The sequence below is a fragment of the Pigmentiphaga kullae genome, from assembly GCF_004216695.1.
Lineage (GTDB): Bacteria > Pseudomonadota > Gammaproteobacteria > Burkholderiales > Burkholderiaceae_B > Pigmentiphaga > Pigmentiphaga kullae.
In genome coordinates this window covers 504675-561596 of sequence record NZ_SGXC01000002.1, presented here as the reverse complement: position 1 = coordinate 561596, position 56922 = coordinate 504675, and the positions used below count along the sequence as shown (strand labels likewise).

General features: G+C 65.7%; 55 protein-coding genes (2 of these 55 running past the window's edge). 25 read left to right on the top strand and 30 right to left on the bottom strand.

Annotation, left to right across the window (positions count from 1 at the left end):
- The 3 genes from dbpA to EV675_RS16990 all read left to right on the top strand — a co-directional run.
- Positions 1-616: the final stretch of an ATP-dependent RNA helicase DbpA gene (dbpA, locus tag EV675_RS17000; protein WP_130358409.1), read on the top strand. It extends 773 nt beyond the left edge of the window; only the last 616 of its 1389 coding nucleotides appear in the window; its start codon lies beyond the left edge, outside the window; its stop codon occupies positions 614-616.
- A 290-nt stretch (positions 617-906) separates the two neighbouring features.
- Positions 907-2451 carry a sensor domain-containing diguanylate cyclase gene (locus tag EV675_RS16995; protein ID WP_130358408.1) on the top strand — a complete coding sequence of 515 codons (1545 nt, stop codon included), beginning with the start codon at positions 907-909 and terminating at the stop codon, positions 2449-2451.
- Positions 2448-3425: an EamA family transporter gene (locus EV675_RS16990; RefSeq protein ID WP_130358407.1), complete on the top strand. Its 978-nt coding sequence runs from the start codon at positions 2448-2450 to the stop codon at positions 3423-3425. Before EV675_RS16995 ends, EV675_RS16990 begins: the two co-directional genes overlap by 4 nt.
- A gap of 13 nt (positions 3426-3438) precedes the next feature.
- On the opposite strand, the gene EV675_RS16985 is transcribed toward EV675_RS16990, so the two are convergent.
- On the bottom strand, positions 3439-3933 hold the full coding sequence (locus EV675_RS16985; RefSeq protein WP_130360141.1) for a DUF2938 domain-containing protein: 495 nt from the start codon (positions 3931-3933) through the stop codon (positions 3439-3441).
- Between the two features lie 81 nt (positions 3934-4014).
- Between EV675_RS16985 and EV675_RS16980 the strand changes: the two genes are divergently transcribed.
- Positions 4015-4446, top strand: coding sequence for a helix-turn-helix domain-containing protein (locus EV675_RS16980; RefSeq protein WP_130358406.1), 432 nt, complete (start codon positions 4015-4017; stop codon positions 4444-4446).
- A 113-nt stretch (positions 4447-4559) separates the two neighbouring features.
- Here EV675_RS16980 and EV675_RS16975 read toward each other — a convergent pair whose 3' ends face one another.
- The 5 genes from EV675_RS16975 to mads1 all read right to left on the bottom strand — a co-directional run bounded on the left by EV675_RS16975 (position 4560) and on the right by mads1 (position 11874).
- On the bottom strand, positions 4560-5270 hold the full coding sequence (locus tag EV675_RS16975) for an HXXEE domain-containing protein (RefSeq protein ID WP_165404633.1): 711 nt from the start codon (positions 5268-5270) through the stop codon (positions 4560-4562).
- A gap of 342 nt (positions 5271-5612) precedes the next feature.
- Complete coding sequence (locus EV675_RS16970) at positions 5613-6803, bottom strand: GIY-YIG nuclease family protein (RefSeq protein WP_130358404.1); 1191 nt, start codon at positions 6801-6803, stop codon at positions 5613-5615.
- Positions 6796-8850 carry a DEAD/DEAH box helicase gene (locus tag EV675_RS16965; protein ID WP_130358403.1) on the bottom strand — a complete coding sequence of 685 codons (2055 nt, stop codon included), beginning with the start codon at positions 8848-8850 and terminating at the stop codon, positions 6796-6798. Before EV675_RS16965 ends, EV675_RS16970 begins: the two co-directional genes overlap by 8 nt.
- A complete protein-coding gene (locus tag EV675_RS16960) occupies positions 8847-11615 on the bottom strand; it encodes a class I SAM-dependent DNA methyltransferase (protein ID WP_130358402.1) in 2769 nt (922 codons plus the stop codon). The genes EV675_RS16965 and EV675_RS16960 overlap by 4 nt, the downstream gene beginning before the upstream one ends.
- Before the next feature lie 58 nt (positions 11616-11673).
- Entirely contained in the window at positions 11674-11874 is a 201-nt protein-coding gene (mads1, locus tag EV675_RS16955) for a methylation-associated defense system helix-turn-helix domain-containing protein MAD1 (RefSeq protein WP_010378957.1), read from the bottom strand.
- Positions 11875-12195: 321 nt separating this feature from the next.
- On the opposite strand from mads1, the gene EV675_RS30040 reads away from it, so the two are divergent.
- Both EV675_RS30040 and EV675_RS16945 read left to right on the top strand, forming a co-directional pair.
- Complete coding sequence (locus tag EV675_RS30040) at positions 12196-12345, top strand: hypothetical protein (protein WP_242621567.1); 150 nt, start codon at positions 12196-12198, stop codon at positions 12343-12345.
- Between the two features lie 205 nt (positions 12346-12550).
- On the top strand, positions 12551-12745 hold the full coding sequence (locus EV675_RS16945; protein ID WP_130358401.1) for a hypothetical protein: 195 nt from the start codon (positions 12551-12553) through the stop codon (positions 12743-12745).
- A gap of 129 nt (positions 12746-12874) precedes the next feature.
- Here EV675_RS16945 and EV675_RS16940 read toward each other — a convergent pair whose 3' ends face one another.
- A complete protein-coding gene (locus EV675_RS16940) occupies positions 12875-13090 on the bottom strand; it encodes a hypothetical protein (RefSeq protein ID WP_130358400.1) in 216 nt (71 codons plus the stop codon).
- 103 nt (positions 13091-13193) lie between these two features.
- On the opposite strand from EV675_RS16940, the gene EV675_RS16935 reads away from it, so the two are divergent.
- The 3 genes from EV675_RS16935 to EV675_RS16925 all read left to right on the top strand — a co-directional run bounded on the left by EV675_RS16935 (position 13194) and on the right by EV675_RS16925 (position 15343).
- Positions 13194-13637: a helix-turn-helix domain-containing protein gene (locus EV675_RS16935; RefSeq protein ID WP_130358399.1), complete on the top strand. Its 444-nt coding sequence runs from the start codon at positions 13194-13196 to the stop codon at positions 13635-13637.
- Positions 13634-14209 (top strand): PIN domain-containing protein, encoded by a 576-nt coding sequence (locus EV675_RS16930; protein ID WP_130358398.1) that lies wholly within the window; start codon positions 13634-13636, stop codon positions 14207-14209. The genes EV675_RS16935 and EV675_RS16930 overlap by 4 nt, the downstream gene beginning before the upstream one ends.
- A 63-nt stretch (positions 14210-14272) precedes the next feature.
- A complete protein-coding gene (locus EV675_RS16925; protein WP_130358397.1) occupies positions 14273-15343 on the top strand; it encodes an FRG domain-containing protein in 1071 nt (356 codons plus the stop codon).
- Between the two features lie 199 nt (positions 15344-15542).
- On the opposite strand, the gene guaA is transcribed toward EV675_RS16925, so the two are convergent.
- From guaA to EV675_RS16905, 4 genes are all read right to left on the bottom strand, one after another.
- Positions 15543-17171, bottom strand: a complete 1629-nt coding sequence (guaA, locus tag EV675_RS16920) for a glutamine-hydrolyzing GMP synthase (protein WP_130358396.1) — start codon at positions 17169-17171, stop codon at positions 15543-15545.
- A 3-nt stretch (positions 17172-17174) separates the two neighbouring features.
- Entirely contained in the window at positions 17175-18635 is a 1461-nt protein-coding gene (gene guaB, locus EV675_RS16915) for an IMP dehydrogenase (protein WP_130358395.1), read from the bottom strand.
- Between the two features lie 122 nt (positions 18636-18757).
- On the bottom strand, positions 18758-19096 hold the full coding sequence (locus EV675_RS16910; RefSeq protein WP_130358394.1) for an RnfH family protein: 339 nt from the start codon (positions 19094-19096) through the stop codon (positions 18758-18760).
- Positions 19089-19520 (bottom strand): type II toxin-antitoxin system RatA family toxin, encoded by a 432-nt coding sequence (locus EV675_RS16905; RefSeq protein ID WP_130358393.1) that lies wholly within the window; start codon positions 19518-19520, stop codon positions 19089-19091. The genes EV675_RS16910 and EV675_RS16905 overlap by 8 nt, the downstream gene beginning before the upstream one ends.
- A 57-nt stretch (positions 19521-19577) precedes the next feature.
- Here EV675_RS16905 and smpB point away from each other — a divergent pair, with 57 nt between their 5' ends.
- The 4 genes from smpB (at position 19578) to EV675_RS16885 (ending at position 25029) form a co-directional block, all read left to right on the top strand.
- The gene (smpB, locus tag EV675_RS16900; protein WP_130358392.1) at positions 19578-20039 is read left to right on the top strand and encodes an SsrA-binding protein SmpB; all 462 of its coding nucleotides are present in this window, start codon (positions 19578-19580) and stop codon (positions 20037-20039) included.
- Positions 20040-20242: 203 nt separating this feature from the next.
- Entirely contained in the window at positions 20243-21475 is a 1233-nt protein-coding gene (locus tag EV675_RS16895; protein WP_130358391.1) for a CaiB/BaiF CoA transferase family protein, read from the top strand.
- Positions 21472-22683, top strand: coding sequence for a CaiB/BaiF CoA transferase family protein (locus tag EV675_RS16890; protein ID WP_130358390.1), 1212 nt, complete (start codon positions 21472-21474; stop codon positions 22681-22683). The genes EV675_RS16895 and EV675_RS16890 overlap by 4 nt, the downstream gene beginning before the upstream one ends.
- Positions 22684-22707: 24 nt before the next feature.
- Complete coding sequence (locus EV675_RS16885) at positions 22708-25029, top strand: acyl-CoA dehydrogenase family protein (RefSeq protein ID WP_130358389.1); 2322 nt, start codon at positions 22708-22710, stop codon at positions 25027-25029.
- Between the two features lie 12 nt (positions 25030-25041).
- On the opposite strand, the gene EV675_RS16880 is transcribed toward EV675_RS16885, so the two are convergent.
- A complete protein-coding gene (locus EV675_RS16880) occupies positions 25042-25971 on the bottom strand; it encodes an SPFH domain-containing protein (RefSeq protein ID WP_124689695.1) in 930 nt (309 codons plus the stop codon).
- 50 nt (positions 25972-26021) lie between these two features.
- Positions 26022-26450 (bottom strand): NfeD family protein, encoded by a 429-nt coding sequence (locus EV675_RS16875; protein WP_130358388.1) that lies wholly within the window; start codon positions 26448-26450, stop codon positions 26022-26024.
- A gap of 146 nt (positions 26451-26596) precedes the next feature.
- On the opposite strand from EV675_RS16875, the gene EV675_RS16870 reads away from it, so the two are divergent.
- The 3 genes from EV675_RS16870 (at position 26597) to EV675_RS16860 (ending at position 29979) form a co-directional block, all read left to right on the top strand.
- Positions 26597-28525: a serine hydrolase domain-containing protein gene (locus EV675_RS16870; protein WP_130358387.1), complete on the top strand. Its 1929-nt coding sequence runs from the start codon at positions 26597-26599 to the stop codon at positions 28523-28525.
- Between the two features lie 105 nt (positions 28526-28630).
- A complete protein-coding gene (locus tag EV675_RS16865; RefSeq protein WP_130358386.1) occupies positions 28631-29083 on the top strand; it encodes a DUF1330 domain-containing protein in 453 nt (150 codons plus the stop codon).
- A complete protein-coding gene (locus EV675_RS16860; RefSeq protein WP_130358385.1) occupies positions 29080-29979 on the top strand; it encodes an alpha/beta fold hydrolase in 900 nt (299 codons plus the stop codon). Before EV675_RS16865 ends, EV675_RS16860 begins: the two co-directional genes overlap by 4 nt.
- Positions 29980-30069: 90 nt before the next feature.
- Here EV675_RS16860 and ppsA read toward each other — a convergent pair whose 3' ends face one another.
- Positions 30070-32433 (bottom strand): phosphoenolpyruvate synthase, encoded by a 2364-nt coding sequence (gene ppsA / locus EV675_RS16855; protein ID WP_130358384.1) that lies wholly within the window; start codon positions 32431-32433, stop codon positions 30070-30072.
- Between the two features lie 229 nt (positions 32434-32662).
- On the opposite strand from ppsA, the gene ppsR reads away from it, so the two are divergent.
- Positions 32663-33511 (top strand): posphoenolpyruvate synthetase regulatory kinase/phosphorylase PpsR, encoded by an 849-nt coding sequence (gene ppsR, locus EV675_RS16850; RefSeq protein WP_130358383.1) that lies wholly within the window; start codon positions 32663-32665, stop codon positions 33509-33511.
- On the opposite strand, the gene EV675_RS16845 is transcribed toward ppsR, so the two are convergent.
- Positions 33508-34428, bottom strand: coding sequence for a LysR substrate-binding domain-containing protein (locus EV675_RS16845; protein WP_130358382.1), 921 nt, complete (start codon positions 34426-34428; stop codon positions 33508-33510). The two genes, ppsR and EV675_RS16845, sit on opposite strands and share 4 nt — an antisense overlap.
- A 310-nt stretch (positions 34429-34738) precedes the next feature.
- Here EV675_RS16845 and EV675_RS16840 point away from each other — a divergent pair, with 310 nt between their 5' ends.
- The 8 genes from EV675_RS16840 to EV675_RS16805 are packed head-to-tail and all read left to right on the top strand — an operon-like array spanning position 34739 to position 41837.
- On the top strand, positions 34739-35689 hold the full coding sequence (locus EV675_RS16840) for a tripartite tricarboxylate transporter substrate binding protein (RefSeq protein ID WP_130358381.1): 951 nt from the start codon (positions 34739-34741) through the stop codon (positions 35687-35689).
- Positions 35690-35727: 38 nt separating this feature from the next.
- Entirely contained in the window at positions 35728-36684 is a 957-nt protein-coding gene (locus EV675_RS16835) for a tripartite tricarboxylate transporter substrate binding protein (protein WP_130358380.1), read from the top strand.
- A gap of 52 nt (positions 36685-36736) precedes the next feature.
- A complete protein-coding gene (locus tag EV675_RS16830; RefSeq protein ID WP_130358379.1) occupies positions 36737-37516 on the top strand; it encodes a creatininase family protein in 780 nt (259 codons plus the stop codon).
- 10 nt (positions 37517-37526) lie between these two features.
- Positions 37527-38309 carry an HpcH/HpaI aldolase family protein gene (locus EV675_RS16825; protein WP_130358378.1) on the top strand — a complete coding sequence of 261 codons (783 nt, stop codon included), beginning with the start codon at positions 37527-37529 and terminating at the stop codon, positions 38307-38309.
- Between the two features lie 33 nt (positions 38310-38342).
- A complete protein-coding gene (locus EV675_RS16820) occupies positions 38343-39131 on the top strand; it encodes a maleate cis-trans isomerase family protein (RefSeq protein WP_124689704.1) in 789 nt (262 codons plus the stop codon).
- Positions 39128-40378, top strand: coding sequence for a Zn-dependent hydrolase (locus tag EV675_RS16815; RefSeq protein ID WP_130358377.1), 1251 nt, complete (start codon positions 39128-39130; stop codon positions 40376-40378). Before EV675_RS16820 ends, EV675_RS16815 begins: the two co-directional genes overlap by 4 nt.
- A gap of 21 nt (positions 40379-40399) precedes the next feature.
- Positions 40400-41392, top strand: a complete 993-nt coding sequence (locus EV675_RS16810) for a hydroxyacid dehydrogenase (protein ID WP_130358376.1) — start codon at positions 40400-40402, stop codon at positions 41390-41392.
- A 31-nt stretch (positions 41393-41423) separates the two neighbouring features.
- Complete coding sequence (locus EV675_RS16805) at positions 41424-41837, top strand: VOC family protein (protein ID WP_130358375.1); 414 nt, start codon at positions 41424-41426, stop codon at positions 41835-41837.
- A gap of 4 nt (positions 41838-41841) precedes the next feature.
- On the opposite strand, the gene EV675_RS16800 is transcribed toward EV675_RS16805, so the two are convergent.
- The 15 genes from EV675_RS16800 to tsf form a co-directional block, all read right to left on the bottom strand.
- Positions 41842-42636: a TrmH family RNA methyltransferase gene (locus EV675_RS16800; RefSeq protein ID WP_130358374.1), complete on the bottom strand. Its 795-nt coding sequence runs from the start codon at positions 42634-42636 to the stop codon at positions 41842-41844.
- A gap of 30 nt (positions 42637-42666) precedes the next feature.
- Positions 42667-43443 (bottom strand): ribonuclease HII, encoded by a 777-nt coding sequence (gene rnhB, locus EV675_RS16795; protein ID WP_130358373.1) that lies wholly within the window; start codon positions 43441-43443, stop codon positions 42667-42669.
- A complete protein-coding gene (gene lpxB / locus EV675_RS16790; RefSeq protein ID WP_130360139.1) occupies positions 43436-44560 on the bottom strand; it encodes a lipid-A-disaccharide synthase in 1125 nt (374 codons plus the stop codon). Before lpxB ends, rnhB begins: the two co-directional genes overlap by 8 nt.
- A 41-nt stretch (positions 44561-44601) precedes the next feature.
- Positions 44602-45390 (bottom strand): acyl-ACP--UDP-N-acetylglucosamine O-acyltransferase, encoded by a 789-nt coding sequence (lpxA, locus tag EV675_RS16785; protein WP_130358372.1) that lies wholly within the window; start codon positions 45388-45390, stop codon positions 44602-44604.
- A 12-nt stretch (positions 45391-45402) separates the two neighbouring features.
- Positions 45403-45849, bottom strand: a complete 447-nt coding sequence (fabZ, locus tag EV675_RS16780) for a 3-hydroxyacyl-ACP dehydratase FabZ (RefSeq protein ID WP_087837396.1) — start codon at positions 45847-45849, stop codon at positions 45403-45405.
- Between the two features lie 52 nt (positions 45850-45901).
- The gene (gene lpxD, locus EV675_RS16775) at positions 45902-47023 is read right to left on the bottom strand and encodes a UDP-3-O-(3-hydroxymyristoyl)glucosamine N-acyltransferase (protein WP_130358371.1); all 1122 of its coding nucleotides are present in this window, start codon (positions 47021-47023) and stop codon (positions 45902-45904) included.
- A 43-nt stretch (positions 47024-47066) separates the two neighbouring features.
- On the bottom strand, positions 47067-47630 hold the full coding sequence (locus EV675_RS16770) for an OmpH/Skp family outer membrane protein (RefSeq protein WP_087837430.1): 564 nt from the start codon (positions 47628-47630) through the stop codon (positions 47067-47069).
- Positions 47631-47787: 157 nt separating this feature from the next.
- Positions 47788-50082, bottom strand: a complete 2295-nt coding sequence (bamA, locus tag EV675_RS16765) for an outer membrane protein assembly factor BamA (RefSeq protein ID WP_242621471.1) — start codon at positions 50080-50082, stop codon at positions 47788-47790.
- 120 nt (positions 50083-50202) lie between these two features.
- Positions 50203-51537: an RIP metalloprotease RseP gene (rseP, locus tag EV675_RS16760; RefSeq protein ID WP_130358370.1), complete on the bottom strand. Its 1335-nt coding sequence runs from the start codon at positions 51535-51537 to the stop codon at positions 50203-50205.
- Positions 51538-51704: 167 nt separating this feature from the next.
- On the bottom strand, positions 51705-52919 hold the full coding sequence (locus tag EV675_RS16755) for a 1-deoxy-D-xylulose-5-phosphate reductoisomerase (protein WP_130358369.1): 1215 nt from the start codon (positions 52917-52919) through the stop codon (positions 51705-51707).
- A complete protein-coding gene (locus tag EV675_RS16750) occupies positions 52916-53767 on the bottom strand; it encodes a phosphatidate cytidylyltransferase (protein ID WP_130358368.1) in 852 nt (283 codons plus the stop codon). The genes EV675_RS16755 and EV675_RS16750 overlap by 4 nt, the downstream gene beginning before the upstream one ends.
- 4 nt (positions 53768-53771) lie before the next feature.
- Entirely contained in the window at positions 53772-54551 is a 780-nt protein-coding gene (gene uppS / locus EV675_RS16745) for a polyprenyl diphosphate synthase (protein ID WP_130358367.1), read from the bottom strand.
- A 36-nt stretch (positions 54552-54587) separates the two neighbouring features.
- A complete protein-coding gene (gene frr / locus EV675_RS16740) occupies positions 54588-55148 on the bottom strand; it encodes a ribosome recycling factor (RefSeq protein ID WP_124689716.1) in 561 nt (186 codons plus the stop codon).
- Positions 55149-55176: 28 nt separating this feature from the next.
- Entirely contained in the window at positions 55177-55908 is a 732-nt protein-coding gene (gene pyrH / locus EV675_RS16735; RefSeq protein ID WP_124689717.1) for a UMP kinase, read from the bottom strand.
- A gap of 199 nt (positions 55909-56107) precedes the next feature.
- Positions 56108-56922 carry the 3' portion of a translation elongation factor Ts gene (gene tsf / locus EV675_RS16730; protein WP_130358366.1) on the bottom strand. 67 nt of this gene lie beyond the right edge of the window, so 815 of the gene's 882 nt are visible here — the last part of the coding sequence; its start codon lies beyond the right edge, outside the window — the gene reads right to left on this strand; it ends in the stop codon at positions 56108-56110.

Below are 56922 nucleotides of genomic sequence, written 5' to 3'. Positions count from 1 at the left end.
GGTCGAACGCCTGCGGTCCGAAGGCATCAGCGCCCAGGCGCTGAACGGCGACCTGGAACAGCGCGAGCGCGACGAAATCCTGATCCAGTTCGCCAACCAGAGCTGCGCCGTGCTGGTCGCCACCGACGTCGCCGCCCGCGGCCTGGACATCCAGAACCTGGGCGCCGTGATCAACGTGGACGTGACCAAGGACACCGAGGTCCACGTGCACCGCATCGGCCGCAGCGGCCGCGGCGACCAGAAGGGGCTGGCGCTGAGCCTGTGCTCGCCCGAGGAAATGCGCTGGGCCAACCTGATCGAGCAATACCAGGGCGCGCCGCTGAAATGGGGCGACCTGAAGTCGCTGCGGGCCAAGGCCGACCGGCCGCTGCGGGCGCGCATGATCACCCTGTGCATACAGGGGGGAAAAAAGGACAAGCTGCGGCCCGGGGATTTGCTGGGCGCGCTGACCGGGGATGGCGGATTGGCTTTCGAGCAGGTCGGAAAAATCAATATCACCGAGTTCAGTTCTTATGTGGCGCTGGACCGGCAGATCGCCAAACAGGCGTTCTCGCGGATTTCGAACAGCAATATCAAGGGACGGCGGTTCCGGATGCGGTTTCTGGAGGAATTCTGAACGCCTCCGGGCCAACGCCCTGCCCGCGGCCCTCGATTTTTCCCGGCCCATAAGTAAACAAAGGAAAAAAACGGCGGGCGGCCGTCATTTACCCTCTTATTTCATTATTGATTGAAACATCAACTCTTTTAGAATCAATGACCTGATGAAACCGGATTGACACCGCCGCCCCAAACCCCTGCCTCGCGAGAAGATCACGAATGCAGAATGAAGCTGTTTTGGATCATCGCCTTGTCGGCGGTCATGGCATAAGCAGCGCGCTGCCGCAGCAAGGCCGGCGCGGCCGGAAAATGCCCCCCATCGTGCTGCGCATCACCCTTGGCCTGGCCCTGGCCTGGGTGGCGCTGGTGGCCGGCCTGGGCTGGTGGACCTCGCAGCGGATCGTGAACGCACGGCTGGACAACGTGGCCGCCAGCGCCGAATACGAGGCCAGGACCACCGCGCGCGTGGTCGACCGCCTGTTCACCGAAATGGTCAGCGTGGCCAACATGGTGGCGCGCCAGGGCCAGGTCATCCAGCTCGCCGCCCGCTACCGCACCGACCCTCCCGGCGCCGCCGAACTGACGCGCCAGCAGCGCGCCGCGCAATTCACGCAAGACCCGTTGGTGCGCCGGGTCGGCGACTACATGAACGCGCTGGCCAGCGACCTGCGCTATGCCCGCATCTACATGAACAATTTGTCGGACGACACCGTCACCGCCAGCAACTGGGCCGAGTCCGACAGCATCGTGGGCATGATCTACTCGGGCCGAACCTACCTGATCGACGCCTTGCGCCACGGCACCGGCCAGCAGTTCGGCATTGCCCGCCTCAACAACAGCCCCTCCTATTTCGTCAGCAGCCGCATCGAAGACGCCAACGACGTCCCGCTGGGCTCGGTCACCGCGAAATTCGACGCCCCCGAAATGGCCGCCTACCTGACCGGGCGGCACATCGCCCTGATCGTGAACCGCCAGGGCCGCGTGATCACCGCTTCGTCCGAGTCTTTCATGCTGCGCAACCTGGCCGCGCTCCTGCCCCCCGGCACCGTGTTGCCGCCCGACGGCGGCGAAGAACCCGGCGAACCCATGAACGCGCATCCGATCGCCAACGCCGGCCCCGATGCCGGCCAATGGCTGATCGACGACAAGCCCTACCTGATCCGGCGCCAGCCGCTGACCAATCCCCAATACCAGTTGATCACCCTGGCCACGCTCGACCACGTCGCGCCCATGCGCACGCAGCACCTTTACACCGCCGGCCTGGTGGCCATGGTCGGCCTGGTCCTGATCCTGCTGTCCGGCCAGGCGGCCGGACAAATGGTGATGCGCCGCCAGGAAGAACAATACGCGGCCAACTACGACGCCCTGACCGGCCTGCCCAACCGCCGCGCCGTCCTGGCCGAACTGGACCGCCTGTTCACCCTGGCCAAAGAAACCCGGATGTGGGTGCTCGTCGCCTTCATCGACCTGGATGGTTTCAAGGCCATCAATGACACCTACGGACACGTGGTCGGCGACAAATTCCTGATCGAGGTCGGCCAACGCATGTCCGCCGGCCTGCGCAAAAGCGACATGCTGGGCCGGCTGGGCGGCGACGAATTCGTCGTCATCGGCCTGGTCGACCCGCCCCAGCCCGACGACCCGAACGGCCCGGCCGAGGCCATGCGCAACCGGCTCGCGCCGCTGCTGACCGGCACCTATACCTTCACCGAATGCAGCTTCGACTACCCCGGCGCCAGCTTCGGCATCGCCAGCGTCGACCCCTCCGTCAGCTCGCTGCAAGCCGTGCTCAAGGTAGCCGACCAGCTCATGTATGCCGATAAACAGGCACGGCGGACCCAGCGCACGGCATGATCCTGCCGACCGTCCTCGCGCTTCTCGCGGCCTTCACCTTCGCCGCGAACAACGCCACGCTACGCCGCGGGGTCGTCGCCGGAACGCTGTCACAGGCCATGGTCGTCACGTTGCTGCTTGGCACGGTAATGGTCTGGATCGCGGTGCTGGCGGTTGGGGGAACCGGCCACCTGCAAACGTTTCCGCTGCGCTCGACGTTGCTCTTCTCCGCTGCCGGCCTGCTGCACTTCGGCTTCGGCCGCTATTGCAACTACCGCGCGACGCGCGCCATGGGTACCGTACTGGTCGGGCCCGTGCAGCAGACCAGCGTGCTGATCACGCTGGTGCTGGCCATCGTCCTTCTGGGCGAGCGGCTGACCCCGCTGCACATCGTCGGCATCGTGCTGATCATGGCCGCGCCTATGCTGGCCGCGCGAGCCCATGCGCCGGCATCCTTCCGCCCGTTCAAGCGCGCGTCCGTTGAGTCGACCCAGGTCGAGACGAAATCCGCCGCCAGCGGCTTCCAACCCAAACTGGGCGAAGGCTACCTGTTCGCCACCCTCTCGGCGCTGGCGTATGGCTCCAGCCCCATCCTGGTCCGGCAGGCCATGGTGGAGGGGAACGGGATGGCTGGAGGGCTGGCCGGCGCCGCCGTGGCCTATACCGCCGCGACCGTGGGCGTGGTGGCCCTCGTCATCTGCCAGGGTGGCCTGAGCCGGTCGCTGACCATGTCGCGCCCTACGCTCGGATGGTATTCGGTCGCGGGCGCGACCGCCGCGGCCTCGCAGATCTTTGTCTACATGGCCCTTGCCATCGCGCCGGCGTCGGTCGTGATACCCATACAGCGGACGTCGCTCGTCATGCGGGTGTGGTTTGCACGGGTGCTGAATCCGGAGCTGGAGTCGTTTGACGGGCCGGTGCTGCTGGCGACGGTTGTGTCGTTGATTGGAGCGGTGGCCTTAGCGGCGGATCCGGCCTGGTTCGGGATGAAATAGCGGAACACCCAGCTCATGCCCACACCAGCTTGAGCAAGGCCGCCGACACGTAAAGACCGCAGCCGAATACCGCATGCGTTGCCAGGTTGCGCATGCGGTTCTTCATCGGCGTGGGCGTGTGGGATGAAGCAACGCCCGCGCCCATAGCCGGCTGCATGACGAACCAGGGAACCATGACCGTTGCTACCCCCACAGCCAGGGCGGGCAGCCACGCGGGATCGTGCAGCCACGCCGTACCGCAAATGCCCACCAGCAATGCCGCGAACACGATGCCCACGGCGTAATGAATCGCCCATCCCAGCGGCGATTCGCCGGGTATGGACTCGGTCTTCGCTATGCTGGCATGTGCGAACCTGCCCCGGCACAGATGTCCCGCCCACCTGCCAACCAACGCGTAGTCCAGCGTGGGAATACCCAAGCCCTTCAGGATCATGGACCAGACATCCAGCACGATTGTCGCGCCGATCCCGACCAGAACCACCCTTGCTGCTTCGCCCGTCGATACCATGGCCATTCCTTTTCGATTGATGAAACCGTCGTTCCAAGGCATGATAGAAGTTGAAGTCAACTTCAAGTCAAGGGGTGCAGCGTGGACATTTCAGAAGTCGCCCGGCGCACCGGCGTACCTTCCTCGACATTGCGGTTCTACGAGAAAAAAGGATTGATCACCGCGACCAGCCCCGCCGGCGAACGCCGGCGCTTCGCGCCCGACGTGCTGGATCAGTTGGCGCTGATCGCGCTGGGGCAGGCCGGCGGCCTGTCGTTGGACGAAATCGGCGCCATGCTCTCCCCCGCCGGGGCGCCAAAGGTCGATAGGAAAGTCTTGTCGGCCAAAGCCGACGAAATCAATGCGACCATCAAACGACTACGCGCCATGAGCGAAGGCTTGCGCCATGCTGCGGAATGCCCTGCGGCCAACCATGCGCAATGTCCGACCTTCCAGCGCCTGCTCAAGGTTGCTGCGGCGGGAAGATTGAGACAGCGCAGAGCGCCAGGCAATCTTACGGGCTGGGGTGGCTAGGGACCTATTGCACTGGGGATAGAGCAAGTCTTTCGGTGGAAAAGAGCAAGGCTATTCGGACTTCGAGAAGCTGATCCGAGACATTCTCAGAAGATGCTGGCCCAACTAACCGATCAGCCCGCAGGTCGGATCAGGACGCCCCCACGCCAGCGTTCGGCCAACCAAGGTACGGCGATAAGAAGTCCGGCGTTGACCACCTGCATGACAATCGCAGGAGTAGACGTGCTTATCCAGCCTTTCATGAGCGGGACAAGCGAGCCCGCCAAAATGAGGTGCAGAGCGATCCCCCACCCTGTCAGGAACGCCCATGCGCCATAGCGAAAACCGCCCCTTCCGAAGAGGGTTCGAACCACCCATGCCGCCAGCGGCAGGAACAGCAAAATCGCTGTCAACCAGCCAGGGTTGTAGATCGACCCGGCGACGATGCCGCCGATGACATGCGCGACAACGTTCACCGACATCACGCCGTAGAGTGCGAGACCGACCAAGGGATGACGCCGGCTGAGCAAGGCGGCGACCGGCGCGGCAAACCAGAACATCGGCACATTGACCGCGGTGAAGAATGCCGGAGGTGCGGGACAATGTGCAGCGTCCTGGAAGCCAAACAGCTGGCACATCGACGTTGGAAACGCGTACGTCCGGCCGAACACGTCGATCCCGTATTCCTCGACGTTATGGATAAGGTAGGCCGTTACTCCTGCCCATGACAGCCAAGTCAGGTCCCGCCATCGCGAGACAGCTTTATCACTGCGAAGAAGGTTGGATCCGAATAGGAGCAGGAGCAGCGAGATTGCGCCTACCAGCCCTAGCCAGGGAAAAGACATGTTCAAGGCTGATTTCTCCGTGAAACCGGCGCCGAGAATAAAAAACCGTAGTTACACGGGCTTAGGGATGGTTTCGTGCTATCTGGTACCGGTTTATGCCGGACCCGATTTCACTCCCACTCGATTATCATTTGCAAGAAAGAGACGTTTAAAAACAATAATTTGAGAATAAACAAATTGTGGATGCCATGAAAAATACCATCCAACACCAAAGAAGGGCTTGAGTCGGCATCGTCAGACTTGCGGTGTGGGCCAGCCCGCCGGCGAATGCCGCTTCGTCATACTGCTTTCCTGGCGCTCATCCTGGCACGCGTCCAGGGCTATTCATGCCTATGGGCTGTCCTATGCCTTCACCAGCTTCGCTGCACTTGGATCGTAGATGTACCCGGTGATGCTGCCATCCTTGATGCGCGCCACGGCTTCGTCGATGACGAACAGCGGAACGAGAAACCACTCCTCGGGCTGCACAGGATGGCCGAAGCGGTCATTGATAGTGATGTTCAACCGTGCAGGCGCGAACAGCCTATGGAACAGGTTCTCCATCCGGGTGCGGTTGATGCCTGCGAGCTTGTAGGTCGCCACCACTTCGACCTTCGCCAATAGGTAGGTGGAGTCGTGTTCGGCGTTGGCGATGCGCGCCTCCACCCTGCCGCCGGTAACACCCACCTTATGGATGAGGTCGCGGTGCTGCGCGATGTAGGGGTGATCCGACAGCGAGCGCAGGACGTAGATCGTGCCGCTCTGGATGTCGCCTTCTTCTAAGCTGTCATTGAATAGAGGCCCCGCATCCGGGTCGCTGATAACGCGCGCGGCCTCATCACGATGGAGCGCGCGCTGGAACGACCGCAAGAGTATCTTGCTTTCGGTTCCGTTGTCGAAGATCACCCGCAGTCGACTGTCACGTCGATCGTATTGCGTGGTGAAGTCCTCGCCAACCTCGGCGATATACGCGATCTGCCCATTGAGGATGTAGTAGGCCCCCTGCTGGATAGCTTCCATTGCCTTTGCCTGGCTCAGAAAGCTCCTGGTGTTGCGAACACCACTCTTGAGGTCCTGCTTTATCGCCTTGAACAGGTGTTCATAGCGATCAAAGTCGTCGCATTTTTCGCGATGCTCAATCTCCTCAGCAGCGCGCTTTTCGACGCTGGTGCGGACATGGCGCAGGACCGTGATGTCGTCCGCATGGGGAATGTCAGCCAGCTCGGCGGCCAGGCCATCGATGTCGATAGTTGCGTCCGCCGAAGCGGTGATGGTCGGCGCCCCAGCAAGCAAGCCCTGCTGGTCTAGCTGCTCAAGCAAGGCGCGGCAATCCGGGAGCGCGCGTAGACGGTCGAGCCGCACGGCATATAGGCGCTCGAATATGTCGCGGTCTTCGCCATGCTGCGGCGCACGCCCGTGCTGCTCTACGAAGCGTTGGATTTCCTCGAAGCCAGCGATGACACGCTCCTCGCTGGCTGGACGTCCATTTTTCTTCTCAGGCGGAGCGAACTCGGCAAGCTCCGCCGCCAGGTCGTCAAGATCGGAGTTACTCATAGCGCCCCTCCGCCCTGAAGCGCATGAAGGCGGCCGCACCTTCGGCAAGGTGCTTTTCCCAGGCGTCCAGGGAGGTCACCGATGGCGCCCGCCCACGCTCGCGTTTGAACTCCACCGCACGCTTGGCAATCACTTTGGCATCTTCAGGCGTGATCGAGGTGCGCTTGGCTGAGATGGCCACCGCGACCTGCTTCAAGCTGTCCTCGCTCATGGTCTTGGCAAGGATGGCGTAGGCTTCGCCGAAGGGGTTGATACGGTCGATGAGATCGATGTCCAGCTCGCGCACGTCCATTGCAAAGCGGCGCACACCGTCGATCAGGGCGGTGTTGCCCCCCCCCTCTCTCTCGCCGTCGGTGACAAGCCGCTTGGCCTGCTGCGTGAGGTTGAGGGCGGCGATGGCGTGCTGGCGCACGGCCTCCTGATCTTCAGCGTCAAGCTCGGGATACTTGTCCTTGATGATCTTGCCCATGCGAACCTGCGTCAGCTCCTCGGGCACCAGCTCCTCATCGAACAGGCCGCGCTCGATGGTGGGCTTGTCCTGTACAAACGCAGCGATGACCTCGTTCAAGTCTTCTTGGCAGATGCGCGCTGCCTCTTTGCTCTTGGGTTCGGCGAGGCCCTTGATCTCGATCTGGTACGCCCCTGTCTGCTCATTGACGCCGATGTTGCAGCGGTCTGGGTCATAGCCACCCTCGCCATAGGTAAAGCCTGGCGTCGGGCCGCTGTCGGGATTCTTGGGCTTGAACTCGAAACGCGGAGCGAGAACCTGCTCCATCAGCAGACTCGCCGCGATGGCCTTCAACGTATCGTTGATGGCCTCTGTGACCGCTTCCTCGGTCGCATCCGGCTCGGCGATCAGATTGGTGAACCTCGCGCGAATCTTTCCAGGTGCATCGCGGGTGGCACGACCAATGATCTGAACGATTTCGGTCAAGCTGGCACGGTAGCCCACGGTCAGCGCGTGTTCGCACCAAATCCAGTCGAAGCCTTCCTTCGCCATACCCAGCGCGATGATGATGTCCACATGGTCGCGGTTGTTCTTCTGCACCGGGTCTTTAAGCGCGGCGGACACCCGGTCACGCTTTGAGGCATCGTCATCGACCAGATCAGCGATGCGCAATACGCGGCCATCCGGGCGCTTGACGAGTTGGAACCCTGTGGCGGCATCGATGCCCTGCCACTCCCCCAGCGCCTCGATGATGTGCTCCACCTCGCGCATCTTGTCCTTCGTGCTCTCGCGCGAATTGACGTTGGGGATGTGGATAATGGTCTTCTCGGCAGGGTCAAGGACATTGAGGATGTCATCGACGTAGGGGCCGCTGTAGAAGAAGTAGCCGATGTCGAGTTGCTTAAGATACTCGTAGCCGTTGAGCTGTTCGTAGTAGGTGTACGTAACGGTATCGAACTTCGACTCGTCTTGCGGAGCGAGGACGGCCTCAGCGTCGCCCCGGAAGTAGGAGCCGGTCATTGCGACGATGTGAGTCTTGCCCCGTGCGATGAACTGGCCTAGGTGTGTGCCCAGTTTATTATCGGGGTTGGCCGAAACGTGATGAAACTCATCGACGGCGATCAGACGGTCGTCGAACGCCTCGACGCCATAGGCATCGATCGCAAAGCGGAAAGTGGCGTGGGTGCAGACCAGCACCTTGTCGTCGCCTTCGAGGAACACGCCGAGGGACTTGACCTTACCGCCATTGTCGTTGCCTGGCGCATTGCACAAGTTCCACTTTGGCTCGACGCGCCAATCAGCCCAGAAGCCGTACTTCGACAGCGGCTCGTCGTTGAAGCTGGCTCCGATGGACTTCTCGGGCACGACGATGATGGCCTGCTTGAGGCCCTGATTCTTGAGCTTGTCGAGTGCCACGAACATCAGTGCCCGACTCTTCCCCGATGCTGGTGGCGACTTGATAAGCAGATATTGCTCACCTCGCTTCTCGTAAGCGCGTTCCTGCATGGGCCGCATCCCGAGGGAATTGGCTTTGGTCGATACACCGTTACGCGCATAGGAGACGGAGACGGACGGTACGGACTTGATCTTGTCGCTCATGCGTTGGCTCCCGCTCTGCGTTTCTTGCCCTTGGCCGGTGCAGCCAAAGCGGTCATCTTGGTATAAAGATCGAACAGCCTTTCCAGCCGCTCGGTGTCGTTCTTGAAGCGGCGGCCGATGTAGATGCGTTCCAGCACTTCGTCATTGCGCTCATGCGCGGCGCGCAGGTCGGCGGGCATTGCGTCGGGGTCGTAAAGGTCGGCTATAGTAGCTGGAAAATGATGCTCCCGCGCCAGCAGAATATCCTCGGCGCAGCGCGTAAGGTCCGTCCTATTTTTTTCTGTCAGCGCTGGAACCGGGAAGGTGTTCCAACCAAGGGTATTTGAGTACCGGGGGTCACTCTTCATCCTGCCGCACACCGTCTTGGCCCAGACTGTGTGAAGGCGGGACACGACAATCGCCAAGTTCCAAAGCGGTGCATTGAAGAGCCCAAACGCCTCAGTGACGATACCACCTCGCTCTAGCAACGATGCGGGAATGTAATCGCGGTTTTCGGAAGCTGTTTTTGAAACGATGATGACCGACTCGTCACCGGTCTGGCGAATCTCTCCAAAGCGATACGGAAATCGACTTAGTGAGTTCGTTGCTGGTCTCTTGCTTTGCTCCCGTGCTGTTCTCACGCGGTTAAAGCGAAATGCGAGCGCAGGGATCTCATTTGCCTTCTCGTACTGATCGTCACTCACCCAAACGCAGTATCTCGGGACACCATTGATGAATTCTCGCGTGCCTGCTGCGGATCGAACGAACGGCAGTGTCCTGCGGTCAGTGATAAGTTCCTTGTATTCGCTATAGTTCATCAGCAGAGCCCCGCCGTCATTGGGCATGCTGCCGAACGACATGGGTGACACATCGGACAAAGCTGTGCGTCGCTCGTCGACGAAGACCGTCGGGCCAGGGACCATGTAAGGTCCAATTTGATCCACGTCCCTGGCTAATCCGTCTGAGATTACTCGGCATTTCTCGGGTAATGAAGAAATCCCAATGATGGATACCGTAACTACGGCTTTCTTCGAGGCCAAGTTCGACCACTTGAACGACGGCTCTGCGAAAAAAATTCTCAAATCGTTACCGAGTAGCGCAGGCCAAATTCTGGCGACTTGCCTACCTTGGTGAATGCTATTGGTTGCTACAAAAGCAAACTTAGCGCGATACCTGCGAACAAAATTTGCCGCCTTAGCAAACCACCCCAAAACGTAGTCAGCTACTCCAGAGTTGATATTCTCCCCTGCAAAAACATGGGCCAAGTCTGACTTCTGCTGGTCGGTTTGATCTTGGCTTCCTTTGTACGGCGGGTTACCACAGATGTAGATCTCGCCGCCCTCGTTCTCGAAATCGATTTCGGCCTGATCGAGCGGCGTCTCAAAGAAGTCTCTCGATTGCAGTTTCACGCCGGTCCCAATTGATGGACACACGTTTAACCAATCGAGCCAGAGCGCATTGCCGCAAGTGATCCAGTTCTCGTTCCGCAAGGGCAGGAACTCGGCAAGGGCCAGCTTCTGGCCGCGATACAGCACGTCGCACTGATATTCGGCGATGACCAACGAGAGCCGCGCTATCTCCGCCGGAAAATCTCGCAGTTCGATCCCGCGGAAGTTCGTCAACGGGATACCAGATGCGCGATCTGGCTCACCGCGCCGCTTATTGATCTCAGCCTCGATCGCGCGCATTTCCTTGTAGGCGATGACCAGGAAGTTGCCCGAACCGCAGGCCGGATCGAACACGCGAATGCGGGCGATGCGCTTGCGCAGGTTGAGCAAGGTGCGCGGGTTGTCGCCCGCTTCTTCCAGCTTTGCACGCAGGTCGTCGAGAAACAGCGGGTTCAGCACCTTCAGGATGTTGGGAACACTGGTGTAGTGCATCCCCAGCTCGCCACGCTCCTCGTCCTCAGCGACGGCCTGGATCATCGACCCGAAGATGTCCGGGTTGATTTTGGTCCAGTCCAGCCCACCGACGTGAAGCAGATAGGACCGTGCAATCTTGCTGAATCGCGGGACTTCGTCGCCGCCTGAGAACAACTGCCCGTTGACATAGGGGAAATCGTCGATATTGGCCCACCGAGGCAGCCCAGCGGCCGCCCGATCCTCACGCTTGGTGTTCATGGTGCGGAACAGCGTGGCGACGACCTCGTGCGTATTGGTCGAATCCCCCGCACTCATCCGCGCGACGGTCTCGGTGAACTTGCCCCTGCCGCCAAAGATATCGGTGTCCTCGGCGAAGAAGCAGAAGATCAGCCGCGCCATGAGCTTGTTCATGTCGTGGCGATGCTCCGCCGTGCCCCATTCCGGGTTGTCCTTCAGCAGTTCGACATACAGACGGTTCAGGCGGCTGGTGGCCCGGATGTCGAAGGCGTTCTCACTGATCTGGCGGACAGTGCTGATGCCCGCCAGCGGCAGGAAGAAGCCGAAATGGTCGGGAAAATCCCTGAAGGCACAGGCGACGGTCTCGCCGCTGGTCAGGTCTTCGGCCTCAAAGTCCGCCCCGTCCGTGGCGAGGATGAACTTCGCCTTGGCCTTGGCCGTAGCCGGGCTGGCCTTAAGAGCGGCCAGCGTCTGCGTCACCCGCCCAGTGTCGCAGGTCAAAATGTGGATGTTGCTAGTCTGGAGAACACCACCGAGATCGGACTTGTTCGACGCCCCCGCGCGCAGGCGCTTGATGGTCGTCGCCTTGTTGCCAAAGGCTTCCAGGAAGGCGTAGGGGAACTCTGCGGGGTCAAAGGGCTGCTCCGCGAGGTCGGTGACGGCTTGTTCGATTTCTACGGCATTCATGGGCGTGCAGCCCCCCTTAGGGGCGTGGCCGCCAAGTTGCTATCGTTTTGCGGAGCGCTCATGTCTTGTCCTGCGTTTTCTCGGCTATCTGCGCGGCAATCCAGCGATCCAACTCGCTGCGACGAAACCGCCAGGTGCCGCCCAGCTTGAATCCCGGTATCTCCCCCTGCTGGGCTAGCCGGTACACGGTCTTCTTCCCTGCCTTGAGGTAGACTGCCACTTCATCCAGCGTGAGAATTTCGCTATCGGGTTGGTTCATTTCAGGCGGCCCGCTTGGTGTCGCGCGGCGAAGTCTTCCAAAGTTTGGCCAAGTTTACCATCTGACCCCCTCGAATGAACCCCGAATCTCATGTGCGCGAAGCCATAGATTCGGCCGGTGCCACGCGTTGCGGCAGGCTCGCGGCACCAGTTCGATTGCAAGGCCTGCTTTACGCAGATGGTTACGCCAAGAAGGTGGTCGCGTCTCTCTTCCCAGGGAAAGCAGGCAACGTAGTAGCCTGTGGCCTCATCTGGATGAGGCGGGCTGAGCAATATCAGCGTAAGGTGTGCGATGGGCAAAGAGGAAACAGGGAAAGTGGACATGGCGCGTTGGCTGCATGAACAAATCGGCCCTGCCTACGATGCGTTGAAGGCCGCCGCAGGCCGCGCCGTTAATGCAGACCAAGTGCGCGCCCGGCTGACTGACGTCGCCCAAGCTGTCGAGCTGGCCGCCGCGTCGATGCGGGCCTAGAACCCCTTACGCCCTTTGACCCGGCCGAAGACCTGACCACTGCTGAAGCCGTAGCCACATTCCTGGCCGACGCCGAGGCGACGGCCGACCCCGCCTATATCGAACACGTCCGCGAAGTCGCAGCACGTGCGCGAACCATGCACAGCATCGCGTCGTGACGGTACCGTTTCCCTCGGGACTTTTCCCCGGAAATGAGGCAAGCACGATGACTGCTATCTGGATGTTTGAGGGTGGGCGACTGGAAGCCCGCGACGAGACCGGCGAGCTGCTGCGCTGGTGGTTGGCTGATGAGGCGATGGGCAGGCCGCTTGCCGCCTTGCTAAACGATACGCACAGCCTGAGCAGGTTGTTTCTCTGGCCGTTGTTGGACGCCAAGGAAGGGCTGGACACGCCAGCATAGAACGAGCTGGCCAGCATCGCCATTTCTGGCGGTGCTTGGCGATGCCAAAGATTGCCTGATGGTGCCGAACGAAGTTACAAAAAAAGCCCGCTCAGTGCCAGTCGATGCCAGACGTGGAATCACTCCCACTCAGTTATCAATAGGAAGAAAAAGCTGTTTTAAATCAGAGTATTGAAACAGACAGATCCGCCAATGCCACGAAAAATACCATGGCGAACCACCGGCTCGCTCATCAGTGACGCAAACGCGCAGCGGTGTCGATTTATCTTCTTCAGACGTCATTGAGTCAAAAGAACTTGCTCCACGCAGCAGGACAACAGAGATCCGGCCCTCGTCATCTCCCATCCCTCTTTCGTTTATTGCGTTTTTCGTTTATTTCGAATATGCTAGACTTTGAGATTGCTTCACAGCCCAGGAACTAGCCATAACCACCACTGCCCCAACCAAGATGACGCTGCCCGCCGAACGGGAGGTCCAGGCAGCCGTGCAAGGTCAACGCGCCTTGGCGGCCTACTTGGCAACGCGCTTCGAAACACAACACATCCAGATCTTCGATGACCGGAACCAGGCCCATCAGGTGGAGTTGCCTACCTCCGCGCTGCGTTTGCTGGTCGATATCCTGGCCGAGTTGGCTGGTGGCAATGCCGTAAGAGTCGTACCCGTCCATACGGAGCTGACGACCCAGGAAGCTGCGGACATGCTCAACGTCTCCCGCCCTCATCTGGTCAAGCTGCTGGAGGATGGCGTGCTGCCGTTCCATCGAACGGGGAAGCATCGCCGAGTGCGGTTCGCGGACCTGATGCAGTACAAGGATGCACGCGATCGTGCTAGCGAAGAAGCCATGGCCGAACTCGCCCGCCAAGCTCAGGAATCAGGCATGGGGTACGAATGAGGCACTCCCCCTTCACTGTCATCTTCGATGCCTGTGTTCTCTATCCCGCGCCGCTGCGCGACTTTCTGATGTGGCTAGGGTTGTCGGGACGGTTCCGTGCTCGCTGGAGTCGCGACATTCATGAGGAGTGGAAACGCAATTTGCTACTCAACAGGCCTGATCTGACACGTGTACAGGTGGATCGCACTTCAGACCTGATGGATCGCGCAATCCCCGATGGTTTGGTAGATGGGTATGAAGATCTCATTGCAGGGTTGACTCTGCCCGACCCCGACGATCGCCATGTTCTCGCTACGGCCATCCGCTGCGGTGCCAACGTGATCGTGACCTTCAATCAACTGGATTTTCCAGCGGACGTGCTCGCTTCCTACGGAGTTGAATCTCAACATCCCGACGAGTTTGTGGAGAATCTCTTTGACCTTGATGCAGCAGCGGTGGTAGCCGCCGCGCAGCGACAGCGGGCGCAACTCAAGAATCCGCCTATCGACGTCGATCGCTATCTGGAGATCCTATTTCGGCAAGGACTGGTTCAGACGACCAAAGCCTTAGCGACCTATTGTTCCATTCTCTAACATCGCAGCTCAACGCGGCCCATCAGGCGCCTGCCGTAGCCGAAGAATGGGAAACCTGCCAAATTGGAGAGAATTGAGTTGGCTATTGATTGGACAAATGCCTCTGGAGGCATCGAAGTAGCGGTGGCAGCAACGGCTCAGGAATTTATTGACGCTCTTCGTCCATCCAATTCCCATTGGTGGGAAGGTGCATCTTGCCCGTGGGTTTTTCGGGGCCACGCATACGAGGAATGGCAGTTATTACCTTCGGCTTGGCGCCCGTCGAATACCATCTTGAACAACAGTATTACTGAAGCGACGCGCCGCTTTGACGCTGTGCAGCCGACGCAAAATCTCAACTGGTTTTGGCATCCCAACTACTGGTCCGGTTCCGCTGCATTTGGCCCACGCGATGCCGAGCTTAGTAGGTTCCTAACAATCCAAACCACTGCCGAGTATTTGCCAGTGTGGGACTTCATCAGCAGGTGTGATGAACTGGGAATGCCGGTACCGATGACAAATCTCGGACCGGATCCAACTACCAATCCAGATTGGTTGGCGGATCCTCACAATCCGATATTTGGCGACGAATTCTTGCGCTTCTCAGATTTGCCGGCTGCCTTGGCTCTCGCACAGCATCATGGGATACCTACGCGTCTTCTTGACTGGACACGAGATCCGATGGCCGCCGCATTCTTTGCCGTTGAGCCATTGCGGGTTGCAAACGCTGGAGCACATCTGGTCGTTTGGGCATTGCACAAGAGCCATGCACAGAGAGTTTCTGTCGAAGGAGTCAGCTTCCCCAATGCACCAAATGGCGCCCCACGATTTGATCCCACCATCGCAGTCGTCAGGCCATCTACTCGCGACAACCCGTTCTTAGCTGCTCAGGCTGGGCTGTTCACGACCATTAGCAGGTCTGGCATTTATTTTATGAAATCAGGTGGTAAACGACCTGGCATTGCGGAGTTTGTTTCTGAGGCCAACCCGGCCATCACGGTACTTAGGAAGCTTAGATTGGCACACGAGCATTTAGCCGACTTAATAGAGATTCTTCGCCGTGAGAATATTTCCCGATCTGCACTCATGCCCACCATGGATAACGTGGCGCAAGACGTTCGAACGAAATGGACACAGCAAGAAGTGATGGATTGAACCATCGCGCGCCGTGAAAAACGAAGCCAATGCTAAGGCGGGTCTCGATACCATGTTGGGATTGTGCCCCAATGCATGGTATCGGCGTTTTTCCCTTGGTACACCCTACACGTACCATGAAAAAAACCATTGATGATGTGGAAGACATAGTTATTGAAATTAAATTTTAACATTTAAATCAATAACTTATAAAACACCCTCACTCCCACTCAATCGTCGCCGGCGGCTTCCCCGACACGTCATAAACCACCCGATTCAACCCCCGAACCTCGTTGATAATCCGGTTCGAAGTCCTCCCCAACAACGCATAAGGCAAATGCGCCCAATGCGCCGTCATGAAGTCGGTGGTCTGCACCGCGCGTAGCGCGACGACGTAGTCGTACGTCCGCCCGTCCCCCATCACGCCCACGGACTTCACGGGCAGGAACACGGCAAACGCCTGGCTGGTCAGGTCGTACCAGTTCTTCCCGACCTCTTCCGCCGCGCACAGGCCCGCGGCGGCATCCTGTTCGGTCGCCCGCGTGCCCCGCAGTTCTTCGATGAAGATCGCATCCGCGCGGCGCAGCAGGTCGGCGTATTCCTTCTTCACCTCGCCCAGGATCCTCACGCCCAAGCCGGGGCCAGGGAACGGGTGCCGGTAGACCATGCCATGCGGCAGGCCCAGCGCGATACCCAGCTTGCGCACTTCGTCCTTGAACAGTTCGCGCAGCGGCTCGAGCAGCTTCAGGTGCAAGGTATCGGGCAGGCCACCCACGTTGTGGTGCGACTTGATGGTGACGGCCTTGCCGGTCTTGGCGCCGGCCGATTCGATCACGTCGGGGTAGATGGTCCCCTGCGCCAGCCACTTCGCGCTCTTGAGCTTGCCGGACTCGCGCTGGAAGACTTCGACGAATTCCTTGCCGATGATCTTGCGCTTGGCCTCGGGATCCGTTTCGCCGGCCAGCTTGCCCATGAAGTCATCCGTGGCATCGACGTGGATGATCTTCAGGCCCATGTTCTCGGCGAAGGTCTTCATGACCTGTTCGCCTTCGTTCAGGCGCAGCAGGCCGTGGTCGACGAACACGCAGGTGAGCTGGTCGCCGATGGCCTTGTGGATCAGGGCGGCGGCAACGGAAGAATCGACGCCGCCGGACAGGCCCAGGATCACCTCATCGCTGCCGACCTGTTTGCGGATGGCCTCGACGGCTTCGCTGACGTAGTCGGGCATGTTCCAGTCGTCGCCGCAGCCGCAGATGTCGTGCACGAAGCGCGCCAGCAGGGCCTGGCCCTGGACGGTGTGGGTGACTTCGGGGTGGAACTGGACGGCGTAGTAGCCGCGGTCGACGTCGGCCATGCCGGCGATGGGACACGAGGCGGTGGAGGCCATGAGCTTGAAGCCGGGGGGCAGTTCGGTGACCTTGTCGCCGTGGCTCATCCAGACCTTGAGCATGCCGTGGCCTTCGGGGGTGGCGAAGTCCTGGATGCCGTTCAGGAAGGGGGTATGGCCATGGGCGCGGACTTCGGCGTAGCCGAATTCGCGGTGATCGCTGAAGCTGACCTTGCCGCCCAGTTGCATGGCCATGGTCTGCATGCCGTAGCAGATGCCGAGCACGGGCACGCCGGATTCGAACACGGCCTGGGGGGCGCGCATGGAGGCTTCGTCGTAGGCCGAGGCGTGGCTGCCGGACAGGATGACGCCCTTCAGGCCCTTGGCGAGTTCGCCGCGGACGAAGTCGTCCGACACGTCGTAGGGATGGATTTCGCAGTAGACCTGCGCTTCGCGCACGCGGCGGGCGATGAGTTGGGTGACTTGCGAGCCGAAGTCGAGAATCAGGATGCGGTCGTGCACGCTTCAGTCCATCCGGTAGTTGGGGGCTTCTTTGGTGATCTGCACGTCGTGGACGTGCGATTCGCGGATGCCGGCGGCGGTGATCTGGACGAATTCGCTCTTGGTGCGCATGTCGTCGATGGTGGCGCAGCCGCAATAGCCCATGGAGGCGCGCACACCGCCCACCAGTTGGTAGATGATGGCGATGACGCTGCCCTTGTAGGGGACGCGGCCTTCGATGCCTTCGGGCACGAATTTGTCGGAGTTGTTGGCCGGGTCCTGGAAGTAGCGGTCGGCCGAGCCGTCGGCCATGGCGCCCAGGCTGCCCATGCCGCGGTAGGACTTGTACGAGCGGCCCTGGTACAGGACGATTTCGCCCGGGGCTTCGTCGGTGCCGGCGAACATGCCGCCCATCATGACGGTGTAGGCGCCGGCCGACAGGGCCTTGGCGATGTCGCCGGAGTAGCGCACGCCGCCGTCGGCGATCAGGGGGACGCCGGTGCCTTCCAGGGCTTCGGCCACGTTGGAGATGGCGGTGATCTGGGGCACGCCCACGCCGGCCACGATGCGGGTGGTGCAGATGGAGCCGGGGCCGATGCCGACCTTGACGCCGTCCGCGCCGGCTTCGACCAGCGCGCGGGCGGCGGCGCCGGTGGCGATGTTGCCGCCGATGACCTGCAGTTGCGGGTAGTGCTTCTTGATCCAGCGCACGCGGTCGAGCACGCCGGCGGTGTGGCCGTGGGCGGTGTCGACGATCAGGACGTCGACGCCGGCGGCGACGAGTTTCTCGACGCGTTCGTCGGTGCCCTCGCCCACCCCGACGGCGGCGCCGACGCGCAGCTTGCCGTGCTCGTCCTTGCTGGCGTTGGGGTTCTCGGTGGTCTTGATGATGTCCTTGACGGTGATCAGGCCGCGCAGCTCGAAGCTGTCGTTGACGACCAGCACGCGCTCCAGCCGGTGCTTGTGCATCAGGGCCTGGGCCTCGTCCAGCGAGGCGCCCTCGCGCACGGTGATGAGGCGCTCGCGCGGCGTCATGACGGTGCGGATGGGTTCGTCGTAGCGGTCTTCGAAGCGCAGGTCGCGGTTGGTGACGATGCCGACCACCTGGCGGCCCTCGACTACGGGCAGGCCGGAGATGCCGTGCTGGCGCTGCAGCTCGATGACTTCGCGCACCTTCATGTGGGGCGCGATGGTGATGGGGTCGAGCACGACCCCGGCCTCGTAGCGCTTGACCCGCGCGACTTCGCGCGCCTGTTCGTCGGCCGTGAGGTTCTTGTGGATGATCCCGATCCCGCCTTCCTTGGCCATGGCGATGGCCAGGCGCGATTCCGTGACGGTGTCCATGGCGGCGGACACCAGGGGAATGTTCAGCGAGATTTCACGGGTCAGGCGGGTTCGAAGACTGGTATCGCGGGGCAACACCGCAGAATATGCGGGCACCAACAACACGTCATCGAAAGTAAGCGCATTTTGTACGAGACGCATCGAGTAACCCCTGGCCGCAATAAACCTACTATTGTAAATCAGAGCGGGGGGCTGCGCTGTTCCGCCTTGCTGTCAAGAGGGTTTATATGCGGGAAAACCCACGGTTTGCCCGCAGGCTGCGCTTAGCGGGCCCGTCCGCGCCCCTTGGCGCCGGCCGAAGCCGCCTTGTGGGCGGCCCGCCGGCGGCGGGATTCCTTGGGGTCGAAGACCAGCGGGCGGTAGATTTCGACCCGGTCATGGTCGTGCAGCACGTGGTCCAGCGGCCGGCGGCGGCCGTGGACGCCGGTACCGGCCCGGGCGGGATCCACGCCCGGGTAGGCCAGGCGAAAGCCGCTGGCGCGGATGGCGTCGGCCAGGGTCGCCCCCTGGGGCAGGACGAGTTCCCGCAGCCAGGTTTCCGTGGCATCCGCATAACAGACGCTGACGGCCACGGTGCCGCCCTGCCCCGCCGGGCTATCCATAACAGGCTTCGGCCCGCTGGGTGAAGGCGTCGATGAAGCTGGTGGCGATACGATTGAACACGGGGCCGACCAGGGCCTCCAGCGCACGGCTGGAAAACTGGTATTGCATGGTGAAGACCACCTTGCAGGCATCGTCGGCCAGGGGCTGGAACTCCCAGACCCCTTCGAGCATCGAAAACGGTCCATCGACCAGATCCAGCTGGATGCGGTCGGGGTAATGGTGGGTGTTGCGGGTGGTGAAACGCTGGCGCAGGCCGGCGAACTGGATCACGACCGAAGCGCGCACGCCGTTCTCGTCCCGTTCGTGCACCTCGGTTCCGCCGCACCAGGGCATGAATTTGGGGTAGTCCTCGACCTTGGCCACCAGGTCGAACATCTGGGCGGCGCTATAGGGGACCAACACCGAACGTTGCACTTTATGCATGCGTAGACGATCCGATTGGGCAAATTGCTAGAATGAATCATTTTAACGGCGTGACGAATGAGCATCATTGAGAACCGCAAGGCATTCCACGACTACTTCATCGACGAGCGTTTCGAGGCCGGCCTGGTGCTCGAAGGCTGGGAGGTGAAGGCCATCCGTGCCGGGCGCGTGCAGCTCAAGGAAAGCTACGTCATCGTCCGCGATGCCGAACTCTACCTGCTGGGCATGCACGTCAGCCCCCTGGAAACAGCCTCCACCCACGTCCATCCCGACGCCACCCGCACGCGCAAGCTGCTGCTCAAGGCCGAGGAAATCAACAAGCTGATCGGCAAGGTGGAACAGCGCGGCTTCGCGCTGGTGCCGCTGAACCTGCATTTCAAGAACTCGCTGATCAAGCTGGAATTCGGGCTGGCGCGGGGCAAGAAGCAGTTCGACAAGCGCGACACCGAGCGCGAACGCGACTGGCTGCGCGAGAAGGCGCAGATCATGAAGCACGATACGCGCAAGCGCGCCTCCTGACTCCTTTAGCGGGTGCACGCCCTAGGCATATCAGCTTTGGCGCCGCGGTGATGAACAGCCGCGCGGCGGCTACCTATACTCGTGCCAGCCATCCACCGCACGAGACCGGACCCGGATCCGGCCAGGAGACGCCCCATGCCGCGCCGCACCGCCCCCTGCCCTCCTGACATCCCCTACCTGTCCACCCACGGCGCGAGCCGGCCATGAGCAGCCTGGCGGGCGTGAAGGTCCTGGACCTGAGCCGGGTGTTCTCGGGCCCCTGGGCCGCGCAGATGCTGGCCGATTTCGGGGCCGACGTAATCAAGGTGGAACGCCCCGGGCGCGGCGACGACGTGCGCCACCAGGGGCTGCGGGCGCGCGGCGAGGACGGCGGCGAGGTGGGCGAAACCTCGTCGTTCATGTCCATGAACCGGGGCAAGCGCTCGGTGGCCATCGACCTGTCCAGGCCGGCCGGACAGGCGCTGGTGCGCGAGCTGGCCATGCGCTCGGACATCCTGATCGAGAACTTCAAGGCCGGCGACCTGGCCCGCTACGGGCTGGACCACGCGTCGCTGGCGGCGCTGAACCCCAGGCTGGTGTATTGCTCGATCAGCGGATTCGGGCAGACCGGTCCCTATAGCCACCTGCCGGGCTACGACCCGCTGTTCCAGTCCATGAGCGGACTGATGAGCATCACCGGCCATGCCGACGGCGAGCCCGGCGGCGGGCCGCTGCGCGTGGGCTATTCGGTGGGGGACATCACCGCCGGCTTCTACGCGGTCAGCGCCATCCTGGCGGCGCTGCGCCACCGCGACGTGGTGTCCGGCACGGGGCAGCACATCGACCTGGCCCTGCTGGACGCCCAGGTGGCGTCGATTTCGCACGTGGCCATGATGTACCTGGTGTCGGGGCGGCAGCCGGCGCGGCTGGGCAATGCCTCGCCCATCACCTGCCCCTGGCAGTCGTTCGACTGCGCCGACGGCCAGATCGTGGTCGCGGTGGGCAACGACACGCAGTTCGCCGCCATGTGCGAGGTGCTGGAACTGCCCGGGCTGCCGGACGATCCGCGCTATGCCACCAATCCCATGCGGGCCCGGCACCGGCTGGAGCTGGTGCCGCTGCTGGAACAGGCCATCGTCCGGCATCCCGTGGCGCGATTGCGCGCGGCCTTCGATGCCGCCGGCGTGCCCTGCGGCCCCATCAACGACTTCGCGCAGGTGTTCGACGATCCGCAGATACGCCATCGGGAAATGCTGCGGCGCATGCCCACGGCCGCGGGGCGCGATATTCCCCAGGTGGCCAATCCGGTCCGTTTCTCGGAAACGCCGGTCCAATACCGGCGCGCCCCGCCCGGCCTGGGCCAGCACACGGACGAAGTGCTGCGCGAGGTGCTGGGCCTGGAGACGGCCGAGCTGGAGGCCCTGCGGCGCGACCGCATCATCCAGGCCGCCCCATGACCGCGCCGCTGCACGGCATCCGCGTGCTGGACCTGAGCCGGGTGTTCTCCGGCCCGTTCGCGACCCAGATGCTGGCCGACCTGGGGGCGGACGTGATCAAGGTCGAACGGCCGGGCGTGGGCGACGAGGCCCGCCACCAAGGCTCGCCGCTGCGGGACGCCGAAGGCAGACCGCAGGACTGGACCTCGTCCTTCCTGGCGATGAACCGCGGCAAGCGATCCATCGCCATCGACCTCGCCAGGCCCGAGGGGCAGGCGCTGGTGCGCGACCTGGCACGGCAAAGCGACGTCTTCATCGAGAACTTCAAGGCCGGCGACCTGGGCCGCCACGGGCTGGACTACGCGTCGCTGCGCGCGGCCAATCCGCGCCTGATCTATTGCTCGATCACCGGCTTCGGCCAGGACGGGCCGCGCGCCCGCCAGCCGGGCTACGACCTGGTGTTCCAGGCCATGAGCGGCATCATGAGCATGACGGGCGACCCCGACGGGCCGCCGCAGCGCGTGGGCTATTCGGTGTCGGACATCACCGCCGCCTACCATGCGGTGATCGGCATCCTGTCGGCGCTGCACGCGCGCCAGGCGGGCCTGTGCGAAGGCCAGCACATCGACATCGCGCTGCTGGACTGCCAGTTGGCCGCCGCCTCGCACGTCGCGATGGGCTATCTGCTGTCGGGCGAACAGCCGGCGCGCATCGGCACGCGCTCGCATTTCATGGTGCCCTACCAGGCCTTCGACTGCGCGGACCAGCCGGTGGTGGTGATGTGCGGCAACGACGACCAGTTCCGCCGGCTGGCCGCCGCGCTGGGCCTGCCCGGGCTGGCGGACGATGCGCGCTACGCCGCCAATCTCCGGCGCATGCGGCACCAGGACACGCTGGTGCCCCTGCTGCAAGAGGCGCTGCGCGCGCACCCGCGCGCCCACTGGCTGGATGTGCTGGACCGGGCCGGCGTGCCCTGCGCGCCCATCCAGGACTTCCGGCAGGCCTTCGACGATCCGCAGGTGCGGCACCGCCAGGTGGTCACGCACCTGCCCTTCACGCCCACCGGCACCCTGCCCCTGGTGGCCAATCCCGTGCGCCTGTCGGAAACTCCGGTCGAATACCGGCGCCCACCGCCGGCGCTGGGCGAGCACACCGAGGAAATCTGCGCGCAACTGCTGCAAGTGCCGGTTGAACGGCTGCGCGCGCTGCGCGAGCAAGGCATTCTTTGACGGGGCACGCCCCCGGGGACTTTCATGGACGACACTCTGCGGGAATTTCGCGACAGCGCCGCCGGCTACCTGGGCGCGGCCGACCAGCGGCAGCGCATGCGCGCGCTGGACGACAGCGCGGGCGGCCACGACCGCGCCGAATGGCGGCGCATCGCGAAACTCGGCTGGCTGGCGGTGCTCGTGGCCGAGGCCGACGGCGGACTGGGCCTGGGTCTGCCCGAACTGTGCGCGATCGCCCAGGAAGCCGGCCGCCATCTGCTGCCCGAACCGCTGGCCGCGGCGGGCGCGCATACGATGGCGCTGCTGGCCGGCGTGCCCGCCACGCCGCTGCGCGCGGCGTTACTGGAGAAGGCGATGTCGGGCGACCTGCTGATGGGCGTGGCATGGCAGGAACACGCCGGCCAGCTCGATCCGGACGCCCAGCCCGGCGCGCACGCCACGCGCGAGACCATGGGGCTGCGGCTGGCCGGCCGCAAGCGCTTCGCCCAGCCCGGCGCCGGCGTGGACGGCTGGCTGCTGACGGCCACGCTGGACGGCGAAGTCGCCCTGCTGTGGCTGCCCCGCGAGCGGCTGGCTCGCGCCCCCGCCACCCGGCGCCAGGTGGATGGCAGCGCGCAGGCCGACCTGGAGCTGGACGGCTCGGTCCTGGACGCGGAGCACGTGCTGGCCACCGGCCCGACGGCCATCGAGGCCCTGGCGCGCGCCAACGACGCGGCGCGCCTCGCCCAGAGCGCGGAACTGGCGGGCATCGCGCGGCGGGCGCTGGAACTGACGCGCGACTATCTGGCGACGCGGGAACAGTTCGGCCGCCCCATCGGCAGCTTCCAGGCCTTGCAGCACCGCCTGGTCGATGGGCTGATACAGGTGGAGCTGGCCGAGGCCTGCCTGCGCGAGGTGCTGGCGCAGGCGGCACCGGATATCCCCGCCACCCGACTGGCGCGCCTGGCCAGCCGGGCCAAGGCCCGATGCGCCCACGCGGCGTTGGAGATGACCCGCATGGCGATCCAGCTGCACGGGGCCATCGGCACCACCCATGAATACGACATCGGCCTGTATTTCCGCCGCGCGATGGCGCTGTCCGCGCACCTGGGCAACGCCGAGGCGCACCGCATGCGCTACGCGGCGCTGGCCGCGCCGCAGGCGGATCACCACGAAGCCGCCCCGTCGCCCGCGCCCATCACCGCGTTCCCCGCCGACGCGGACTGGGAGGCCATGCCCGAAGCCGAGTTCCGCCGCCTGGTGCGCGCGCTGTTCGACGCCCATTACCCGCAGGACCGGCGCCACATGCCCTACCGGCAGACCTGGGCCGAGACGCGCGACTGGTACCTGACGCTGGCCCGCCTGGGCTGGCTGGCACCGGCCTGGCCGCGCGAGCATGGCGGCATGGGCTTGCCGCCGGACAAGCTGATCGCCTACATCGAGGAGGCCGAGGCCTACGGCGTCGCGCGGCCGCCCGACCAGGGGCTGAACATGGTGGGCCCCATCCTGATGCGCTTCGGCACCCAGGAACAGCGCGCCCGCTTCCTGCCGGCCATCCTGAAGGGCGAGCACGTCTGGATCCAGGGCTATTCGGAACCCAACGCCGGCTCGGATCTTGCCGCCGTGCGCACGGAAGCCGTGCCCGACGGCGACCATTTCGTCGTCAACGGCCAGAAGACCTGGACGACCTGGGGCTCGGACGGCACGCACATGTTCATGCTCGTGCGCACCGACAAAACGGTGAAAAAGCAGGCCGGCATCAGCTTCCTGCTGGTGGACCTGAAGACGCCCGGCATCACCGTGCGCCCCATCCGCAACATCGCCGACGAACGGGAGTTCTGCGAGGTGTTCTTCGACAATGTGCGGGTGCCGCGCGAGAACCTGGTGGGCGGCCTGAACGAAGGTTGGACGGTGGCCAAGGCGCTGTTGGGCTTCGAGCGCCTGTTCACCGGCAGCCCCAAGCATTCCCAGCACACGCTGCGGCAGGTGGAGAAACTGGCGCGCCAGCGTGGCCTGTTCGACGATCCCGCCTTCGTCGCGCGCCATACGGCCCTGCAGCTCGACACGCTGGACCTGGGGGCGGCGTACGGCTGCTTTGCCGAACTGGCCAAGCGCGGGGCGGCCATCCCGCCCACCGTATCGGTCCTGAAGATCTGGTCCACCGAGACCTACGAGCGGCTGGCCCTGCTGCTGATCGAGGCCGCCGGCGAATACGGCGCGGTGCGCGACCACGCCGTCACCGACGAGATCGACCTGCACGTGGTGGCACCGCTGTTCAACGCGCTGGGCGCGAAGATCTTCGCCGGCAGCAACGAGATCCAGCGCAACATCCTGGCCAAGGCCGTGCTGGAGCTGCCCTCGGGCTGAAGGCTGCGGCGTTCAGCCCTGCCCGGCCTGCGTGCCCTTGACCACGGTCAGCGCCGAAGCGATCAGGCCGCTGATGTCGCTGACGTTGGCGGGCACGATCAGGGTGTTGTTGGTCTTGGCAAGGTTGCCGAAGGCATCGACGTAACGCTCGGCCACTTTGAGATTGACCGCTTCCATGCCGCCGGGGTGCTTGATGGCCTCGGCCACCTGGATGATGGCCTTGGCGGTGGCGTCGGCCACGGTGACGACGGCGTTGGCCTCGCCCTGGGCCTGGTTGATCTGGGCCTGCTTTTCGCCCTCGGAACGGGCGATGGCGGCCTCGCGCTCGCCGGTGGCGATGTTGATCTGTTCCTGGCGGCGGCCTTCGGAGGCGGCGATCAGGGCCCGCTTCTCGCGCTCGGCGGTGATCTGGGCCTGCATGGCGCGCAGGATCTCGGCCGGCGGCGTCAGGTCCTTGATTTCGTAGCGCAGCACTTTCACGCCCCAGTTCAGCGCGGCCTCGTCCAGCGCGCTGACGATGCTGCTGTTGATCTGCTCGCGTTCCTCGAAGGTCTTGTCCAGCTCCAGCTTGCCGATGACCGAGCGCAGCGTGGTCTGGGCCAGCTGGGTGATGGCGACGATGTAGTTGGACGAACCGTACGAGGCACGCATCGCATCGGTAACCTGGAAGTACAGGATGCCGTCCACCTGCAATTGCGTGTTGTCGCGCGTGATGCACACCTGGCTGGGCACGTCCAGCGGGATTTCCTTGAGCGAATGCTTGTAGGCCACGCGTTCGATGAACGGGATCACGAAGCCGGCGCCGGGCGAGAGCACGCGGTCGAACTTGCCCAGGCGCTCGACCACCCACGCATGCTGCTGCGGAACGATGGCGATGGCCTTGACGACGATGAGGATGGCCAGGAAAACAATGACCAGCAGGACGATGGTGGATGCGCTCATGGTGCTTCCTTGTGGTATTGCCAGAGACGGGAAGGCCGTCCGCAACGGCCTTAGCGAGTGGGCGAAAGAACGAGGCTGTTGCCGCGCATCTCGGTGATCACGAACTGCCCGGCGACCGGCTCGGCCCCGGGCGCGAGCTCGGCCTGCCAGTGCGCCCCACGATACCAGACCCGCGCGGTGCGATCTTCGTTCCAGGCCTCGACCTTCACAGTCTGGCCGATGTCCATGTTGACGTTGGCGTTGGAAGACGGCGGCGAACCGCGCTTCTTCAGCACGTTCAGGCGCTTGAGCAGCAGCGTGCACAACACCACCGCCGCCGCGCACAGCACCAGCTGCCAGGCGATGTCCACGCCCAGCCAGGCCGCGATGCCGGCCACGGCGAAGCCAACGGCGACCATGAGCAGATAGAAGGTGCCGGTCATGACTTCGCCGATCAGGGCCAGGGCCATCAGACCGAACCATACCCAGGCGGGATTCATAGTTGCCTCCTTCGAGCGAGAGCGGACGCGGCCCGCCGGCTCGGCCGTGCGGCGCGAAACGTGCCGCAGTGACGTATCTGCCTCTATTATGCCTGCCTGGGGGAAATGCCGCCCGGCCATGCCCCCCGGCAACCGGAGGAACCACCATGCGCATACCGCCCGCCCCCAGGCCCGCCTGTCCTTCATCCGCCAGCCGACGGCAATTCCTGGGTTATGGCGGGGCCGGCATGCTGGCCGCGGTCCTGCCCGGCTGCGGTGGGGGCGACGGCCCGACGCCCGCCGCCTACGCGCAGACCATCGAATGGGGCCGCCAGGAAATCGCGCGCGCCCTGTCCGGCGATCCCGACAACGTGGCCGCGGTCTCGATCGCCCTGCTCAAGAACGACACCGTGGTCTGGCAGCAGGCCTTCGGCCGCGCTTCGGTAGAGGACAACGTCGCAGCCGGCATCCAGACGCGCTTCAACATCGGTTCGGTCAGCAAGGTACTGGCGGCGCTGGCCGCCATGATCCTGCGGGACCGCGGACTGCTGGACCTCGATGCACCGGTGGCGCGCTACCTGCCCGACTTCACCATGCTGTCGCCCGAGTACGCCCGGATCACGACCCGGCACCTGCTTTCGCACTCCTCGGGCCTACCCGGCACCAGCATGCGCAACGCCTTCGCCTTCGAGCCCATGCCGGGCTACGCGGTCAACGCCGAAGCGGCCCTGGCCGACGAGCACCTGAAGCATCTGCCCGGCGAACTGGCGGTCTATTGCAACGACGGCTTCACGATGATCGAACGGGTGGTGGCGGCCCTTGCGAAGCAGGACTACACATCCTTCATCCAGGCCAACGTGCTGACTCCCCTGGGCATGGCCGACTCCGGTTTCCTGACGAAGAAACCGACGGGCGGTTCGTTCGCGCTGCCATATGCGGGCGGCAGGCAGTACCCCCAAGAGTTCGTCAGCCCGCTGGCCACCGGCGGCCTGACCGCCACGCCGGGCGACATGATGAAGCTGGCGCGCCTGTTCCTCGAACGGGGCACCTACCAATCGCGGCGCATCGTGTCGGCCGACGGCATCGCGCAGATGGGCACCGACCAGACCCGGGGCCTGACCATCAATCCTTCGCCGGAATGGGTATGGGGGCTGGGCTGGGACAGCGTGCGGCATCCCGCCCTGGCCGCGGCCGGCGTCCAGGCGTGGCAGAAGAACGGCGGCACGGCGTTTTTCTCGAGCGACTTCTACGTCCTCCCGGACCAGCGGTTGGCCCTGATGGTGACCGGCAACACGGGCAACGCACAACGCCCCGACACCTATCGCGCCGGCGCGCTGGCCGAAGGCGTACTGCTGCGCGCCCTGGTCGAGGACGGCACGATACGCGCCCTGCCGCCGCTGGTCGCCCATACCGCGCCGCCCGTGGCGGCATCGCCCGGGCTGACCGACGCTGTGGGCGTCTACGCCAACTACAACCAGCCCACGCGGGTCACCGCCAACCAGGACGGCAGCTTCTCGCTGTCGTCCTGGAACGGCACTGCCTGGCAACCGATGAACGGCGGCGCCCGATACAGCTATCGCAGCGACGGCTGGTGGTGGGGTGGCGATGCCCCCATCAGCTACCGCTTCGAAGTCGTGTCCGGTATCGACGCGAACGGCCAGCCCTATCGCTATCGCTACCTGATGCTGCGCGGCCCCCTGTTCGGCGCCGGCTACAACGAGACCACCCTGCCCGTGGGCCAGCAACTGCTTCCGCTGGCGCCGCTGGGTGCCGCCTGGCAGGCGCGGCTGGGCAAGACCTGGACGGTCACCAACGAATCCCCGGCGACCGTTCCATCCACCCTGAACGGCACCCCCTACGCCACGCTGGGCAGCCTGCCCGAACTGCCGGGCTACATCCTGGTGCGCAACAGCAGCTACGACGACGGCTCGCCTGAATACCAACTCCTGGCCCCGCTGGCCGCCGACCGCGCCGGCATGACGGTCAAGATCCCCGCCAACGCCGGCCGCGACCTGTACGAGCTGCACTTCGCCACCGCCGGAGGCAAGGAAACGCTGACCATAGGCAGTTGGACCTACGAGGCAGCCGTGGGCTGATCTGGCGGTGCCTGCAAATATTTACCCGGGTAATATTGACGATCAAATTTTACCCGGATAAAATTTGCAAACGCTCACGCCAAGCCCAACAGGAAAATCTCGAAAATGGCATCGTCCACCCCATCCCCTCGCTACCTGGAACCCACGCAGCAATCCGGCCGCGCATTCATCATGAGGAAAATGCAGGGCAACGTCGTCATGTTGAACCTGCTGCGCTTTCGCGAGATTGCCGACTACGCCGCGAACCCGGAACTGGCGCCGAAAGAGCCCATCAGCGGCGCGCAGGCGTTCGATCGCTATATCCACCACACACTGCCGCTCCTGCACGCAAGCGGTGGGGACCTGCTGTTCCTCGGCACTGGCGGCCCGCTCCTGATCGGCCCGGAAAACGAACGCTGGGACCTGGCCATGATGGTCAGACAAAGCAGCGCCGAGTCATTCCTGGATTTCGCGAACAATGCGGAGTATCTGGCGGGCATGGGCCATAGAACGGCGGCGATCGAAGACGCCCGGCTCCTTCCGTTGACGCAGATCGAGAAAACGAGTTCAAGCAAATGAAGTCCCTGCGAGCCAACGGCATCACCGTCTGCTACGACAGCCTGGGTGACGAAGACGACGACACCATCCTGCTGATCTCGGGTCTTGGTACTTACATGATCCGCTGGACGGATCCCTTCTGCCTAAGCCTTGTGGCAAAGGGTTTTCGCGTCATCCGCTTCGACAACCGGGATGCGGGTCTGTCGAAGCATTTCACGAACTCACCCACTCCGGATTTCGCGGCCTTGGCAACGGCCATCGCGGCGGGCCGGAAGCCGGACGTGCCTTACACCCTCGATGACATGGCGGCAGACGCCATCGGCCTGCTGGACGCCCTGTCCATCGAGCGCGCACACGTCGTCGGGCGTTCGATGGGCGGCATGATCGCGCAACTGATGGCCGGTGATCACCCGCAGCGCGTGTCGTCGCTGGCTTCCATCATGTCCAGCACGGGCAACCCCGGTCTGCCTTCGGCGGCGGCCGACATCATGGCGATGCTGACCAGGCGGGCGCCCCACGCCGTTGACGATGAAGAGGGATTCGTCGCGCATGGCCTCGCGTTTGCGAACCGCATCGGCGGCACCCGCTTCCCCATCGATCGGGAAGCGCACCGCGCCATGATTCTGGAAGAGTCCCGCCGCGCCTACGATCCGGCCGGTTTCGGACGGCAGATCGCCGCGATCGCCGCCACGGGGGATATACGGCCACGGCTTGCCCGTATCCGTGTCCCGACCCTGGTGGTACATGGCAGCGACGATGCATTGATCCCGCCGGCCTGCGGCGAGGATACGGCGGCGTCCATCCCCGGCTCGGAATTTCTACTGATCGAGGGCATGGGCCACGACTTGCCGGCCGCGCTCCATCAGACACTTGTCGACGCAATTTGCAGGAACGCGCGCCGCGACATCGGCAAATAAAAGAACGCCTGGGGCACAGTGGATCCGGCTCCGCCGGTCCACCAGTGCCGCCCCCCCCCCGGGGGGGCAAGTCAGCGCATAGGGGGGACCCTATTCAGCGAGCTTCTTCCAGGTGTCGACCACGGTATCCGGATTCAGCGAGATCGACTTGATGCCCTGGTTCTTCAGCCACACCGCGAAATCGGGATGGTCGGAAGGCCCCTGGCCGCAGATGCCGACGTACTTGTCAGCCTTCAGGCAAGCCTCGATGGCACGCTGCAGCAGCGCCTGCACGGCCGGGTCGCGTTCGTCGAAGTCGGCGGCCAGCAGTTCCAGGCCCGAGTCGCGGTCCAGGCCCAGGGTGAGCTGGGTCAGGTCGTTCGAACCGATCGAGAAGCCGTCGAAGTGCTCGAGGAACTGCTCGGCCAGCACCGCGTTGGACGGCACTTCGCACATCATGATCAGGCGCAGGCCGTTTTCGCCGCGCTTGAGCTGGTTGTCGGCCAAGAGGCCCACTACGCGCTCTGCCTGCTTGAGCGTGCGCACGAAGGGAACCATGATCTCGACGTTGGTCAGGCCCATGTCCTGGCGCACGCGGCGCAGCGCCTCGCATTCCATGCGGAAGCACTCGGCGAACTCGTCGGCGATGTAGCGCGACGCGCCGCGGAAGCCCAGCATGGGGTTCTCTTCCTCGGGCTCGTAGCGCGAGCCGCCGATCAGCTTGCGGTATTCGTTCGACTTGAAGTCGGACATGCGCACGATGACGGACTTGGGGTAGAAGGCCGCGGCGATCGTGGCGATGCCTTCGGCCAGCTTGTCGACGAAGAACGCGCGCGGGCTGGCGTAGCCCCGGGCCACCGACTCCACCGCCTTCTTCAGGTCGCCGTCGACATTCGGATAGTCGAGGATGGCCTTGGGGTGGATGCCGATGTTGTTGTTGATGATGAATTCCAGGCGGGCCAGGCCCACGCCGCCGTTCGGGATCTGCGCGAAGTCGTAGGCGAGCTGCGGGTTGCCCACGTTCATCATGATCTTGACGTCGATGGGAGGCATTTCCCCGCGGCGGACTTCCTCGACCTCGGTTTCCAGCAGGCCGTCGTAGATCCGGCCCTCGTCGCCTTCGGCGCAGGACACGGTGACCATGGCGCCGTCCTTCAGGACGTCGGTGGCGTCGCCGCTGCCGACGACCGCCGGGATGCCCAGTTCACGCGCGATGATGGCCGCGTGGCAGGTACGGCCGCCACGGTTGGTGACGATGGCCGAGGCGCGCTTCATGACCGGCTCCCAGTTGGGATCGGTCATGTCGGTGACCAGCACGTCGCCGGGCTGGACCTTGTCCATGTCGGCGATGTCGCCCACCAGGCGCACGGGGCCCGAGCCGATCTTCTGGCCGATGGCGCGGCCGGTGACCAGCACGTTGCCGGTGGCCTTCAGGCGGTAGCGCTGCTGCACGTCGTTGCCGGACTGCTGCGACTTCACGGTTTCCGGGCGGGCTTGCAGGATGTAGATCTTGCCGTCGTTGCCGTCGCGGCCCCACTCGATGTCCATGGGACGGCCGTAGTGTTTCTCGATGATGACGGCGTAGCGCGCCAGCTCGATGACGTCTTCGTCGGACAGCGAGAAGCGGTTGCGCAGCTCGGGCGCGACGTCGACCGTGCGCACGGCGCGGCCTTCGGTGCGGGCCGGGTCGAATTCCATCTTGATCAGCTTGGAGCCGATGCGGCGGCTGACGATGGGATACTTGCCGGCGGCCAGCGTGGGCTTGAAGACGTAGAACTCGTCGGGGTTGACCGCGCCCTGCACCACCGTTTCGCCCAGGCCGTAGGACGAGGTGATGAAGACGACGTCGGGGAAGCCCGATTCGGTGTCGATGGTGAACATGACGCCGGCCGCGCCGGTGTCGGAGCGGACCATGCGCTGGATGCCGGCGGACAGGGCCACGTCGGCATGGGCGAAGCCCTTGTGCACGCGATACGAGATGGCGCGGTCGTTGTACAGCGACGCGAACACGTGGCGGATCTTGTCCAGCACGTCGTCGATGCCGACCACGTTCAGGAAGGTTTCCTGCTGGCCGGCGAACGAGGCATCGGGCAGGTCTTCGGCGGTGGCGGACGAACGGACGGCGAACGAGCCCTTGCCGTCGGCGTCGAGCTTGGCGAACGATTCACGGATGTCCTTCTCGAACTTGGCCGAGAAAGGAGCGTCGACGATCCATTGCCGGATTTCCGCGCCGGTTTCGGCAAGCGCGCGCACGTCTTCCGGATTCAGGGAAGACAGGCGATCGTTGATCCGGGTATCCAGACCCGAATCCTTCAGGAAATCGCGGAAAGCCTCTGCCGTCGTGGCAAAACCCCCGGGCACGCGGACGCCGGCGCCGGTGAGCTGGCTGATCATCTCTCCAAGTGAGGCGTTCTTTCCTCCTACCGAGTCAACATCCGTCATCCGGAGTTGCTCGAACGGCACAACATAAGACATGAAAGTCCCCTATTACAATGGCAAGAAAGCTTGTTTGGCGAGCACACGCGCCGGGCGTGGTGTGCTGGCCAAACCCGCCTCCGCCGCGGCCCGGCTCCTAAAGCCTGGGGCGCGCGCCATGCGTAACCGGGGTAATCCCAGGATTGTACGCCGGCCGCCAGGCTTTCTGCACATCGGTTGCTTCGTTTGCCTTTCCCATCCCCGGAAACCCTGTTTTTGCGAGATATCCATGCCTCAATCCGCTCCCGCCGCGAATTCGTACCTGCGCACCGTATTCGTGGTCTCCGACGGCACCGGCATTACCGCCGAGACCTTCGCCCACTCGGTCCTGGCTCAGTTCGAGAACGCCCGCTTCCGCCATATCAGGCTCCCTTTCATCGATTCGGTGGATAAAGCGGCCGACGTAGCGGCCCGGATCGACGCCGCCTTCACCGCGGACGGACAGCGCCCCATCGTCTTCAGCACCCTGGTCAATTCCGAGATCAACACCCGCGTACGCCAGGCCAACGGCCTGTTCCTGGACCTGTTCTCGACCTTCGTCGAGCCCATCGAGCAGGAACTGAACATCAAATCCAGCCATTCGATCGGCCGCTCGCACAACATGGCCAACACCAAGCAGTACCAGAGCCGGATCGAGGCCATCAACTTCAGCCTGGCGCACGACGACGGGCAGTTCATCAAGGGCCTGGAGCAGGCCGACGTGATCCTGGTGGGGGTGTCGCGCTGCGGCAAGACGCCCACCAGCCTCTATCTGGCCATGCAGTACGGGATCAAGGCCGCCAATGTGCCGCTGATTCCCGACGATTTCGAGCGCGGCGCCCTGCCCTCGGCCATCCTGCCGCACCGGGCCAAGCTGTTCGGGCTGACCATCCAGCCCGAACGCCTGGCCGAGGTGCGCAACGAGCGCCGGCCCGACAGCCGCTACGCGTCGCTGGAACAGTGCCGCTACGAGGTGGCCGAGGCCGAGAAGCTGATGCGCCGCGAAAGCATCCGCTGGCTGTCGACCACCACCAAGTCGATAGAGGAAATCTCGACCACGGTGCTGCAGAAGATCGGGCTGGAAGGCCGGTTCTACTAAGACCGGGAAGAAGCGGCGGGCGGGCGCGCCAGCGCCTCGCTCTCGGCCGCGTGGGGTCGGGCGGCGACCTCCAGGCACTCCCGCAACACATTCAGCAGTTCGCGCCGCCTGGGCTCGCGGGGCATGACCAAGCCCAGTTCGCGGTGGAAGATGTCGTCGCCCAGCGAGACCGCCCGCACGCCCGGCGGCAGGCAGTTCCTGCGCGTAACCGGCACCAGCGACACGCCCAGCCCGGCCGCCACCATCGCCACCATGGCATCCACGTCCTCGATGTCCAGCATCGCCTCGACCTGCAGGTCGTGCCGGCGCAGGAAATGCTCGACCCCCCTGCCGCCGAACGAGGCCCGGTCGTAGCGGATGAAGGGATGAGTGGCCAGCAACTGGCGCCAATCGTCGCCCGGGACCTCGCCCGGCACCGCCAGGACGAAGGGTTCGCGCACCAGCGGCTGCCACAGCAGTTCCCGCGGCAGCATGAAAGGCGGCGCGATCATCAGCGCGGCGTCCAGCTCGCCGCTGTCGACCTGGCCGATCAGAAACAGCGACGAGCCGTGCACCAGCCGCACCGACACCAGGGGATGCCGGTCCCGCAGGATGCCCAGCGCCCCCGGCAGCATGCCCACCTGGGCGGTCTGGATCGCCCCCATCCTGACCGTGCCGCGCAGCTCGCGGCTGGTCACCCGCACCGCCAGTTCGTCGAACAGGCCGACGATCTGGCGGGCCATCTCCACCGCTTCCTCGCCCGCCTCGTTCAGCGTGGCCGAACGCCCGGTGCGGGTGAACAGCGGCGCGCCCAGTGCCTCTTCCAGCCGCTGCATCTGGGCGCTGACGGCCGACTGCGTCAGGCCGATGCGGGACCCGGCGGCGGCAAAGGTTCCCCAGCGCACGACCGCGAGAAACGTCTTCAGTTCGCGTAGCACGCCCCCACCTCCAATTAATCGAAAAAATTTGACCTCAGACGAAAAACAAAGCGTTTTCGTTTAAGGATTTTTGTTTATACCATGGGTGCCATCGGATGCCTGCCTTGGCATTCCTCTCCCACCTCATGCTTGCCTGACACTGGCCGCTCGCAGTGGGATTAACTTCATCTAAAAATCAACAACACAAGACAAATAAACTTAAATTCATTCAATTTCAACCAACTTCATGGCACAGCACTTGCTTGATAACCCAGGAGACGGCACGCAATCCCGCGTACGCCACCCCTCTCTCTTGAATGGAACAGCAGGTATGAAGATCCCCTCCTTTCTAGCGGCCGCCGCGCTGGCCCTGGCAATTGCCCTGCCGGCCCATGCCTACCCGGACCGGCCGATCACCATCGTGGTGCCCTTTTCGGCGGGCGCCGGCACCGATCTGACCGCCCGCCTCCTGGCGCGCACCATGGAGAAGCACGCGGGCCGCAGCGTGGTGGTAGTGAACCGCGCCGGCGCCGGCGGCGAGATCGGCATGGCCTCGGTCGCCAATGCGGCGCCCGACGGCTACACGCTGTCCATCCTCAATACGCCCAACGTACTGACCATTCCCATCGAACGCCGGGCGCAGTTCAGCCTGTCCAGCTTCGACGTGGTAGCCAACATCGTGGACGACCCCGGTACCCTGAGCGTGCGCGGCGACAGCCCCCTGCGCGGCGTCCAGGACCTGGTGGAAGCGGCCCGCAAGGCGCCCGGCACGCTGACCTACGGCACGGCGGGCGTGGGCTCGGCCGGCCACATTTCCATGCTGCTGCTGGAACAGGCCGCCGGCATACGGCTGCGGCACGTGCCCTTCAAGGGCACGGCGGACGTCGCCACGGCCCTGCTGGGCGGCCACATCGACATCGCCACCGCCAACCTGGGCGAGGCCCTGGGTTTTTCCAAGGGCAAGCAGTGGCGCATCCTGGGCCAGATGGCGCCCGGCCGCTCCCCCATGGCGGCGGACCTGCCCACCTTCGCCGAGGCCGGCTATCCCATCGAAAGCGGTTCGCTACGCGGACTGGGCGCGCCGCGCGGCACGCCGCCGGAAACGCTCAAGGCGCTGTCCGCGCTGGTGGACAAGGCCATCAACGACCCCGAGTTCCGCCAGGCGGCCAAGGGGGCCGAGCAGAACGTCCGCTACCTGCCGCGCGACGACTATGCGCTCCTGCTGACGGGCATGCAGGGCCGGTTCGAGAAACTGTGGGCGGCCTCGCCCTGGAACCAATGATGCCGCCCCCCTCGTTTTCCACGCACCGGACCGCCTCCATGAAAACCGCCCTCCGTTTCCTCGCCATTGCCTTCGCGCTGGCCGGCGCCCGCGCCGCGCACGCCGCCTACCCCGACCGCCCCATCACCATGATCGTGCCGTTCAGCGCGGGCGCCGGCACCGACCTGACCGCGCGCACTGTCGCCCAATGCATGGAAGGCCAGATCAAGGGTGCCTCCATCGTCGTCACCAACCGCCCCGGCGCGAGCGGCGACATTGGCCTGTCGGCCCTGGCCACGGCCGCGCCCGACGGCTACACCCTGGGCATCGTCAACACGCCCGGCGTGGTCAGCATCCCGATCGAGCGCCAGACGCGCTATACCGTCGCCAGCTTCGACTTCCTGGGCGCCGTGGCCGATGCGCCGGGCACGATCAGCGTGCACGCCGACAGCGGCATCCAAACCATCCAGGACCTGGTACGCGCGGCCAAGGCAAAGCCGGGCGCCATCACCGTGGGCACGCAGGGCGTGGGCTCGGCCGGGCACATCGCGCTGTTGCTGCTGGAGCAGTCGGCCGGCATCGAACTGACCCCGGTGCCGTTCCAGGGCGCGGCGCCCGCGCGCACCGCGCTGCTGGGCAAGGTGATCGACACCACCATGGCCAACGTGGACGAGGCCGTGAGTTTCCGCAACGGCTCGCCCTGGCGCGTCCTGGGCGTGATGAGCGACGCCCGCTCGTCCGTGGCCGCCGAGCTGCCCACCTTCAAGGAAGCCGGCTACGACATCGTGGCGGGCTCCATGCGCGGCTTCGCCGGCCCCAAGGGCATGCCGCGCGAGGTGGTCAAGACGCTGTCCGACGCCATCCGCACCTGCGCCGCCGACCCGGTGTTCCTGGACCGCGCGCAGAAATCCTTCCTGCCCGTGCGCTACCTGCCGCCGCAGGAATACCTGAGCAGCCTGCGGCGGCTGGACGCGTCGCTGCGCGAGCTGTGGAAGACCAAGCCCTGGAACCAATGACACCTTCACCCCAACGGCGGGATTCCGCCATCCTGAACGAGACGAACGCTTCATGAGAACCGACCACAGCACCTACGCGGACATCCGCGCCTACCTGAAGAATCACGACACCCTGCTGGTCCCGGTGGGCGCCACCGAGCAATACGGCTCGCACCTGGCCACGGGCGCGGAACTGCGGCTGTGCGAGATGATCGCCACCGAGGTCGGCGCGCTGACCGGCTTTGCCGTGACGCCCATCATTCCGGTCAACTACTCGGCCATGTTCCTGGACTATCCCGGCACGCTGTCGGTGTCCATGGCCACGCTGGAACGCTACCTGGACGAGATGTGCGACGGCCTGGCCGGCCAGGGCTTTCGCCACTTCATGTTCGTCAACATCCATGCCGGCTCGCTCGGCCCCATCGAAAGCGTGTGTCGCAACCTGCGCCGGCGCCATGGCGCGGTGGGCGGCACCATCGACGTCTTCACGGTGATGCGCGACGTGGGCGGCGTGGAGTTCAAGACCAGGAAGTCGCCCTCGGGCCACGCCTCGGAAATGGTGACCTCGGTGGCGCTGGCCAAGTGCCCCGAACTGGTTTTCATGGACCGCGCGCAGGCCACCGAATCGCTGCGCCCCTTCGTGGACGGCGTCAAGACGGTATCCAGCGGCAAGGTCAGCCTGGGCAAGTCCAGCTTCTCGGTGTTCAGCGACATCAGCGACTACGCGCCCATCGGCACCCAGGGCGACCCGACCGGCGCCACCGCCGAGCAGGGGCACCAGGTCTGGAACGCCGCGGTGGACTACCTGGCCGAGGCGGCCAGGAAGTTCAGCCAGATGTCGTTCCAGGCATAGGGAGCGGCCCATGCGCACCAATCCGCTGAAAGCGCTCTGGCAGGCCGGCAAGCCGGCCTTCGGCACCTGGGCCACGCTGGTGCACCACCCGCGCTTCATGAAGCTGCTGGCCGTGACGGGCCTGGACTTCGTGCTGATCGAGATGGAGCACAGCGACTTCACCATCGCCGAGGTCGGCACGCTGTGCCTGGTCGCGCGCGAAGCCGGCATCGTGCCCATCGTGCGGCCGGCCGGCATGCAGCCGCACGACTATACGCGGCCGCTGGACGCCGGCGCCATGGGCCTATTGCTGCCCAACGTGGAGACGGCCGAACAGCTCGAATCCATCCTGCGCGCCACCAAGTACCACCCGCGCGGCGAACGCATCCTGAACATGCGCGGCCCGCACACCGACTACGTCCGGCTGACCCGGCCGCTGGAGCAGATCCAGGCCATGAACGAGCACACGCTGACGGTGGCCATGATGGAGTCGCAGCGCGGCCTGGACAACCTGGACGCCATCTGCCGCGTGCCGGGGCTGGACGCCGTCATGATCGGCCCCGACGACCTGTCGCAGGCGCTGGGCGTGCCCGGCGACATGAAGCATGCGCGCATGGTCGAGGCCACCGAGCACGTCATCGCCACCTGCCAGCGCCACGACGTGCCCTGGGGCTTCAGCTGCCAGGACCCGGCCAGCGCCGCCGAATGGATAGGCCGCGGCATCCGGTGGATGCCCTATGCCAACGACGCCGCGGCGCTGTTCAACACCTTCAGCTCGGCCGCGCAGGAACTCAAGCGCGCGGCGGGCCGCTGATTCTCCCATTCCTTCATAGACCAGGAGTCTTCGATGAAAGCAGTCGCCATGTATAGCCCCTACGGCTGGAAGGCCAAGATCGGCCTGATCGTGCCGTCCACCAATACCGTCAACGAACCCGAGTTCTGGCGCCTCGCGCCCGAGGGCGTCACCATCCACACCGCCCGCGCCATGCTGCTGGGCCCCGCCACCGAGGAGTCCTACTACAAGATGGCCGAGGCGGTGAACGGCGCCGCCGACGAACTGGCCACCGCCGAGGTCGACGTGGTGGCCTACGGCTGCACCTCGGGCTCGATCATCTGCCCGTTGCCGGAGTTGATCCGCAACATGAGCCAGCGCACCGGCACGCCCGCCATCGCCACCGCCGGCGCCGTCGTGGCCGCGCTGCGCGCGCTGGGCGCCCGCAAGATCGCGGTGGGCACCCCCTACGTCGATTTCGTCAACGAAAGCGAGGACAAATTCCTGCGCGACTACGGCTTCGACGTGCTGACGCTGCAAGGCCTGCGCCTGGGCGAGACCCAGGAGGAACGCCGCGGCATCGGCCGCGTGCCGCCCGAGATGGTGTTCCGGCTGGCCCGCGCGATCGACCGGCCCGACGCCGACGCCATCTTCATCTCGTGCACCAACCTCGCCACCTTCGACGTCATCGCCGAGATCGAGCGCGAGCTGGGCAAGCCGGTCGTGACCAGCAACCAGGCGTGCTTCTGGGCCTGCCTGCGCCTGCTGGGCCTGCGCACGTCCATCAGCGGCCACGGCACGCTGCTCGAGCACCAGCTCGATCCCATCGACGAATCCAGCTACGCGCTGCCGTCCGCGCGATGAACGTCCCGCCGCCCGACCTCGCGCTGGCCGCGGCGCTGTTCGCGCAACTGCGGCGCGACGGCCACGACGGCGTGGGCATCACGCGCGATGCCTACGGTCTGGGGGAACAGCGCGCGCACGACGAGGCCGAGCGCCTTGCCCGCGCGCTGGACCTGGAGATCGCGCACGACGCCGCGCTGAACCTGTACCTGACGCTGCCCGGCCGCGACCGGCGGGCACCCCGCGTCATGACGGGGTCGCACCTGGATTCGGTGCCGGCCGGCGGCAACTACGACGGCGCTGCCGGCGTGGTGGCCGGGCTGGCGGTGCTGGCGGGCTGGCGGGCGGCCGGATTCGTGCCGCCGGCGGACGTGACGGTGATGGCCGTGCGCGCCGAGGAAAGCACCTGGTTTCCCTATTCCTACCTGGGCAGCAAGGCCGCCTTCGGACTGGTCGGCCGCGACGCGCTGCAACTGCGGCGCGCCGACACCGGCCGCCCGCTGGCCGAGCACCTGGCCGAATGCGGCGGCGACCCCGCCGCGTTCGGCGCCGCCTGGCTGGACCCCGCGCGCATCGCCCGCTTCGTCGAGCTGCACATCGAGCAAGGCCCGGTGCTGGTGGACGAGGCGCTGCCAGTGGGCATCGTCACCGGCATACGAGGCAGCCTGCGCTACCGCGACGCGCGCGTCCTGGGCAGCTATGCGCATTCCGGCGCCGTGCCGCGCGCCGGCCGGCGCGATGCCGTGCGCGCCGCCGCCCTGCTGGTGGCGGCCCTCGACGACGACTGGGAGCGGCTGGAAGCGCAGGGCCGCGATCTGGTCGTGACCTTCGGCAAGTTCTCCACCGATCCCGCCCAGCACGCGTTCAGCAAGGTGGCCGGCGAGGTGGACCTGTGCGTGGACGTGCGCAGCCAGGACCGCGCGATGCTGGACGAGGTCGACGCCCTGCTGGACGCCCATGCGCGCCGGCTGGCGCAAGCGACCGGTACGCGCATCGAGTTGGGCCCCAGGACCGGCTCGGAGCCCGCGCTGATGGACGCAGGCGTCCAGGAGGCGCTGGCAGCCGCCGCGGCCCGCCACGGCATCGCCGCGCGCCGCATGGCCAGCGGCGCGGGGCACGACGCGGCGGTGTTCGCCCAGCGCGGCGTGCCCACCGGCATGGTGTTCGTGCGCAACGACCACGGCTCGCACAACCCCGACGAACACATGGACATGGACGATTTCGCGCTGGGCACGCGCCTGCTGGCCGACGTCCTGGCCACTCCCTGATTTTCTTTTCCTAGGAACACGATGAACCCACCCGTCTGCCTGGTCGTCCAGCCCATCCACCCCGCCGGCATCGCCCGCCTGCAGGCCGCCGGTATCGAGGCCCGCATGGCCAGCTCGGCCGACATGGCCGCCGTGGCCCGCGAGATCGCTCCGTGCCAGGCCGTGATCACGCGCAACGCCGGCCTGGATACCGCCGCCGTCGAGGCCGGCACGCAACTGGCCGTGATCGCCAACCATGGCATAGGCACCAACAAGATCGACGTGGCGCGCGCCACCGCGCTGTCGATTCCCATCGTCTACACCCCCACCGCGAATGCCCGCTCGGTGGCCGAGCACGCCATCATGCAGATGCTGGCGATGGGCAAGCGGCTGGCCGCCTGCGACCACGCGGTGCGCGCCGGCGACTGGGACTACCGCTACCGGCCCGGCCTGCAGGAGCTGCACGGCAAGACCCTGGGCATCGTCGGCTTCGGCACCATCGGCCGGCTGACCGCCGCCATCGCCCTGCATGGCCTGGGCATGCGGGTCATCGTTTATTCGCCGGCCGTGCCCGCCGGCGAGATCACCGCCCAGGGCGCGCAGCCCTGCCCGGCTCTGGACGAACTGCTGGCACGGTCTGACGTGGTGTCCCTGCACCGGCCCTCCCGGGCGGACACGCGGCACATGATCGACGCCCGTGCGCTGGCGCGCATGAAACCGACGGCCATCCTGGTCAACACCGCGCGCGCCGACCTGATCGACAGCGACGCGCTGGCCTGCGCACTGCGCGAGCAGCGCATCGCCGGCGCCGCGCTGGACGTCTTCGAGCAGGAGCCCCTGCCCGCCACGCATCCCCTGTGCGGACTGGACAACGCACTGCTGACGCCCCACACTGCCGGCAGCACGGACGAGGCCCTGCGCGCCGCCGCCGAACAGTGCGCCGACCAGATCATCGAGGTCCTGGCCGCGCGCCGGCCGGCCCACCTCGTCAACCCGCAGGTCTGGGACACCCGGCGCCTGCCCGTACCGGCCTGACCCCGTCACCTTTCATCCACCGACCGCCATCATGCAATCGATCTTCCACCTGGCCTACAACGTCACCGACCTGGACCAGGCGCGCCGCTTCTATGGCGACGTCCTGGGCTGCGCCGAGGGCCGCAGTACCGACACCTGGGTCGACTTCGACTTCTTCGGCCACCAGATCTCGCTGCACCTGGGCACGCCGTTCAAGACCGAACGCACGGGCCACGTGGGCGACAAGCTCGTGCCCATGCCGCACCTGGGCGTGATTCTGCTGCTGGAGGACTGGCAGGCGCTGGCGCGGCGCCTGCGGGAGGCCGACACGGAGTTCGTGCTGGAGCCGCAGGTCCGCTTCCAGGGCCAGCCCGGCGAGCAATGGACCATGTTCTTCACCGACCCGTTCGGCAACCCCATCGAGGTGAAGGGGTTCAAGTCCTTCGAATCGGTGTACGCCGCCTGAGGAGTTAGTCCGGCGCGAAGCGGCGCCGGTGCTCGAACAGGCACACCGCCACCGCCGCCCCCACGTTCAGCGATTCGGCCGCGGGCTCTTGCGGGATGCGCACCCGCAGCGCGGCGGCGGCCTGCAGCTCGGCGCGCACGCCCTGCCCTTCGTTGCCGAAGACCCAGGCGCACTGCCGCGGCAGCTCGGCCCGGTACAGGCCGACGGCATCTTCCAGCGTGGTCGCCACCAGCGGCAGGTCCAGGCGCGGCAGCAGGGCCGGCAAATCGACCCGTTCATGGATGGTGAGCGAGAAATGCGCCCCCTGCCCCGAGCGCAGCACCTTGGGCGACCAGGCGAAGGCGGTCTCGTCCGACAGGAAGACATGGCGCACGCCGGCCGCCGCGCAGGTACGCAGGATGGAGCCGACGTTGCCGGGGTCCTGGACCCGATCGAGCAGCACGCAGCTCTCCGCCACGCGCTCGGGCAGCGGCGGCGCCGGGGTCTCGACCACGAACACCACGCCCTGACCAGCCTGCACGTGCTCCAGGTCATCGATCAGGTTGCCGTCCAGCCAGACCTGGCGGTCGGCGGGTATCTCGTCGCGCAAGGCCATGACTTCGGCGCTGCCCCGATCGCCTTCCAGCCGCCGGGCATCGAAGACCGCATGCCGTGGCAGGCCCCGCCATTGCAGGTAGGCCTGGCACAGGTGCACGCCTTCCAGCACGGACAGGCCCGCCTCGCGCCGCGCCTGGGAGGCCTGCGTCAGCTTGCGCAGCGACTTGAATAGAGGATTGTCGCGCGAGGCGATGCGTTTCATGATCGGTGTTCCAGGCGGCGGTCCGCGCGGCTAGGCGCGCGGTTTGGCACGGCGGCGGCGCGGAGCCGGCGCCTCGGGTTCGGGCAGGTCGTCCCAAGGCAGCAGGCTGTCCATCACCTGGGCAACCAGCGTTTCCGGCTCGGGGATGCCCAGGGCCCGGCGAACGGGTTCGAAACTGCGGCGGTGTTCCGGGCACGGGCCGTGCTCCAGCAGGCAGCGCAGGTGGTCGGGCGTGCCGTAGCCCTTGTGGCGGTCGAAGCCGTACATGGGATAGCTGGCGTGCAGCCGGACCAGTTCGGCATCGCGCGCGGTCTTGGCCAGGATGGATGCGGCCGAGATCGCCTGCACCTGCGCATCGCCGCCGATCACGGTCTGCACGCGGCAGGCCAGCGCCGGCGCGCGGTTGCCGTCCACCTGCACCAGGTCGGGCGCGCAGCCCAGCCCTTCGACGGCCCGCCGCATGGCCAGCATGGTGGCGTTCAGGATGTTCAGCGTGTCGATCTCGGCCACGCTGACGCTGGCCACGCACCAGGCCAGCGCGCGCTCCTGGATCAGGGGAGCGAGTTCGTCGCGCGCGCGCTCGCTCAGCATCTTGGAATCGTTCAGGCCCTCGACCGGACGAGCCGGGTCCAGGATGACGGCCGCCGCGTACACCGGTCCGGCCAAGGGCCCCCGGCCCGCTTCGTCCACGCCCGCCACGCGCAGGGTCAGCAGCGTCTCGGCATCGAAGGCCGACAGCAGGTCCGCGCCAGGCGACTCCACCGCGGTCCAGCCCAGTTCGGTCTGCACCCAGCCCTTCTCAGCCATGGCCGGCCACCTCCAGGATCGCCTGGCTGGCCAGGGCGGGCGTATCGCGCACCAGGTCGTCATGCAAGGCGGTAAAGCGTTCTTCCAGCCGGCGAATGGCGGCCTCGTCGGTCAGCGCCTTCCAGGCCGCGTCGGCCAGTGCGCGCGGCGTGGCCTCGTCCTGCAGCAGTTCGGGCACGACGGTGTCGCGGCACAGCACGTTGGGCAGCCCTACCCAGGGCAGATAGGCCTGGCGCCGCATGATCCACCACGACAGCCGGGGCAGCACGTAGGAAATGACCATGGGGCGCTTGAACAGGGCCGCTTCCAGCGTGGCGGTGCCGCTGGCGACCAGGACCGCATTGCAGGCGGCCAGGATGTCGTGCGTGCCGCCTATGACGGTGTGCAGGTTGGCCAGCCCGCCCACGGCGGCGGCATGCGCCAGGAACTCGCGCTCGCGCTCGGCATTGGCCATGGGCGCCCACAGTTGCAGGCCCGGATCGCGCGCCTGCAGCAGCTTGGCGGCGGCCAGGAAGCGCGGGGCAAGGTGTCGCACTTCTCCGGCCCGGCTGCCGGGCATCAGCGCCAGTACCCGCGCATCGGCGGCCATGCCGTGGCGGGCCCTGGCTGCGGCGCGGTCGGGTACGCGGTCGACGAGGCGCGCCAGCGGATGGCCCACGTAGGTCACGGGAACGCCGGCGTCGCGGTAGATCTGTTCTTCGAACGGGAACACCACCAGCATGTGGGAGACGGCTTGGCGGATCTTGTTGATGCGCTCGCCCCGCCAGGCCCACAGCGAGGGGCCGATGAAATGCACGGTGGGGATGCCGCCTTCGCGCAGGGCGTGTTCCAGGCCGAAATTGAAATCAGGCGCATCGACCCCGACGAAGGCCGCCGGCCGTTCGGCCAGCCAGCGCTCGCGCAGGGTGCGGCGGATGTTGAGCAGTTCCGGCAGGTGCATCAGCACGTCGGCGTAGCCGTTCACGGCCAGTTTGTGCATGGGATACCAGGCATCGAAGCCCTGGGCCTGCATCCTGGGGCCGCCTATGCCCGCCAGGGCCAGCTGCGGCGCCCGTTCGCGCAGGGCCTCGACCACCGTGGCCGCCAGCAGATCGCCCGAAGGCTCTCCCGCCACCATGCCGATGGACGTCTTGCCCTCGTCCGGCACGCCGGCCTCCGTCAGCGCACGATACCGCGGGTGGCGGTATCGAGGAAGGCCAGCAAGGTGGACAGCGGGGCGTCGAGCTCGGGATCCTCGGCGCGCTTGGCCTGCAGCGCCGTGCGCGCCTCGTCCAGCGTCAGGTTCTGGCGGTACAGCGTCTTGTAGGCCGCCCGCAGGCCGGATATCTGCGCCGGCGTGAAGCCGCGCCGCTTCAGGCCCTCGACGTTGATGCCCACGGCACGTGCCGGGCTGCCCGAGGACGTGACGAACGGCGGCAGATCCTGCAGCAGCGTCGAATGGACGCTGGTCATGGCATGCGCGCCGATCTTGACGAACTGGTGCACGCCGGTCATGCCGCCCAGGAAGACGTGGTCGCCGATGTGCACGTGACCGGCCAGCTGCGTGCCGTTGGCCAGGATGATGTGGCTGCCCAGCTGGCAGTCGTGCGCCACGTGCACGTAGGCCATGATCCAGTTGTCATTGCCCAGGCGCGTCGCGCCGGCGTCCTGCACCGTGCCGGTGTTCAGGGTGCAGCACTCGCGTATGGTGTTGCGGTCGCCGATCTCGAGGCGGGTCGGCTCGCCGGCGTACTTCTTGTCCTGCGGCTCGGCGCCGACCGAGCACGACGGAAAGAAACGGTTGCCCCGCCCTATCGTCGTATGGCCGTCGATGACGCAATGCGGACCGACCTCGGTATCGGCGCCTATGCGCACGTTCGGCCCGATCATGCTGAACGGGCCTATCGTCACGCTGTCGTCCAGCTGCGCGGCCGGGTCGACGAGTGCGGTGGGATGTATCCTCGCCACGAAAAATTTCCGTCAGGGTTCAAGGATGCGCATGGTGCACATCAGGTCGGCCTCGGCCGCGACCTGCCCGTCCACCAGCGCCTTGCCGTTGTACTTCCAGATGCCGCGCGACGAACGTTCGACGTTGACTTCCAGGCGCAGCTGGTCGCCCGGGACCACGGGCCGCTTGAAGCGGGCGCCGTCGATGCCGACGAAGTAGTACACCGTGTTGTCGTCGGGCTTCTTGCCGGCCGCGGTAAACGACGTGATGGCGGCCGCCTGGGCCATGGCTTCCAGGATCAGCACGCCCGGCATGACGGGGTGATGGGGGAAATGGCCGGTGAAGAACGGTTCGTTGATCGACACGTTCTTGATCGCGAGGATGGATTCCCCGGGCTTGACGTCGATGACCCGATCGATGAGCAGCATCGGATAGCGATGCGGCAAATGGTCGAGTATCCCCTTGATGTCCATTTCCATACAGATTCCAGTATTTGATGCGCGGCGGGCCGCTGCGGCGCCCGCCCGCCTTTTACTTCTTTTCCAGCGCCTTGATACGCTTGGCCATCGTGGCCAGGTGCCTGACAGCGACGGCGTTGCGCTCCCACTGGGCGTGCTCGGTCATCGGGAAGAAACCAGTGTACTGCCCCGGCTTGTCGATGTTGCTGTGCACCGGGGTGGCCGCCGAGATGAAGACGTCGTCGCCGATCTTCAGGTGGCCCCCTATCATCGCGGCCCCGCCGATGGAGCAGCGCTGGCCGATGGTGGTCGATCCGGCGATGCCTACGCAGGCGGCCATCGCGGTGTGGTCGCCGATGCGGCAGTTGTGGCCGATCATGATCTGGTTGTCGATCTTGACGCCGTTGCCGATGACGGTATCGTCCAGCGCGCCGCGGTCGATGGTGGTATTGGCGCCGACCTCGACGTCGTCGCCGATGCGCACGCCGCCGAACTGCGGGATCTTGGTCCAGGCGCCCTTGGCCCGCGACGGATCCGGCGCGAAGCCGAAGCCGTCGTCGCCGATGACCGCGCCGGAAAGGATGACACAACGCGCGCCCATGCTGACCCCCCGGTACAGCGTGACACGCGGATGCAGCACCGTATCGGCGCCGATGCGACAGCCCTCGCCCACCACGCAGCCCGCGCCGATACGGGCGCGCGGCCCGATCTCGACACCGGCCTCGATGACCGCGAGCGGCCCCACGTGGGCGCTGGGATCGACGATGGCGCCGGGTGCGACGACTGCCGACGGATGAATGGCGCCGGCGGGCTGGGAATGCAACTGCCGGTCGAACCACTGCCCTATCCGCGCAAACAGCAGATAGGGCGAATTGCAGACCACCAGCGGCAGCGCCTGGTCGGCGCGGCCGGCCTGCGCGAGACTGTCGCGATAGGCCTGCGCCACCTCGGCCGTGACCAGCACGACCGCTGCCTGGGCATCGATCAGTTGCGACTGGTAACGGGGATTGGCGACGAAACTCAGTTCCTGGGGGCCCGCATGCTCGAGATTCGCGATGCCCGCGACCACGACTTCGGCGCTGGGAAGCGCTTGCGCGCCCCCCGGCTCGATCGACCACGTCAACCCGGTGGTATCGGTTTCGTCGAGCAGCCTTTGCAGTACCGGCGCCTTGGTCGTGTCAAGCAGGATGGGCATGCGAAGCTCGCGCGGACGACAGGAACATGCGAGAGCGGCGCAATTATTTGGCGCCGCTGTTCAGGGCCTTCAGGACCTTGTCGGTGATGTCGACGCGCGGGCTGACCACGACGGCTTCCTGGAAGATCAGGTCGTAGTTTTCCTGCTCGGCGATCTGCTTGATCACGCGGTTGGCGCGCTCGAGGATCTGCGAGAGCTCCTCGTTGCGGCGCTGGTTCAGGTCCTCCTGGAACTCGCGGCGCTTGCGCTGGAAGTCCTTGTCGAGGTCGCTCAGGTCGCGCTGGCGGCGGGTCCGGTCGGACTCGGACAGCACGGCGCTGTCCTTGTCCAGCTGCTCGGACTGGGTGCGCAGGCGATTGGCCATGTCTTGCAGCTCGGCATCGCGCTTCTTGAAGTCGGCTTCGATCTTGGCCTGGGCGGCCTTGGCCGGCGCGGCGTCGCGGAAGATCCGCTCGGTATTGACGAAGCCGATCTTGACCGGGGCCTGGGATGCCTGGGCATGAGCCGCGCCGACAGCGGCACTAGAAAGCACCAGAGCCGCCAGCACCCGGCCGGCACCCTTGACTGCAGAGGACGCGGTCAGACTGGTAGCAGATGTCGAAAACATGCGGATCATTTAATTCTCGCTAGGAAGGTAGTCGTGTATTTTGCCACTAATGGCGCCGGGCCGGGCAAGCGCCCGGGGCCGGGCCCTGGTAATTGGTTGTAGCAGAAAAATTCCCGGGCGGGCATAGGCCTTGCGGCCGCCCGCCTGGCTCGCGTCGTCAGAACCCCGTGCCGATCTGGAACTGGAAGCTCTGGGTCCGGTCCTGCGGCTTGGCGTTGAGCGCCTTGCCGAAGGAAATCTTCAGCGGACCGATGGGCGACTGCCAGCTCAGGCCGATACCGGCCGAGTACCGCAACTGGCCCAGGTTGATGTTCTCCTCGTCGGCGTAGACGTTACCCGCATCGGCGAACAGGAACCAGCGCAGCGTGCGGTCCTGCTGCGTGCCGGGGAACGGCAGCAGCAGCTCGGCATTGGCGATGACCCGCTTGGCGCCGCCCAGGCTGTCGCCGTTCTTGCTGTCGCGCGGGCCCAGCGAACCGCCGTCGTAGCCGCGCACCGACCCGATACCGCCGGCGTACACGTTCTTGAGCAGCGGGTACGGCCGGCCGCCGAAGCCCTTGCCGTAGTCGACCTGGCCGTTCAGCGCCAGCGTCATGCTGCGCGTGATGGGCCAGTAGTACTGGTGCTGGTAGCTGGCCTTGTAGTAGCGCAGGTCGCCGAACAGCGAGGTTTCGCCGGCGGCGCGCTGGTACGTGCCGCGCGTGGGCGCCAGCGCGCTGTCGCGCCGGTCGTTGCTCCAGCCCACCGAGAAGATGACGGCGTTGCTGCGCGCACCGAAGGTGTTGACGTAGTCGATGAAGCGCTGCGGGCTGCTGTCGTAGGTGTCGATGTCGTTGGCTTCCAGCGCGGTGCCGAAGAACACGCGCTGGGTTTCCGTGAAGGGCACGCCGAACGTCAGGCTCGCCCCCATGGTCTTGATGCGGTAGTCGCCGGTGTTGATCGACAGCGGACGCAGCGTACGGTAGTAGAGGCTGGTCGACCGGCTGATGCCATCCTGCGTGAAGTATGGGTTGGTCTGGCTGATCGCGATCGTGCGGTAGGTCTTGCCGGTGTTCAGTTCCAGGCCGGCGGTGGTGCCGCTGCCGAAGATGTTGTCCTGGCTGATACCCGCCGACAGCACCACCTTGTCGGTACTGCTGAAGCCCGCGCCCAGGTTGATCATGCCGGTGGGCTTTTCCTGCACGTTCACGTTGACGTCGATCTGGTCGGGCGTGCCCGGCACCGGCGGCGTCTCGATGTTGATGTTCTGGAAATAGCCCAGGCGGTCGATGCGGTCGCGCGACAGCTGGATCTTGCCGGCGTCGTACCAGGCGCTCTCGAGCTGGCGCATCTCGCGGCGGATCACGACGTCGCGGGTGCGGGTGTTGCCGCCGATGTTCACGCGGCGCACGTACACGCGACGGTTGGGATCGACGAAGAAGGTGATGGCCGCGGTCTTCTTCTCGCGGTCGACCTGGGGCGTGGCATTGACGTTGCTGAAGGCGTAGCCCAGCTTGCCCAGGTAGTCGGTGATGGCCTTGCTGGAGGCGTTGACCTTCTCGGCCGAGAAGGTCTCGCCGGGCTTGACCGTGATCAGCTTGTTGAGGTCTTCGTCCAGGCCCAGCAGGTCGCCCGCCAGCTTGACGTCGCTGACCGAGTATTTGTCGCCTTCCGTGATGGACAGGGTGATGAAGATGTCCTTGCGGTCGGGCGAGATCGTGACCTGCGGCGAATCGACGTTGAATTCGAGGTAGCCGCGGTTCATGTAGTAGGAGCGCAGGGTTTCGATGTCGCCCTGCAGCTTCTGGCGGGAATACTGGTCGGCCTTGGTGTACCAGGTCAGCCAGCCCGGCGTGGTGAGCTGCAGCAGGTCCAGCAGCTCGCTTTCGCGGATGGCCTTGGCGCCGATGATCTTGATGCCCGCGATGCGCGCCACGTCGCCTTCGAAGATGTCGAAGGTGATGCCGACGCGGTTGCGTTCGAGCGGCGTGATCGTCGGCACGATCTCGACCGAGTACTTGCCGCGCGCCAGGTACTGGCGCTTGAGTTCCTGCACGGCGCGGTCGAGCAAGGCGCGGTCGAAGATGCGGGCCTCGGCGAAGCCCACTTCGGCCAGCGACTTGAGTACGTTGGCGGACTCGAATTCACGCATGCCGTTGAAGGAGATCGCGGCGATCGCGGGGCGTTCGTCGACGATGACCACCACCACGTCGTTCTCGACCTCGATCCGCACGTCGCGGAAGAAGCCCGTGCCGTACAGCGCCCGCACCGCCTGCGTGGCCTGCTCTTCGGTGAAGCGCTCGCCCACCTTGACCGGCAGGTACCCGAAGACCGTGCCGGCCTCGGTGCGCTGGATGCCTTCCACCCGGATGTCGCGGACAACGAAGGGATCGAAGGCGTAGGCCAGGGGGGTGACCGCCATGGCCAGCAAAATGGACAGCAGACGCGGCATGCGCCGGGTGCGATTGGTCATGCGTAATCCCGGAGTTTTCTTAATTGAGTGATATGCGAAAGCGCGGCGTGCGGCTCGATCCGGCCCGGGCGGTCGAGGCACGGTCCACGGGGGCGGCGGGCAAGGCGGCGCGCATGGGTTCTAGGTCAGCAGTCGCGTAAAGTCGTTGAACAAGGCAACGGCCATCAGCACCATCAGGATGCCGAACCCGGCGCGCTGCCCCACTTCCATCCAGCGTTCCGGCGGCGGACTGCCCCGGATGATCTCGACGAGATAATACAGCAGGTGTCCCCCGTCCAGCATGGGGATGGGCAGGAGATTGAGCACGCCCAGGCTGACGCTGACCAGCGCCAGGAAGGCGATGTAGGCTTCCAGCCCCATCCTGGCCGTCTGGCCGGCGTAGTCGGCGATGGTAACCGGCCCGCTCAGGTTGCTCAGCGCCACGTCCCCCACCAGCATCTTGCCCAGCATCCGCAACGAGAACCAGGACACCTCGGCGGTGCGCTGGGCGCCCATCGCCAGGCTCTGGAGCGGGCCGTGGCGCACGGTGATGAGCTGGATGTCGCCGCCGATCTGGGCGCCGATGCGGCCCACCAGCGTACCGTCCGCCAGGCGTTCCTCGCGCGGCAGGACGTCGATCGCCAGCGCCGCGCCGTCGCGCACCACGGACAGGCGCAGCGGCTGGCCGGCATGGGCCTGGATCAGCGTGATCAGTTCGGTGGCCGAAGGATCCTTCCTGTCGCCCGCCGCCACCACCTTGTCGCCGGCCAGGAGGCCCGCCTGGGCGGCGGCGCTCTCGGGCACGATGCCGCGGATCACCGGTTTCGGGCTGGCTAGGCCGAAGCCCTCGCGGCCCAGCACGTCGCCTTCCATCTGGCCAAGGGCCGCCTGGGAGAAATCGACCGGACGCACCCGGCGCTCGCCGCCGGCCGTCTGCACCTCGACGGCGGGACGCCCCTTGTCGGTCAGGCTCTTGAGCAGCATCCAGCGCGCGTCGCCCCAGGTCCCCACCTCGGCGCCGTCGATGGCCAGGATGCGGTCGCCCGCCTGCACGCCCGCCGCGAAGGCCGGCGTGCCGGCCGCGGGAGCGCCCAGTACCGCGGCCGGCTCCTTGACGCCGGCCATGTTCAGCGCCGCGTACAGCAGCGCCGCCAGCACCAGGTTGAACACCGGTCCGGCCGCGACGATGGCGATGCGCTTGCCCACCGGCTGGGCATTGAACGCCCGTCCACGCTCGGCGGCGGGCACCTCGCCCTCGCGCTCGTCCAGCATCTTCACATAGCCGCCCAGCGGGATCGCCGACAGGGCCCATTCCGTGCCGTGGCGGTCGGTGCGCTTGCACAGCACCTTGCCGAACCCCACCGAGAACCTCAGGATGCGCACCCCGCATGCGCGGGCCACGAGGTAATGCCCCAATTCATGGATCACCACCAGCACGCCCAGCGCGACGGCGAAGGCCGCCAACGTCAACAACATGGAAATCTCCTTGCTCCGACGCCCTGTCCGGGCCGCCGAACCGACGATTTAACACGGAAATGCACGCCGGCTCCGGAAATACACGGGGAATCTCGGTAAGCGAACATGACAGGATTATCGGCCAAAGGCCGGCGGCGGAGAGCCAGGCGGCGCGGCAAGCGCGGCTCCTAGCGGCTCGTCCCGGCGGCCCTGGCCAGGGCCTCGCGGGCCCGGGCGCGGGCCTCGCCATCCAGGTCGAGCAGGCCGTCCAGGCTGCCCAGCCTGTCCGCCACGCTCGTCCACCCGCCATCCAGCACGGTCTCGATGATAGCCGCGATTGCCGGGTAGGAGGCCGCGCCTTGCAGGAAGGCCTCGACCGCCACCTCGTTGGCGGCGTTCAGGGCCACGCAGGCGCCCTGCCCGCCGCGCAGCGCCTCGAAGGCCAGGCGCAGGCACGGAAAACGGGCCAGGTCGGGAGCCTCGAAGTCCAGCCGGCCCAGGCGGGCCAGGTCCAGCGGCCCCACGCCCGTGGCGATGCGCTCGGGGAACGCCAGTCCGTACGCGATGGGCGTGCGCATATCGGGATGGCCGAGCTGCGCCAGCACCGAGCCGTCGTCGTACTCGACCATGGAATGGATCACGCTTTGCGGGTGCACCACGACGTCGATGCGCTCGGGCGGCATCGCGAACAGCCAGTGCGCCTCGATGACTTCCAGCCCCTTGTTCAGCATGGTGGCGGAATCGACCGAGATCTTGCGCCCCATGGACCAATTGGGATGGGCGCAGGCCTGGTCCGGCGTCACGTCCGCCAGGCTGTCCAGCGGACGGGTGCGGAACGGGCCGCCGGAGGCCGTCAGCAGCAGCCGGCGCACGCCCGGCGCCGGCGCCTGGGCTCCCGAGGCATGGGCGCCATGCGGCAGACACTGGAAGATGGCATTGTGTTCGCTGTCGATAGGCAGGAGTTCGGCGCCGTTGTCGCGCACCGCGTCCATGAACAGGCGCCCCGCCACCACCAGGGCCTCCTTGTTGGCCAGCAGCACCCGCTTGCCCGCGCTGGCGGCCGCCAGGGCCGAGGGCAGGCCGGCGGCGCCCACGATGGCGGCCATGACCGTATCGCTGGCCTCGTCCGCGGCGGTCTCGGCCAGCGCCTGCGCGCCCATGCGGATCTCCGGCAGCCGTGCCCTGCCCCGCCAGGCGTCGACGAAACGCCGGCGCGCCGCGTCGTCCGGCACCACCACGACGGCGGCCTGGCTGGCCTCCGCCTGGGCGGCAAGCTGTTCCATGCGGCTGTGGGCGCTCAGGGCGTGGACGCGGTAGCGCTGCGGATGGCGCGCGATCACGTCCAGCGTGCTGGCGCCGATGGAGCCGGTGGCGCCCAGTATGGTGACGGTGCGAAAGGTCATGACAGCAGGACGGCCAGCGGCAGGACGGGAATCAGGGCATCGATGCGATCCAGCACGCCGCCATGGCCCGGCAGCAGGCTGCTGGAATCCTTGATGCCGGCGCGCCGCTTGATCAGCGATTCGAACAGGTCTCCCGCTATGGACAGCGCCGCCAGCACCACGGCCAGGACCAGCGCCCCGGCCCATCCCCAGCGCGCGACCAGGGCGGCGCCGAAGGTACCGGGAAAGAAACCGCAGGCCAGCACGAAGGCCACCACGCAGGCGATGCCGCCCAGCGCGCCCTCGCGGGTCTTGCCCGGGCTGATGTGCGGCGCCAGCTTGGTGCGCCCCAGGGCGCGGCCGACGAAATAGGCGGAGATGTCGGCGATCCAGACCACCGCCATCAGGGTCAGCAGGAACGGCACGCCGCGCCCGAACGCCGCGGTCAGGGCCGACCAGGCGGCCAGCAGCGCGAACGGCGCCAGCGCGGTCAGCCACGGGTTGCGGGGCTCGGCGTCGGGACTGGCGCGCAACAGCATGGGAACCAGCAGGATCAGCCAGACCGCCGAGACGGCGATCCACAGGCCGCGCCAGAAGCCGCCGGCGGGCCCGGCCGACAGGTCGGCGCCGCCGCTGTTCCAGCGCCAGGCGATCAGCGCCGCGCCCAGTACCACGCCCGCCGCGATGGCGGGCAGGTGCGCGCGACCGGTGCCGCCGCGGGGCGACAGCGTCAGGCGCCACCATTCCCACAGCGCGCAGCCCACGAACACGGCCATCAATATCTCGAAGGGCCGCGGATCGGCCACCGCCAGCACGGCGACCAGGACGATCAGCAGGACGATGGCGGTGACGACGCGTTGCCCGAGCATGGGTTCAGCCGCCGTTGGAGGAGACGTCCGCCGGCGCCTTCAACTGGGCGCTGGTACGGCCGAAGCGGCGCTCGCGGCTGCGATAAGACTTGCACGCCAGGTCCAGTTGCTCGGCGTCGAAATCGGGCCAGAAGCAATCGGTGAAATACAGCTCGGTATAGGCCAGTTGCCAGATCAGGAAGTTGGAGATGCGCTTTTCGCCGCCGGTGCGGATGAACAGGTCCGGCTCGGGCGCGTAGGCCATCGACAGATACGGCGACAGCATGGCCTCGTCCAGCTGCTCGGGATGGGCGGCCAGGTCCGGACGCGCGGCCAGCAGGCGGCGCGTGGCTTCCAGGATGTCCCAGCGTCCGCCGTAGTTGGCCGCGATGGTCAGCGTCAGGCGGTCGTTGCCGCTGGTGCGGGCCTCTACGTCGGCGATCAGTTCGCGCAGCCGGGGCTCGAACGCGCTGATGTCCCCCACGACCTTGAGCTTGATGCCGTTGCGGGCCAGACGGGCGACTTCCCGCTCCAGAGCATGGACGAACAGCCGCATCAGCAGCGTGACTTCGTCCGCCGGCCGGCGCCAGTTCTCGGAACTGAAGGCGAACAGGGTCAGGTATTCGACGCCGCGGGCGGCGCAGGCCTCCACCACCGCCCTGACGGCATCCACGCCCTTCTTGTGGCCCGCCACGCGGGGCAGGAAGCGCTGCGTGGCCCAGCGGCCGTTGCCGTCCATGATGATCGCCACATGCCTGGGCACGGCGTCGGTACGGGGAACACCGAGGGTTGAGCTCAGGGCCATGTCAGCTCCGCTGGGACCGAATATGCACGGCGGAACTCAAACCGTCATGATCTCCGCTTCTTTCTGCGTGACCACCTTGTCGATCTCGGCGACGAAACGGTCCGTCAGCTTCTGGACGTCGTCCTGGGCGCGGCGCTCTTCGTCCTCGGAGATTTCCTTGTCCTTGACCAGGCGCTTGAGCTGCTCGTTGGCGTCGCGGCGCAGGTTGCGCACGGCGACCTTGGCATCCTCGCCCTCGCCCTTGACCACCTTGGTCAGCTCGCGGCGGCGCTCTTCGGTCAGCGCCGGCATCGGCACGCGGATCAGGTCGCCCATGGACTGGGGATTGAGCCCCAGGTCGGATTCGCGGATGGCTTTCTCGACCACCTGCGCCATCTTCTTTTCCCAGGCCTGGACGCTCAGGGTGCGCGCATCGAGCACGCTCACGTTGGCGACCTGGCTCAGCGGAACCATGGAGCCGTAGTACTCGACCTGGACGTGGTCCAGTATGCCGGCATGGGCACGACCCGTACGGATCTTCGCGAGACTGCCCTTCAGGGTGTCGATGGACTTGCCCATCTTGGTCTCGGCGTTTTTCTTGACGTCGGAAGCGCTCATTGCGGTCTCCTAAATGCTGAACAATCGATCAAACGTGCACCAGCGTGCCTTCGTCGTCGCCCGCGACGACGCGCTTCAGGGCGCCAGGCTTGTTGATCGAGAAAACCTTGATCGGCAGCTTCTGGTCGCGGCACAGCGCGAACGCCGTCGCATCCATCACTTCCAGGCGGCGCACGATGGCCTCGTCGAAGCTGATGCGGCTGTAGCGCGTGGCCGTGGGATCCTTCTTGGGATCGGCCGAATAGATGCCGTCGACCTTGGTTGCCTTCAATACGATTTCGGCACCGACCTCGGCGCCGCGCAAGGCGGCCGCCGTATCGGTGGTGAAGAACGGGTTGCCCGTGCCGGCCGCGAAGATCACGACCTTGCCCTCTTCCAGGTAGCGCAGGGCCTTGGGGCGGATGTAGGGCTCGACCACCTGCTCGATGGTGAGCGCGGACTGCACGCGGGCATCGACGCCGCGGCGCTTGAGCGCGTCCTGCAGCGCCAGCGAGTTCATGATGGTGGCCATCATGCCCATGTAGTCGGCGGTGGCGCGGTCCATGCCCTGGGCGCCCGGCGCCACGCCGCGGAAGATGTTGCCGCCGCCGATGACCAGCGCCAGCTCGACGCCGGACTCGGCCACCTCGGCGATTTCCTCGACCATGCGGCCGATGGTCGCCCGGTTGATACCGAACGCATCGTCACCCATCAGGGCTTCGCCCGACAGCTTGAGCAGGACGCGCTTGTACGCCCCCGTTTTCGTTCCAGATGCGTTCATTTCCACCGTCATACATGCTCCCGCGCAATCGCCGACATCCGGCCCTTCTCCGCCCGCAGGAGGCCAACCCCACTGCGCTGCGTATACATCAACATCGGTACAACATACCCCACACTCTCCAGACGAGGCACGAGGGATCCGGCTCCGCCGGTCCCTCGAGGCCGCCCCCCGGGGGGCGCGCGTAAGCGCGTAGGGGGGGTCAGTTTTTTGCAGCAGCAGCCTGGGCAGCGACTTCGGCGGCGAAGTCGGTGACCTTCTTCTCGATGCCTTCGCCCACGACGTACAGCACGAACTGCTTCACGTCGGAGTTCTTGGCCTTGAGCACCTGCTGGACGGTCTGCTTGTCGTCCTTGACGAACGGTTGCGACAACAGCGTAACCTCTTTCAGGAACTTCTGGACCGAACCTTCGACCATCTTGGCGACGATGTCGGCGGGCTTGCCCGATTCGGCGGCCTTCTGCTCGGCAACCGAACGCTCGCGCTGGATGTCGTCCTGCGACACGCCCGAGGCGTCCAGCGCCTTCGGCTTGGTGGCCGCGACGTGCATGGCGATGTCCTTGCCCAGCGTTTCGTCGCCGGAGTACTCGACCAGCACGCCGATACGGCCGCCGTGGACGTACTGGGCCAGCTTGTTCTCGGTCGCGATGCGGGTGAAGCGGCGGATGGAGATGTTCTCGCCGATCTTGCCGACCAGCGCGGTGCGCACGCTTTCCACGGTGCCGTCACGGAACGCCAGTTCGGACAGGGCGGCGACGTCGGCCGGGTTGGCCTTGGCGATCAACTCGGCGATATCGTTGGCGAACTGGACGAAATCGTCGTTCTTGGCCACGAAATCGGTTTCGCTGTTGACTTCGACGGCGACGCCGGTCTTGGCATCGGCCGAGACATACAGGGCCACCAGGCCTTCGGCGGTCACGCGGGCAGCGGCCTTGCTGGCCTTGCTGCCCAGCTTCACGCGCAGGATTTCCTCGGCCTTGGCCAGATCGCCGCCGGCCTCGGTCAACGCCTTCTTGC

Coding starts and splice junctions, on each gene's coding strand:
- lpxD (WP_130358371.1), bottom strand. CDS start 47,023: ATGCCCATCCTGCTTGACACGACCAAGGCGCCGGTACTGCAAAGGCTG.
- EV675_RS16935 (WP_130358399.1), top strand. CDS start 13,194: ATGACGCTGCCCGCCGAACGGGAGGTCCAGGCAGCCGTGCAAGGTCAA.
- EV675_RS30040 (WP_242621567.1), top strand. CDS start 12,196: ATGGCGCGTTGGCTGCATGAACAAATCGGCCCTGCCTACGATGCGTTG.
- EV675_RS16825 (WP_130358378.1), top strand. CDS start 37,527: ATGCGCACCAATCCGCTGAAAGCGCTCTGGCAGGCCGGCAAGCCGGCC.
- rseP (WP_130358370.1), bottom strand. CDS start 51,537: ATGTTGTTGACGTTGGCGGCCTTCGCCGTCGCGCTGGGCGTGCTGGTG.
- uppS (WP_130358367.1), bottom strand. CDS start 54,551: ATGGCCCTGAGCTCAACCCTCGGTGTTCCCCGTACCGACGCCGTGCCC.
- EV675_RS16770 (WP_087837430.1), bottom strand. CDS start 47,630: ATGTTTTCGACATCTGCTACCAGTCTGACCGCGTCCTCTGCAGTCAAG.
- EV675_RS16945 (WP_130358401.1), top strand. CDS start 12,551: ATGACTGCTATCTGGATGTTTGAGGGTGGGCGACTGGAAGCCCGCGAC.
- EV675_RS16890 (WP_130358390.1), top strand. CDS start 21,472: ATGACCGCGCCGCTGCACGGCATCCGCGTGCTGGACCTGAGCCGGGTG.
- ppsR (WP_130358383.1), top strand. CDS start 32,663: ATGCCTCAATCCGCTCCCGCCGCGAATTCGTACCTGCGCACCGTATTC.
- EV675_RS16895 (WP_130358391.1), top strand. CDS start 20,243: ATGAGCAGCCTGGCGGGCGTGAAGGTCCTGGACCTGAGCCGGGTGTTC.
- EV675_RS16805 (WP_130358375.1), top strand. CDS start 41,424: ATGCAATCGATCTTCCACCTGGCCTACAACGTCACCGACCTGGACCAG.
- EV675_RS16970 (WP_130358404.1), bottom strand. CDS start 6,803: ATGAGTAACTCCGATCTTGACGACCTGGCGGCGGAGCTTGCCGAGTTC.
- EV675_RS16975 (WP_165404633.1), bottom strand. CDS start 5,270: ATGTCTTTTCCCTGGCTAGGGCTGGTAGGCGCAATCTCGCTGCTCCTG.
- EV675_RS16830 (WP_130358379.1), top strand. CDS start 36,737: ATGAGAACCGACCACAGCACCTACGCGGACATCCGCGCCTACCTGAAG.
- EV675_RS16910 (WP_130358394.1), bottom strand. CDS start 19,096: ATGGATAGCCCGGCGGGGCAGGGCGGCACCGTGGCCGTCAGCGTCTGT.
- rnhB (WP_130358373.1), bottom strand. CDS start 43,443: ATGGCTGAGAAGGGCTGGGTGCAGACCGAACTGGGCTGGACCGCGGTG.
- EV675_RS16940 (WP_130358400.1), bottom strand. CDS start 13,090: ATGGGAGATGACGAGGGCCGGATCTCTGTTGTCCTGCTGCGTGGAGCA.
- frr (WP_124689716.1), bottom strand. CDS start 55,148: ATGAGCGCTTCCGACGTCAAGAAAAACGCCGAGACCAAGATGGGCAAG.
- EV675_RS16880 (WP_124689695.1), bottom strand. CDS start 25,971: ATGAGCGCATCCACCATCGTCCTGCTGGTCATTGTTTTCCTGGCCATC.
- EV675_RS16835 (WP_130358380.1), top strand. CDS start 35,728: ATGAAAACCGCCCTCCGTTTCCTCGCCATTGCCTTCGCGCTGGCCGGC.
- EV675_RS16860 (WP_130358385.1), top strand. CDS start 29,080: ATGAAGTCCCTGCGAGCCAACGGCATCACCGTCTGCTACGACAGCCTG.
- EV675_RS16960 (WP_130358402.1), bottom strand. CDS start 11,615: ATGAATGCCGTAGAAATCGAACAAGCCGTCACCGACCTCGCGGAGCAG.
- EV675_RS16815 (WP_130358377.1), top strand. CDS start 39,128: ATGAACGTCCCGCCGCCCGACCTCGCGCTGGCCGCGGCGCTGTTCGCG.
- EV675_RS16930 (WP_130358398.1), top strand. CDS start 13,634: ATGAGGCACTCCCCCTTCACTGTCATCTTCGATGCCTGTGTTCTCTAT.
- fabZ (WP_087837396.1), bottom strand. CDS start 45,849: ATGGAAATGGACATCAAGGGGATACTCGACCATTTGCCGCATCGCTAT.
- EV675_RS16985 (WP_130360141.1), bottom strand. CDS start 3,933: ATGGTATCGACGGGCGAAGCAGCAAGGGTGGTTCTGGTCGGGATCGGC.
- guaB (WP_130358395.1), bottom strand. CDS start 18,635: ATGCGTCTCGTACAAAATGCGCTTACTTTCGATGACGTGTTGTTGGTG.
- EV675_RS16995 (WP_130358408.1), top strand. CDS start 907: ATGCCCCCCATCGTGCTGCGCATCACCCTTGGCCTGGCCCTGGCCTGG.
- EV675_RS16870 (WP_130358387.1), top strand. CDS start 26,597: ATGCGCATACCGCCCGCCCCCAGGCCCGCCTGTCCTTCATCCGCCAGC.
- EV675_RS16990 (WP_130358407.1), top strand. CDS start 2,448: ATGATCCTGCCGACCGTCCTCGCGCTTCTCGCGGCCTTCACCTTCGCC.
- EV675_RS16750 (WP_130358368.1), bottom strand. CDS start 53,767: ATGCTCGGGCAACGCGTCGTCACCGCCATCGTCCTGCTGATCGTCCTG.
- EV675_RS16905 (WP_130358393.1), bottom strand. CDS start 19,520: ATGCATAAAGTGCAACGTTCGGTGTTGGTCCCCTATAGCGCCGCCCAG.
- EV675_RS16865 (WP_130358386.1), top strand. CDS start 28,631: ATGGCATCGTCCACCCCATCCCCTCGCTACCTGGAACCCACGCAGCAA.
- bamA (WP_242621471.1), bottom strand. CDS start 50,082: ATGACCAATCGCACCCGGCGCATGCCGCGTCTGCTGTCCATTTTGCTG.
- lpxB (WP_130360139.1), bottom strand. CDS start 44,560: ATGGTGGCGGGAGAGCCTTCGGGCGATCTGCTGGCGGCCACGGTGGTC.
- EV675_RS16820 (WP_124689704.1), top strand. CDS start 38,343: ATGAAAGCAGTCGCCATGTATAGCCCCTACGGCTGGAAGGCCAAGATC.
- EV675_RS16885 (WP_130358389.1), top strand. CDS start 22,708: ATGGACGACACTCTGCGGGAATTTCGCGACAGCGCCGCCGGCTACCTG.
- mads1 (WP_010378957.1), bottom strand. CDS start 11,874: ATGAACCAACCCGATAGCGAAATTCTCACGCTGGATGAAGTGGCAGTC.
- ppsA (WP_130358384.1), bottom strand. CDS start 32,433: ATGTCTTATGTTGTGCCGTTCGAGCAACTCCGGATGACGGATGTTGAC.
- EV675_RS16875 (WP_130358388.1), bottom strand. CDS start 26,450: ATGAATCCCGCCTGGGTATGGTTCGGTCTGATGGCCCTGGCCCTGATC.
- EV675_RS16800 (WP_130358374.1), bottom strand. CDS start 42,636: ATGAAACGCATCGCCTCGCGCGACAATCCTCTATTCAAGTCGCTGCGC.
- EV675_RS16840 (WP_130358381.1), top strand. CDS start 34,739: ATGAAGATCCCCTCCTTTCTAGCGGCCGCCGCGCTGGCCCTGGCAATT.
- pyrH (WP_124689717.1), bottom strand. CDS start 55,908: ATGAACGCATCTGGAACGAAAACGGGGGCGTACAAGCGCGTCCTGCTC.
- EV675_RS16965 (WP_130358403.1), bottom strand. CDS start 8,850: ATGAGCGACAAGATCAAGTCCGTACCGTCCGTCTCCGTCTCCTATGCG.
- EV675_RS16810 (WP_130358376.1), top strand. CDS start 40,400: ATGAACCCACCCGTCTGCCTGGTCGTCCAGCCCATCCACCCCGCCGGC.
- smpB (WP_130358392.1), top strand. CDS start 19,578: ATGAGCATCATTGAGAACCGCAAGGCATTCCACGACTACTTCATCGAC.
- EV675_RS16755 (WP_130358369.1), bottom strand. CDS start 52,919: ATGACCTTTCGCACCGTCACCATACTGGGCGCCACCGGCTCCATCGGC.